The sequence below is a fragment of the Paracoccus sp. (in: a-proteobacteria) genome (assembly GCF_030538695.1).
In the GTDB taxonomy this organism is placed as follows: domain Bacteria; phylum Pseudomonadota; class Alphaproteobacteria; order Rhodobacterales; family Rhodobacteraceae; genus Paracoccus.
The window spans coordinates 1-56,597 of the sequence record NZ_JAUNTN010000005.1; the positions used below are offsets into that span (position 1 = coordinate 1).

Annotated in this window: 49 protein-coding genes and 3 tRNA genes (1 of these 52 running past the window's edge); 33 read left to right on the plus strand and 19 right to left on the minus strand. The window is 62.3% G+C overall.

Going from position 1 to position 56,597, the window contains the following annotated elements; all coding sequences use genetic code 11:
- Positions 1-283 precede the first annotated feature (283 nt).
- Positions 284-1,033 carry a hypothetical protein gene (locus Q4G24_RS03505; protein ID WP_303365122.1) on the plus strand — a complete coding sequence of 250 codons (750 nt, stop codon included), beginning with the start codon at positions 284-286 and terminating at the stop codon, positions 1,031-1,033.
- Between the two features lie 293 nt (positions 1,034-1,326).
- Positions 1,327-2,349: a site-specific integrase gene (locus Q4G24_RS03510; protein ID WP_303365123.1), complete on the plus strand. Its 1,023-nt coding sequence runs from the start codon at positions 1,327-1,329 to the stop codon at positions 2,347-2,349.
- A 22-nt stretch (positions 2,350-2,371) separates the two neighbouring features.
- Here Q4G24_RS03510 and Q4G24_RS03515 read toward each other — a convergent pair.
- A tRNA-Arg gene (locus tag Q4G24_RS03515) sits at positions 2,372-2,448 on the minus strand.
- A gap of 207 nt (positions 2,449-2,655) precedes the next feature.
- On the opposite strand from Q4G24_RS03515, the gene Q4G24_RS03520 reads away from it, so the two are divergent.
- The 11 genes from Q4G24_RS03520 to rpoC all read left to right on the plus strand — a co-directional run bounded on the left by Q4G24_RS03520 (position 2,656) and on the right by rpoC (position 17,731).
- A complete protein-coding gene (locus tag Q4G24_RS03520; RefSeq protein WP_303365124.1) occupies positions 2,656-4,041 on the plus strand; it encodes a bifunctional enoyl-CoA hydratase/phosphate acetyltransferase in 1,386 nt (461 codons plus the stop codon).
- The gene (locus Q4G24_RS03525; protein ID WP_303365125.1) at positions 4,038-5,216 is read left to right on the plus strand and encodes an acetate/propionate family kinase; all 1,179 of its coding nucleotides are present in this window, start codon (positions 4,038-4,040) and stop codon (positions 5,214-5,216) included. The genes Q4G24_RS03520 and Q4G24_RS03525 overlap by 4 nt, the downstream gene beginning before the upstream one ends.
- A gap of 172 nt (positions 5,217-5,388) precedes the next feature.
- Positions 5,389-5,464: transfer RNA gene (locus Q4G24_RS03530), tRNA-Trp, on the plus strand.
- 111 nt (positions 5,465-5,575) lie between these two features.
- Positions 5,576-5,767: a preprotein translocase subunit SecE gene (secE, locus tag Q4G24_RS03535; RefSeq protein ID WP_303365126.1), complete on the plus strand. Its 192-nt coding sequence runs from the start codon at positions 5,576-5,578 to the stop codon at positions 5,765-5,767.
- A 150-nt stretch (positions 5,768-5,917) separates the two neighbouring features.
- Positions 5,918-6,454, plus strand: coding sequence for a transcription termination/antitermination protein NusG (gene nusG / locus Q4G24_RS03540; RefSeq protein ID WP_303365127.1), 537 nt, complete (start codon positions 5,918-5,920; stop codon positions 6,452-6,454).
- A 75-nt stretch (positions 6,455-6,529) separates the two neighbouring features.
- Complete coding sequence (rplK, locus tag Q4G24_RS03545) at positions 6,530-6,982, plus strand: 50S ribosomal protein L11 (RefSeq protein ID WP_303365128.1); 453 nt, start codon at positions 6,530-6,532, stop codon at positions 6,980-6,982.
- 3 nt (positions 6,983-6,985) lie between these two features.
- Positions 6,986-7,681, plus strand: coding sequence for a 50S ribosomal protein L1 (gene rplA, locus Q4G24_RS03550; RefSeq protein ID WP_303365129.1), 696 nt, complete (start codon positions 6,986-6,988; stop codon positions 7,679-7,681).
- Positions 7,682-8,143: 462 nt separating this feature from the next.
- Positions 8,144-8,659 (plus strand): 50S ribosomal protein L10, encoded by a 516-nt coding sequence (rplJ, locus tag Q4G24_RS03555; protein ID WP_303365130.1) that lies wholly within the window; start codon positions 8,144-8,146, stop codon positions 8,657-8,659.
- A 66-nt stretch (positions 8,660-8,725) separates the two neighbouring features.
- Positions 8,726-9,100, plus strand: coding sequence for a 50S ribosomal protein L7/L12 (rplL, locus tag Q4G24_RS03560; RefSeq protein ID WP_303365131.1), 375 nt, complete (start codon positions 8,726-8,728; stop codon positions 9,098-9,100).
- 240 nt (positions 9,101-9,340) lie between these two features.
- Positions 9,341-13,477 (plus strand): DNA-directed RNA polymerase subunit beta, encoded by a 4,137-nt coding sequence (gene rpoB, locus Q4G24_RS03565; protein ID WP_303365132.1) that lies wholly within the window; start codon positions 9,341-9,343, stop codon positions 13,475-13,477.
- Between the two features lie 51 nt (positions 13,478-13,528).
- A complete protein-coding gene (gene rpoC / locus Q4G24_RS03570) occupies positions 13,529-17,731 on the plus strand; it encodes a DNA-directed RNA polymerase subunit beta' (RefSeq protein ID WP_303365133.1) in 4,203 nt (1,400 codons plus the stop codon).
- Positions 17,732-18,138: 407 nt separating this feature from the next.
- Here rpoC and Q4G24_RS03575 read toward each other — a convergent pair whose 3' ends face one another.
- Together Q4G24_RS03575 and Q4G24_RS03580 are read right to left on the minus strand one after the other, a co-directional pair.
- Positions 18,139-20,031, minus strand: a complete 1,893-nt coding sequence (locus Q4G24_RS03575; protein ID WP_303365134.1) for a propionyl-CoA synthetase — start codon at positions 20,029-20,031, stop codon at positions 18,139-18,141.
- A gap of 145 nt (positions 20,032-20,176) precedes the next feature.
- A complete protein-coding gene (locus tag Q4G24_RS03580) occupies positions 20,177-22,456 on the minus strand; it encodes an NADP-dependent malic enzyme (protein ID WP_303365135.1) in 2,280 nt (759 codons plus the stop codon).
- Between the two features lie 121 nt (positions 22,457-22,577).
- On the opposite strand from Q4G24_RS03580, the gene Q4G24_RS03585 reads away from it, so the two are divergent.
- From Q4G24_RS03585 to Q4G24_RS03610, 6 genes are all read left to right on the plus strand, one after another.
- Positions 22,578-22,985, plus strand: coding sequence for a cytidine deaminase (locus Q4G24_RS03585; RefSeq protein WP_303365136.1), 408 nt, complete (start codon positions 22,578-22,580; stop codon positions 22,983-22,985).
- Positions 22,982-24,319 carry a thymidine phosphorylase gene (locus Q4G24_RS03590; protein WP_303365137.1) on the plus strand — a complete coding sequence of 446 codons (1,338 nt, stop codon included), beginning with the start codon at positions 22,982-22,984 and terminating at the stop codon, positions 24,317-24,319. Before Q4G24_RS03585 ends, Q4G24_RS03590 begins: the two co-directional genes overlap by 4 nt.
- A gap of 36 nt (positions 24,320-24,355) precedes the next feature.
- Positions 24,356-25,534: a phosphopentomutase gene (locus Q4G24_RS03595; protein WP_303365138.1), complete on the plus strand. Its 1,179-nt coding sequence runs from the start codon at positions 24,356-24,358 to the stop codon at positions 25,532-25,534.
- Between the two features lie 33 nt (positions 25,535-25,567).
- Positions 25,568-26,554 (plus strand): adenosine deaminase, encoded by a 987-nt coding sequence (locus Q4G24_RS03600; protein WP_303365139.1) that lies wholly within the window; start codon positions 25,568-25,570, stop codon positions 26,552-26,554.
- 28 nt (positions 26,555-26,582) lie between these two features.
- Entirely contained in the window at positions 26,583-27,215 is a 633-nt protein-coding gene (upp, locus tag Q4G24_RS03605; RefSeq protein WP_303365140.1) for a uracil phosphoribosyltransferase, read from the plus strand.
- A 69-nt stretch (positions 27,216-27,284) separates the two neighbouring features.
- A complete protein-coding gene (locus tag Q4G24_RS03610) occupies positions 27,285-28,259 on the plus strand; it encodes an SPOR domain-containing protein (protein WP_303365141.1) in 975 nt (324 codons plus the stop codon).
- A gap of 7 nt (positions 28,260-28,266) precedes the next feature.
- Here the strand turns inward: Q4G24_RS03610 and Q4G24_RS03615 are convergent, their stop codons facing one another.
- From Q4G24_RS03615 to Q4G24_RS03625, 3 genes are all read right to left on the minus strand, one after another.
- Positions 28,267-29,289 carry a hypothetical protein gene (locus Q4G24_RS03615; protein WP_303365142.1) on the minus strand — a complete coding sequence of 341 codons (1,023 nt, stop codon included), beginning with the start codon at positions 29,287-29,289 and terminating at the stop codon, positions 28,267-28,269.
- A gap of 656 nt (positions 29,290-29,945) precedes the next feature.
- A complete protein-coding gene (gene rpoH, locus Q4G24_RS03620) occupies positions 29,946-30,851 on the minus strand; it encodes an RNA polymerase sigma factor RpoH (protein WP_303365143.1) in 906 nt (301 codons plus the stop codon).
- 42 nt (positions 30,852-30,893) lie between these two features.
- Complete coding sequence (locus tag Q4G24_RS03625) at positions 30,894-31,916, minus strand: RluA family pseudouridine synthase (RefSeq protein ID WP_303365144.1); 1,023 nt, start codon at positions 31,914-31,916, stop codon at positions 30,894-30,896.
- On the opposite strand from Q4G24_RS03625, the gene Q4G24_RS03630 reads away from it, so the two are divergent.
- On the plus strand, positions 31,900-32,244 hold the full coding sequence (locus tag Q4G24_RS03630) for a DUF6476 family protein (RefSeq protein ID WP_303365145.1): 345 nt from the start codon (positions 31,900-31,902) through the stop codon (positions 32,242-32,244). The two genes, Q4G24_RS03625 and Q4G24_RS03630, sit on opposite strands and share 17 nt — an antisense overlap.
- Here Q4G24_RS03630 and Q4G24_RS03635 read toward each other — a convergent pair.
- A complete protein-coding gene (locus Q4G24_RS03635) occupies positions 32,241-32,483 on the minus strand; it encodes an accessory factor UbiK family protein (protein ID WP_303365146.1) in 243 nt (80 codons plus the stop codon). The two genes, Q4G24_RS03630 and Q4G24_RS03635, sit on opposite strands and share 4 nt — an antisense overlap.
- Before the next feature lie 119 nt (positions 32,484-32,602).
- On the opposite strand from Q4G24_RS03635, the gene lgt reads away from it, so the two are divergent.
- The 3 genes from lgt to pgeF are packed head-to-tail and all read left to right on the plus strand — an operon-like array spanning position 32,603 to position 35,279.
- The gene (lgt, locus tag Q4G24_RS03640; RefSeq protein WP_303365147.1) at positions 32,603-33,466 is read left to right on the plus strand and encodes a prolipoprotein diacylglyceryl transferase; all 864 of its coding nucleotides are present in this window, start codon (positions 32,603-32,605) and stop codon (positions 33,464-33,466) included.
- Positions 33,463-34,512 carry a class I SAM-dependent methyltransferase gene (locus tag Q4G24_RS03645; RefSeq protein ID WP_303365148.1) on the plus strand — a complete coding sequence of 350 codons (1,050 nt, stop codon included), beginning with the start codon at positions 33,463-33,465 and terminating at the stop codon, positions 34,510-34,512. Before lgt ends, Q4G24_RS03645 begins: the two co-directional genes overlap by 4 nt.
- Positions 34,512-35,279: a peptidoglycan editing factor PgeF gene (gene pgeF, locus Q4G24_RS03650; RefSeq protein WP_303365149.1), complete on the plus strand. Its 768-nt coding sequence runs from the start codon at positions 34,512-34,514 to the stop codon at positions 35,277-35,279. Before Q4G24_RS03645 ends, pgeF begins: the two co-directional genes overlap by 1 nt.
- 28 nt (positions 35,280-35,307) lie before the next feature.
- On the opposite strand, the gene Q4G24_RS03655 is transcribed toward pgeF, so the two are convergent.
- From Q4G24_RS03655 to Q4G24_RS03675, 5 genes are all read right to left on the minus strand, one after another.
- Positions 35,308-36,117: an energy transducer TonB gene (locus tag Q4G24_RS03655; RefSeq protein ID WP_303365150.1), complete on the minus strand. Its 810-nt coding sequence runs from the start codon at positions 36,115-36,117 to the stop codon at positions 35,308-35,310.
- The gene (exbD, locus tag Q4G24_RS03660) at positions 36,114-36,566 is read right to left on the minus strand and encodes a TonB system transport protein ExbD (protein ID WP_303365151.1); all 453 of its coding nucleotides are present in this window, start codon (positions 36,564-36,566) and stop codon (positions 36,114-36,116) included. Before exbD ends, Q4G24_RS03655 begins: the two co-directional genes overlap by 4 nt.
- A gap of 3 nt (positions 36,567-36,569) precedes the next feature.
- Positions 36,570-37,352, minus strand: a complete 783-nt coding sequence (gene exbB, locus Q4G24_RS03665) for a tonB-system energizer ExbB (protein WP_303365152.1) — start codon at positions 37,350-37,352, stop codon at positions 36,570-36,572.
- A gap of 121 nt (positions 37,353-37,473) precedes the next feature.
- On the minus strand, positions 37,474-39,723 hold the full coding sequence (gene ptsP / locus Q4G24_RS03670; protein ID WP_303365259.1) for a phosphoenolpyruvate--protein phosphotransferase: 2,250 nt from the start codon (positions 39,721-39,723) through the stop codon (positions 37,474-37,476).
- Positions 39,724-39,766: 43 nt separating this feature from the next.
- Entirely contained in the window at positions 39,767-41,023 is a 1,257-nt protein-coding gene (locus tag Q4G24_RS03675) for an aspartate kinase (protein ID WP_303365153.1), read from the minus strand.
- Positions 41,024-41,178: 155 nt separating this feature from the next.
- On the opposite strand from Q4G24_RS03675, the gene Q4G24_RS03680 reads away from it, so the two are divergent.
- Positions 41,179-41,460, plus strand: a complete 282-nt coding sequence (locus Q4G24_RS03680; RefSeq protein WP_303365154.1) for a hypothetical protein — start codon at positions 41,179-41,181, stop codon at positions 41,458-41,460.
- Between the two features lie 92 nt (positions 41,461-41,552).
- Here the strand turns inward: Q4G24_RS03680 and Q4G24_RS03685 are convergent, their stop codons facing one another.
- From Q4G24_RS03685 to Q4G24_RS03695, 3 genes are all read right to left on the minus strand, one after another.
- Entirely contained in the window at positions 41,553-41,942 is a 390-nt protein-coding gene (locus Q4G24_RS03685) for a DUF1178 family protein (protein ID WP_303365155.1), read from the minus strand.
- Positions 41,943-41,979: 37 nt separating this feature from the next.
- The gene (locus tag Q4G24_RS03690; RefSeq protein WP_303365156.1) at positions 41,980-43,218 is read right to left on the minus strand and encodes a 3-deoxy-D-manno-octulosonic acid transferase; all 1,239 of its coding nucleotides are present in this window, start codon (positions 43,216-43,218) and stop codon (positions 41,980-41,982) included.
- Between the two features lie 30 nt (positions 43,219-43,248).
- Positions 43,249-43,322, minus strand: a tRNA-Cys gene (locus Q4G24_RS03695).
- A 154-nt stretch (positions 43,323-43,476) separates the two neighbouring features.
- Here Q4G24_RS03695 and Q4G24_RS03700 point away from each other — a divergent pair.
- The 3 genes from Q4G24_RS03700 to Q4G24_RS03710 are packed head-to-tail and all read left to right on the plus strand — an operon-like array spanning position 43,477 to position 46,349.
- A complete protein-coding gene (locus Q4G24_RS03700) occupies positions 43,477-44,130 on the plus strand; it encodes a protein-L-isoaspartate O-methyltransferase (protein WP_303365157.1) in 654 nt (217 codons plus the stop codon).
- Positions 44,131-44,148: 18 nt separating this feature from the next.
- On the plus strand, positions 44,149-45,555 hold the full coding sequence (locus Q4G24_RS03705; RefSeq protein ID WP_303365158.1) for a TolC family outer membrane protein: 1,407 nt from the start codon (positions 44,149-44,151) through the stop codon (positions 45,553-45,555).
- A gap of 23 nt (positions 45,556-45,578) precedes the next feature.
- Positions 45,579-46,349: a hypothetical protein gene (locus tag Q4G24_RS03710; RefSeq protein WP_303365159.1), complete on the plus strand. Its 771-nt coding sequence runs from the start codon at positions 45,579-45,581 to the stop codon at positions 46,347-46,349.
- A 60-nt stretch (positions 46,350-46,409) separates the two neighbouring features.
- On the opposite strand, the gene Q4G24_RS03715 is transcribed toward Q4G24_RS03710, so the two are convergent.
- From Q4G24_RS03715 to surE, 3 genes are all read right to left on the minus strand, one after another.
- Positions 46,410-47,288, minus strand: a complete 879-nt coding sequence (locus Q4G24_RS03715) for a M23 family metallopeptidase (protein WP_303365160.1) — start codon at positions 47,286-47,288, stop codon at positions 46,410-46,412.
- Between the two features lie 66 nt (positions 47,289-47,354).
- On the minus strand, positions 47,355-47,993 hold the full coding sequence (locus tag Q4G24_RS03720) for a protein-L-isoaspartate(D-aspartate) O-methyltransferase (RefSeq protein WP_303365161.1): 639 nt from the start codon (positions 47,991-47,993) through the stop codon (positions 47,355-47,357).
- Complete coding sequence (gene surE, locus Q4G24_RS03725; RefSeq protein ID WP_303365162.1) at positions 47,994-48,785, minus strand: 5'/3'-nucleotidase SurE; 792 nt, start codon at positions 48,783-48,785, stop codon at positions 47,994-47,996.
- A gap of 141 nt (positions 48,786-48,926) precedes the next feature.
- On the opposite strand from surE, the gene Q4G24_RS03730 reads away from it, so the two are divergent.
- Positions 48,927-49,841 (plus strand): sulfite exporter TauE/SafE family protein, encoded by a 915-nt coding sequence (locus tag Q4G24_RS03730; RefSeq protein WP_303365163.1) that lies wholly within the window; start codon positions 48,927-48,929, stop codon positions 49,839-49,841.
- Positions 49,841-50,662 (plus strand): TIGR02186 family protein, encoded by an 822-nt coding sequence (locus Q4G24_RS03735; RefSeq protein ID WP_303365164.1) that lies wholly within the window; start codon positions 49,841-49,843, stop codon positions 50,660-50,662. Before Q4G24_RS03730 ends, Q4G24_RS03735 begins: the two co-directional genes overlap by 1 nt.
- A gap of 2 nt (positions 50,663-50,664) precedes the next feature.
- On the opposite strand, the gene Q4G24_RS03740 is transcribed toward Q4G24_RS03735, so the two are convergent.
- Positions 50,665-51,831, minus strand: a complete 1,167-nt coding sequence (locus Q4G24_RS03740; RefSeq protein ID WP_303365165.1) for an alanine--glyoxylate aminotransferase family protein — start codon at positions 51,829-51,831, stop codon at positions 50,665-50,667.
- A 123-nt stretch (positions 51,832-51,954) separates the two neighbouring features.
- Between Q4G24_RS03740 and Q4G24_RS03745 the strand changes: the two genes are divergently transcribed.
- The 4 genes from Q4G24_RS03745 to Q4G24_RS03760 all read left to right on the plus strand — a co-directional run.
- On the plus strand, positions 51,955-53,694 hold the full coding sequence (locus Q4G24_RS03745; RefSeq protein ID WP_303365166.1) for an ABC transporter ATP-binding protein: 1,740 nt from the start codon (positions 51,955-51,957) through the stop codon (positions 53,692-53,694).
- On the plus strand, positions 53,691-54,434 hold the full coding sequence (locus Q4G24_RS03750) for a folate-binding protein YgfZ (RefSeq protein ID WP_303365167.1): 744 nt from the start codon (positions 53,691-53,693) through the stop codon (positions 54,432-54,434). The genes Q4G24_RS03745 and Q4G24_RS03750 overlap by 4 nt, the downstream gene beginning before the upstream one ends.
- Positions 54,435-54,442: 8 nt before the next feature.
- Positions 54,443-55,522, plus strand: coding sequence for a DNA polymerase IV (dinB, locus tag Q4G24_RS03755; protein ID WP_303365168.1), 1,080 nt, complete (start codon positions 54,443-54,445; stop codon positions 55,520-55,522).
- A 156-nt stretch (positions 55,523-55,678) separates the two neighbouring features.
- Positions 55,679-56,597, plus strand: the 5' portion of a protein-coding gene (locus Q4G24_RS03760) for a patatin-like phospholipase family protein (RefSeq protein WP_303365260.1). The gene runs 131 nt beyond the window's last position; 919 of the gene's 1,050 nt are visible here — the first part of the coding sequence; its start codon is at positions 55,679-55,681; its stop codon lies off the right edge, out of view.

A 56,597-nucleotide genomic window follows, 5' to 3' on the forward strand; every position in this document is an offset into this window, starting at 1 on the left:
AATAAAACCCGCAGACTCTCGTTATAAACGAGGGAACAAAGGGGGGCAGGTCAATCCTGCTACCACTTACCCGAACGGTCTACCGTTGGATATTCCTACTGCTCTTGATGGTGAGGATTATATCAGGTTTGCTGATGTTGTATGAGTATAACTTCAATATCAAGGCCCCTCATCTATTGTATTGACGGGTTTGACAACGCTTTTAAGATTAGTGATCTTAACAATTTGAACTAAAAAGGCCCCGCCTGTAGCGGGGCCTTTATTTTAATCAAGGCTTTTTCAGATGTCTTTTTATTTACTGACCGAGGTTTCTCGGAATCAGAAGCTCGGACCTATGCCTGTGGTCACGGTCTCTGCCAAGACTTGCCCATCTTCCTGTCCGTTTGCAAATGGCGGTGGGTGTTATGCTGAGTATGGACCCCTGAACCTCCTTTGGACGAAGGTCACGAATCAGGTCCAAGGAGTTGATTTCCAAAATCTTGTGGCCAAGGTACGTCGTCTCCCCAAGATGATGTGGCGTTATGGACAGGCGGGAGACTTACCCGGAGATGGGGACACCATTGACGGCAACCAGTTGATCGAGCTTGCAAAAGCAAACGCATCGCGACCCGTTCTCTGCTATACCCACAAACCTGTCTCGACACATGAACAAAACGCGAACTATATCCGTAAGGCCGAGGAGCTTGGCTTCCACATCAACATTTCAACTGAGTCCCTTGTGGACTGCGACGACATTGTTTCGGCAGGGTTTTCTGCCGTGACTGTAATCCCCGCCTCCTATCAGCGGGGCAAGAACGAGTCCCTGACGGATTTCAAGGCTCGCGTTGGCGAGTTGCGGACTCCAAAAGGCACCAAAGTGGCAATCTGCCCCGCAACCTATACAGACACGAACTGTCTGAAATGTGGGGCATGTTCTAAGCGTCGAGCAGGAAACACCGTGATCGCCTTTCCGGCACACGGGACCAAGAAGCGTGTTGTAGATGAAAGGATAACCAATGCTTCTGCTAAACCTGCTCGAACGAGTCCTGATTGAACTTTCTGTGGAGTTAGACCTGCATTATGACGACGATGATGGCCCTACAATTAACGGAACGATTGCTTTGCTTTGGCTCAGCGCGGTTGTCCTATACCATCACGGGCGACCGATCCCCTTTGTTGTGATACATACCATCACTCGGTTTACATAATGCAGCCTAAATACGTCAGCCTTACCCAACTTGGTCAAACTCTCCAGATGTCCCCACGAACACTGGCCTATATGGCCCAACAGGGACGGCTTCCGGGAGCAATCAAGATTGGCCGTAGCTGGCGCGTGGAGATTTCAACATGGCAACAATCTATCAACGAACCCCCGGTGGGCCTTTCTGGGGGGATTGCACGGTCAACGGTAAGCGACACCGTTTCAGCACGGGGTCACGAAATCGACGAATTGCACAAGCTGAGGCAGATCGTCGTGAAAAGGAACTCACGGAGGGGGATGAAGGCGTCACCCTCTTGACTGCCGCAGCACGGTTTATGGTCCAGAAGGCCCATCTTAAACCTCGAACGTTGGAAAACTACCGAATGGCTACCATTCGGCTGGCAGAAACCTTCGGGGATGTCTCCCTTAATTTGATAAACCCCAGGGGTTTGTCAGAGTTTGTGCTGTCTCGAACCAATGAAGGTGCTAGGATTGCTGTGAAGCGCGACCTGGCGTTCCTATCTTCACTCTTTAGTTTGGCTAAAGTTTGGCCAGATGGACCAAAGAAAAACCCTTTTGATGACTTCGACATGAAGCAATTACCCAACGCGGAGGAACGTACAGTGTGGCTCAATGATCAGGAAATCAAGCGGTTAATTGCTGCTTGTCGGACTGACCGTCAGCGTCTGTTTGTTATCCTGTCCGTCGATACCGGGATGCGGAAGATGGAGACCTTGGGGTTACGTTGGACCGAAGTGGACATGGACCAGCGGCTCATCACGTTGGGCAACATCGACCGCCTGCGGACAAAGGCTGGACGGGGCAGGGTGATCTCCATGACCGAACGCGTCTATGACACACTCTCTGTCACACCACGAACCTCGCGTTGGGTGTTCCCCGGCGAGACTGCTGACCAGCACCAGACCACGGTCAAGACCTTCTGGAAACGGCTCACACGCGATGCTGGACTAGAGGGGGTGCGAGTGCATGACCTGCGTCATACCTTTGGAACCCGAGCGATTTTTGCCGGAATGGACCCCTATGCTCTTATGAAGATCATGGGCCATGCCGATATTCGTTCGACCCAACGATACATTCACCCGTCAACGGAGGCGATCAAAAATGCGATGAAGAAACTCGACCAACCTTGTCACACTCACGGCACATGAGGTTGAAGATTCCGACTGTAAATGGCGGACCCGGAGCGATTCGAACGCCCGACCCCCAGATTCGTAGTCTGGTGCTCTATCCAGCTGAGCTACGGGTCCACTGTGAGGGGGGTGTTTAGTGGTGTCGCGCGGGGGACGCAAGAGAGAAATTGCAGCTTGGGCAAAAAAATCTCTGGGTCGGTGTGGGGCGGGATATGACACGACGTTTCGGCAGGGTTGCAGCGGAACAGGGTCGCAGTCTTGTCGTGAAGCTGTTACAGCAGCCGCGCATGAACGATACCGGGCAGATCCCGGCACGAGGCAGCTATGATTCTGGAAAACCGCATATTTGACGAAATCAGCATCGGGGACGAAGCGTCGCTGACGCGGGTTCTGACGCAGGACGATATGTTCGCCTTTGTGGCGGCGTCGGGCAATCACAACCCGATGCACCTGCCGGGGCTTGATGCAAATGGGGACGGGCAGATTGACGGCTTTGTGCCGGGACTGCTGATCGGCTCGCTGATTTCGGCGGTGCTTGGCACGCGCCTGCCGGGGCCGGGGACGATGTATATTGGTCAGACGCTGGAATGGAGCAGCCGGGCGCGGGCGGGCGATGAGATGACCGCCCATGTCCGCGTGACGGAAAAGCATGATGATGGCACGCTGACGCTTGACACTTGGGTGATGCGCAGCCGTGACGACCGGCTGGTGGTCAGCGGTCAGGCGCGGGTGATTGCTCCGCAGCGCAAGATCACGGCGGATGACGCGATGTTCCCCGGCCTGATCGTAGACAGTCACCGCCATTTCGAGGCTCTGCTGGAACGCGCCCGCCCGCTGCCGGCGCTGCGCACGGCGGTTGTTTGCCCGGATGAGGCGAACTCGCTGTCGGGCGCGGTTCAGGCGGCGGTGGAAAGCATCATTGACCCGATCCTGATTGGTAATGCGGCCAAGATTCGGGCAGCCGCCGAAGCGGGCGGCATGGATATTTCCGGCTATGAGCTGATCGACGAAGCCGATGACCGCAAGGCCGCAACCCTTGCCGTTGCCTTGGCGCGTGAGGGCAAGGCCGATGCGGTGATGAAGGGCCATCTGCATACCGATGATCTGCTGCGCCCGATGATTGACAAGGAAAAGGGTCTGCGCATCGGTCGCCGCTTCACCCATGTTTTCGTGCTGGATATTCCGGGCCTGTCGCATTTGCTGACGATCACGGACGCGGCCATCAATATTGCGCCGGACCTGAAAACCAAAGTCGATATTGTTCAGAACGCCATTGATCTGGTAAAATCGCTGGGCATCGAAACCCCGCGCGTGGGCGTGCTGTCGGCTGTGGAAACCGTGAACCCGGAAATCCAAAGCTCGCTGGATGCGGCATTGTTGTCCAAAATGGCGGATCGCGGCCAGATTCGGGGCGGGCTGGTCGATGGGCCGCTGGCGATGGATAATGCCGTTGATCTGGCTGCCGCGCGGACCAAGGGCATCAAGTCCGAAGTCGCGGGGCGCGCCGATATTCTGGTGGTGCCAAATCTGGACGCCGGGAACATGCTGGCCAAGCAACTGACCTATATCAGCCGGGCCGAGGCCGCCGGGCTGGTGCTTGGCGCACGGGTGCCGGTGATCCTGAACTCGCGTTCGGACGGGCGGATGTCGCGGCTGGCGTCCTGTGCCGTGGCGGCACTGCATCATTTCAACGGAAAGGGCGCTGCATGAGCGGGGGCGCAATCCTGACCCTGAACGCGGGGTCGTCCTCTCTGAAACTGGGCCTGTATCCGCAGGCGGGTGATGGCGTGCTGGCCACCGGGCTGGTCGAGAAGATCGGACAGGATGGCCGGATGCGGCTGAAGGATGGCGACGGCCACCCGATCCATGCCGCCGAGACCGGGCCGGCGGATTTTGCCGATCACAAGGCCGCCTTACGCACGGCGATTGCGGCGATCGAGACGGCTTTCCCCGAACGCCGCATCGTTGCGGTCGGGCATCGGGTTGTGCATGGCGGCGCCAATTTCAGCGGCCCGGTGGTGGTCGATCCCACCCATCTGGCCGCGATCACCCGGCTTGTGCCGCTGGCCCCGTTGCACCAGCCGCATAACCTCGAAGGTATCCACGCCGCCATGGCCGAATTTCCCGATGCGCCGCAGGTGGCTTGCTTTGACACGGCCTTTCACCGCGGCCAGCCTTGGGTGAACGAAGCCTTTGCCCTGCCGCGTGAGATGTTCGATCAGGGCATTCGCCGCTATGGGTTCCACGGTCTCAGCTATGACTACATCTCGCATGAGCTGACCCGGCGTGACCCGGAACTGGCCAGGGGCCGGGTGGCGGTGGCGCATTTGGGCAATGGTGCTTCCGTCTGCGCGATGCGAGACGGGCGGTCGGTTGCCTCCAGCATGGGGTTCTCGACGCTGGACGGACTGGCAATGGGGACACGCTGCGGCCAGATCGACCCCGGCGTGCTGCTCTATCTGATGGAAGCCAAGGGCATGGATGCCGCCGAAATCGGCAAGCTGCTTTACCACCGCTCGGGCCTTCTGGGCCTGTCGGGTCTGTCCAACGATATGCGCGAACTTGAAGCCGCGAACACGCCCGAGGCCGAACAGGCCATCGGCTATTTCACCCATGCCTTGCGCCGCCAGATCGCCAATATGGCGGCCTGCCTGGATGGGCTGGACGGGCTGGTGTTCAGCGGCGGCATTGGTGAGAACAGCCCGCTGATTCGCGCCCGAACCTGTCAGGGTATGGGCTGGATGGGCGTCGCGTTGGATGAGGCTGCCAATGCGGCGAACCGGTCGGTTATCAGCGCCGCTGGCAGCAGGGTCAAGGTCATGGTGATCCGCACCGACGAAGAATCGGTGATCGCAGAATCCGTTCGCAAACTGACGCAAAACTGATCCGGCCCAAAAGCAGGGGGCAGAGGGTGCGCCTGCGCATCTTTTGTCCCCAAATATCCCCGCCGGAGGCATCCGTCGGTTCAGCCAGTCTGCCGCCGGGGTGTTCTTTCCGTTGCCCGCGCTTTTCTGCTTGAACCCGCCCGGCGCTTGCCCTAATCAGCGCCTCGGACCTAGGGGTATAGCTCAGTTGGTAGAGCATCGGTCTCCAAAACCGAGGGTCGGGGGTTCGAGTCCCTCTGCCCCTGCCAGTCCTTCCGAACATCGTTTTCCTGACAAATCGTCGCTCGGATGGGCTTGAAATAACGGTCCCGCGCCGGTATGTCCGGCAGGCCGCGCCGTTGCGGCAAGAAGGAAGTAGCATGGCCAACCCCGTCAAGTTCATTCAGCAGGTCCGCACCGAGGCAGGCAAGATCACCTGGCCGAACCGGCGCGAGGTGACGACGACCACGATCATGGTTTTCATCATGGCGACGCTGGCTGCGATCTTCTTTTTCCTGGTGGATCTGGTGATCCGCTATGGCCTGACCTTCCTGCTGGGTGTGGTTGGCTAACGGGGTTGTCTTTCGCGGGGCATAAGGATATGTCCCTGCGAACGTCTGCTGACGGCGCGCATCGATTCGGTTGCGCGTCGATTTTATTTCAGCCGGGCCGCCCCGCGGGGGCATTACAGAAACACGGACGAAACGAAGGGTCGCACGGGAATGGCAAAGCGTTGGTATTCGGTCAGCGTGCTCTCGAACTTCGAGAAAAAGGTCGCTGAGGCGATTCGTCAGGCCGTGGCCGAAAAAGGTCTTGAGGAACAGATCGAGGAAGTTCTGGTCCCCACCGAGGAGGTGATCGAGATCCGCCGCGGCAAGAAAGTCACCAGCGAACGGCGCTTCATGCCGGGCTATGTGCTGGTGCGTATGGATATGAATGACCGGACCTTCCATCTGGTCAATTCGATCAACCGGGTGACAGGGTTCCTTGGCGCGCAGGGCAAGCCGATGCCGATGCGCGACGCCGAGGTGAATGCGATCCTGAACCGTCAGGGCGATGGCGAGGAGGCGCAGCCGCGCAATCTCATCCGCTTTGACGTGGGGGAAAAGGTCAATGTGACCGACGGCCCGTTCGAGGGGTTCTCGGGCATGGTCGAGGAGGTGGACGAAATCTCGAACCGCCTCAAGGTCACGGTGTCGATTTTTGGTCGCCCCACGCCGGTCGAACTGGAGTTTACTCAGGTGACCAAAACCGCCTGAGTTTTCGTGCGGGAGGCGTTTGCCGAACCGCTAAGTCTGCCCCATTCCGGGGCGTGATGATAAGGAGAGGGCCACATGGCCAAGAAAGTTGTCGGGCAGCTCAAGCTGCAAATCAAGGCGGGTGAAGCAAACCCGTCGCCCCCCGTTGGTCCTGCTCTGGGTCAGCGCGGCATCAACATCATGGAGTTCTGCAAGGCGTTCAACGCCAAGACGCAGGAAATGGAAAAAGGCGCGCCGGTTCCGGTCGTCATTACCTATTACGCGGATAAATCGTTCACTTTTGAAACGAAAACCCCGCCCGCGTCCTTCCTGCTGAAAAAAGCCGCTGGCCTGAAGCCGGTCGGTAAGCGGAACCGCCCGAAAGGTTCGGAAAAGCCGGGTCGTGCGCCCGCTGGCACCGTGACCGTCAAACAGGTCCGCGAAATCGCAGAGGCCAAGATGAAAGATCTGTCCGCGAATGACGTGGATCAGGCGATGAAGATCATTCTGGGTTCCGCCCGGTCGATCGGCATTGAAGTGAAGGGGTAAGTCATGGCGAAACTGGGTAAACGCACCAAGGTCGCCCGCGAAGCCTTCGCTGGCAAGGACAATCTGGCTGTCGCGGATGCGATCAAGCTGGTGAAAGACAACGCCAAGGCCAAGTTCGACGAAACCGTTGAAATCGCGCTGAACCTCGGCGTCGATCCGCGTCACGCCGACCAGATGGTTCGTGGTGTGGTCGCGCTGCCGAACGGCACCGGCAAGGACGTTCGCGTGGCGGTTTTCGCCCGTGGTCCGAAAGCTGACGAAGCCAAGGCCGCTGGTGCCGAGGTTGTCGGCGCCGAAGATCTGCTGGAATCGATTCAGGGCGGCAATCTGGACTTTGACCGTGTGATCGCAACCCCGGACATGATGCCGCTGGTCGGCCGTCTGGGTAAGATCCTCGGTCCGCGCAACCTGATGCCGAACCCCAAGGTCGGCACCGTGACCATGGACGTGAAAGCTGCTGTCGAAGCCGCCAAAGGCGGTGAAGTGCAGTTCAAGGCCGAAAAGGCCGGTGTCGTCCACGGCATGATCGGCAAGGCGTCGTTCAGCGACGACAAGCTGGTGGAAAACCTGCGCGCCTTTGTCGAGGCAGTGAACCGCGCGAAGCCCTCGGGCGCGAAAGGGACCTACATGAAAAAGGTCTCGATCAGCTCGACCATGGGGCCGGGCGTGTCCATCGACATCGCCGACGCGACCGCCTGAGGTCTGAATCAGAATTGAAAAGGCCCCGCGATCTGCGGGGCCTTTTTCGTTGGGGCAGCGAGAAGCCCTGTCTGCCGTCAGATCACGGCTAGGGTAGGGGGGCTTTTCGGTGTGCCGCGCCTGCTGATTTTCGGTTTCGGTCAGAGGCAGCAGTGCGCAGGTCGGCAAGATCGTCGTAATGTTGGATTAAGGCGGGCGGGCACGGGAATGGCCCTTGCACCATCCCTGCGTCTCGCCTATAGGAAGCACTTGCATCCGGCGGGCGATTCGCCCGTCTGTTGCTTTCGTCCGAGACGGAGGGTGGGCTGCGGTCCTTAATGTCCTTCCCGAGATGGAAGCCGAGGTCAGTTTTCCGGCAGGGTTCACCCTGACGTAAGGCTCTCGGGTCCATCAAGCGGACCCGACCCCGCCGCAAGGTGGGAAAAGTGAGCCGGGGGGAAACCCCCAAATTTGGAGTGAACCGTGGATAGAGCACAGAAAGAACAGGTGGTCGAAGATCTCGGCCGCGTCTTCGAAAGCTCTGGCGTCGTGGTGGTTGCCCGCTACGAAGGAATGACGGTTGCCGAGATGCAGGACCTGCGCGCGCAGATGCGCGAAGCTGGCGGGTTCGTTCGTGTCGCTAAAAACAGGCTCGCCAAGATCGCCCTTGATGGGAAGCCCTGCGCAAGCATCGCTGACTATCTGTCGGGCATGACCGTTCTGGCCTATTCCGAAGACCCGACCGCTGCGGCGCGGGTTGCGGATAAGTTCGCTAAGGGTAACGAAAAATTCGTGATCCTGGGCGGTGCGATGGGCGAGACGGCTCTGGACGCTGCCGGTGTGAAAGCCGTCGCCTCGATGCCCTCGCGCGAAGAGCTTATTGCTTCGATCGTGTCTTGCATCGGCGCGCCTGCCAGCAACATCGCCGGTGCCATTGGCGCCCCTGCTTCGAATATCGCGGGTATCCTCTCGACTCTGGAAGAGCGCGAGGCCGCGTAAGGCAATCCCTATTCCCTCGGGGCTTGAAATCCCGACGTTGGAACACAATCTTAGGAAACTGGAAAAATGGCTGATCTGAAAAAACTCGCCGAAGAAATCGTGGGCCTGACCCTGCTGGAAGCCCAGGAACTGAAAACCATCCTGAAGGATGAGTATGGCATCGAGCCGGCTGCCGGCGGTGCTGTCATGGTTGCTGGCCCGGCTGCTGCCGGTGGCGAAGCTGCCGAAGAAAAAACCGAATTCGACGTCGTTCTGGTCGATGCCGGTGCCAACAAGATCAACGTCATCAAAGAAGTGCGTGGCGTGACCGGTCTGGGCCTGAAAGAAGCCAAGGATCTGGTGGAAGCTGGCGGCAAAGTCAAAGAAGGCGCGTCCAAGGACGAAGCCGAAGAAATCAAGAAAAAGCTGGAAGCTGCGGGCGCGAAAGTCGAGCTCAAGTAATTCGGCTTCCGGCTGCACTGGCCGGGAACGAAATATCATGGCAGGGTCCGGATTTCCCGGTCCCTGCCAAGCGCGTCTCGGAAGGGGGTCCGTTCAGGTGCCTCTTCCAAGGTGAGCTTCAGGTTCGGGATCGTGCCGGTGGGACGGCGCGGAGGAATGGAACCTGATTCCCTGTTTCGGCAAGCCGCCCGGTCCGGGCCCCGACGGACCCGTGCGCGAAGACGAAAGGTCAGACCACCCATGGCAACGAATTACGTCGGCCAAAAGCGCATCCGTCGCTATTATGGCAATATCCGCGAAGTGCTGGAAATGCCGAACCTGATCGAGGTTCAGAAATCCAGCTATGATCTGTTCCTGCGTTCGGGCGAAACTGCCGCGCATGAGGATGGCGAGGGTATTCAGGGCGTTTTCCAGTCGGTTTTCCCGATCAAGGATTTCAACGAAACCGCCGTTCTGGAGTTCGTGAAATACGAGCTTGAGAAACCGAAATACGACGTGGACGAGTGCCAGCAGCGTGACATGACCTATGCCGCGCCGCTGAAGGTGACTCTGCGTCTGATCGTGTTTGATGTTGACGAATTGACCGGGGCGAAATCCGTCAAGGACATCAAGGAACAAGACGTTTACATGGGCGATATGCCCCTGATGACGCAGAACGGCACCTTCATCGTGAACGGGACCGAACGGGTGGTCGTGTCCCAGATGCACCGTTCGCCGGGCGTGTTCTTTGACCATGATCGCGGCAAGACCCATTCCTCGGGCAAGCTGCTGTTCGCCTGCCGCATCATTCCCTATCGCGGCTCGTGGCTGGACTTTGAATTTGACGCCAAGGATCTGGTCTTTGCGCGCATCGACCGTCGCCGGAAACTGCCGGTAACGACTCTGCTCTATGCGCTGGGCATGGATCAGGAAGGCATCATGGATGCTTTCTATGAAACCGTCGATTTCCGTCTGGAAAAGAACAAGGGTTGGGTCACGCGCTTTTTCCCGGAGCGTGTGCGCGGCACCCGTCCAACCTATGATCTGGTGAATGCGGAAACCGGCGAAGTCATTACCCCCGCGGGCGAGAAAGTGACCCCGCGTCTGGTGAAAAAGCTGCTGGATTCGGGCGAGCAGGTGAACCTGCTGGTGCCGTTCGACAATATCATTGGCCGTTTCGTGGCCAAGGATATTATCAACGAAACCACCGGCCTGATCTATGCCGAGGCCGGGGATGAGATCACCGCCGAATATGACAAGGACGGCGAGCTGTCGGGCGGTCTGCTGAAAGTCCTGCTGGACAATGGCGTGACCGACATCCCGGTGCTGGACATCGACAATGTGAACGTCGGCGCCTATATCCGCAACACCATGGCCGCGGATAAGAACATGAACCGCGAAGGCGCCTTGATGGACATTTATCGCGTCATGCGTCCGGGTGAGCCGCCCACGGTCGAGGCCGCCAGCGCCCTGTTCGACAGCCTGTTCTTCGATGCCGAGCGTTATGACCTGTCCGCCGTGGGCCGGGTCAAGATGAACATGCGCCTTGATCTGGATGCGCCGGATACGCAGCGCACCCTGCGTCCCGAGGACATCCGCGCCTGCGTCAAGGCGCTGGTGGAACTGCGCGACGGCAAGGGCGAGATCGACGACATCGACCACCTCGGCAACCGCCGCGTGCGTTCGGTCGGTGAGCTGATGGAAAACCAGTATCGCATCGGCCTGCTGCGCATGGAGCGCGCGATCCGTGAGCGCATGTCCGGCGTCGAGATCGACACCGTGATGCCGCAGGATCTGATCAACGCCAAACCGGCGGCGGCTGCGGTGCGCGAGTTCTTTGGTTCGTCGCAGTTGTCGCAGTTCATGGACCAGACCAACCCGCTGTCCGAGGTGACGCACAAGCGCCGCCTGTCGGCGCTTGGGCCGGGCGGTCTGACCCGCGAACGCGCAGGCTTTGAGGTGCGCGACGTTCACCCGACCCATTACGGCCGGATGTGCCCGATTGAAACGCCCGAAGGCCAGAACATCGGTCTTATCAACTCGCTGGCGACCTTTGCCCGCGTGAACAAATACGGCTTCATCGAAACGCCTTACCGTAAGGTCATTGACGGCAAGGTGACGGATGATGTGGTTTACATGTCCGCGACCGAGGAAATGCGCCACACCGTCGCACAGGCCAACGCTGCGCTAGACGACGAGGGCCGCTTTACCGATGAGCTGATCTCGACCCGTCAGGCGGGTGACTTTACGCTGAACCCGGTGGATGCGATCGACCTGATCGACGTGTCGCCCAAGCAGTTGGTTTCGGTCGCTGCGGCGCTGATCCCGTTCCTTGAAAACGACGACGCCAACCGCGCCCTGATGGGGGCGAACATGCAGCGTCAGGCGGTTCCGCTGCTGCGGGCCGAGGCGCCCTATGTCGGCACCGGGATGGAGGCCATCGTGGCCCGTGATTCCGGCGCGGCGATCATGGCGCGTCGTGGCGGCATCATCGACCAGGTGGATGCGCAGCGTATCGTTGTGCGCGCGACCGAAGACCTTGGCGCGGGCGATGCGGGCGTGGATATTTACCGTCTGCGCAAGTTCAAGCGGTCCAACCAGTCCTCGACCATCAACCAGAAGCCTCTGGTGAAGGTGGGTGAAAAGGTCGCCAAAGGTCAGGTGATTGCGGACGGTCCTTCGACCGACCGCGGCGAACTGGCCATTGGTAAGAACGTGGTCGTGGCCTTTATGCCGTGGAATGGCTACAACTATGAAGACTCGATCCTGATTTCGGAACGCATCCACCGCGACGACGTGTTCACCTCGATTCATATCGACGAATACGAGGTTGCGGCCCGTGATACGAAACTGGGGCCGGAAGAGATCACCCGCGACATCCCGAATGTGGGCGAAGAAGCCCTGCGCAATCTGGATGAGGCCGGGATCGTCTATATCGGTGCCGAGGTCGGGCCGGGCGACATTCTGGTGGGTAAAATCACGCCGAAGGGCGAAAGCCCGATGACGCCGGAAGAAAAGCTGCTGCGCGCCATCTTTGGTGAAAAGGCCAGTGACGTGCGCGACACCTCGCTGCGTCTGCCGCCGGGGGCTTACGGCACCATCGTCGAGGTCCGGGTGTTCAACCGCCACGGCGTCGATAAGGACGAACGCGCCCTGCAAATCGAGCGCGAGGAGGTCGAGCGCCTTGCCCGCGACCGTGACGACGAACAGGCGATCATGGACCGCAACTTCTATGCGCGTCTGAAATCGCTGATCCTTGGCAAAACTGCCGTGAAGGGGCCGAAAGGCGTCAAGGCCGGGTCTGAGATCACCGAAGACCTGCTCGGCACCCTGTCGCGCGGCCTGTGGTGGCAGCTTGCCGTCGAGGACGAGGACACCGCCAAAGAGGTCGAGGCACTGAACGATCAGTATAACGTCCAGAAAAAGGCGCTTGAAAACCGCTTTGAGGATAAAGTCGAAAAGGTCCGTCAGGGCGACGATCTGCCGCCGGGCGTGATGAAAATGGTCAAGGTGTTCGTGGCTGTGAAGCGTAAGCTGCAAGCCGGGGACAAAATGGCCGGTCGTCACGGCAACAAGGGCGTCGTGTCCAAGGTCGTCCCGATGGAGGATATGCCCTTCCTCGCGGATGGGACGCCGGTTGACCTTGTGCTGAACCCGCTGGGTGTGCCGTCGCGTATGAACGTGGGGCAGATTCTGGAATCGCATATGGGCTGGGCCGCCCGTGGTCTTGGCATCAAGATTGACGAGGCGCTTCAGGATTACCGCCGCAATGGTGATATGACCCCTGTGCGCGACGCCATGAAGATCGGCTATGGTGATGAACTTTATGCCGAAACCTTCGCGGATATGGACGACGATCTGCTGGTCGAACATGCCGAAACCGTGCGTGGCGGCGTACCGATTGCGACCCCGGTTTTCGACGGCGCGAAAGAGGCCGACATCAACGATGCGCTGACCCGCGCGGGGTTTGATACCTCGGGCCAGTCCATCGTGTTCGATGGCCGCACCGGCGAACAATTCGCCCGTCCGGTGACGGTTGGCTTCAAATACGTTCTGAAGCTGCACCACCTTGTCGATGACAAGATGCACGCGCGTTCGACCGGGCCTTACAGCCTTGTCACGCAGCAGCCCTTGGGCGGTAAGGCGCAGTTCGGTGGTCAGCGTCTGGGTGAGATGGAGGTCTGGGCGCTGGAAGCCTATGGCGCCGCCTATACCCTGCAAGAGATGCTGACGGTCAAATCCGATGACGTGGCTGGCCGGACCAAGGTCTATGAAAGCATCGTCAAGGGCGAGGACAACTTCGAAGCCGGTGTGCCGGAATCGTTTAACGTGCTGGTCAAAGAGGTCCGGGGTCTGGGCCTCAATATGGAACTCCTGGATTCGGAGGATGAAGAATGAGGGCGCATCAGCGCCCCACCTTCCCCTTCGGCCTGAATTAAGGATTTTGGAATGAACCAGGAACTTGCCACCAATCCCCTGAACCCGCTGGCTCCGGTCAAGCAGTTCGACGAAATCAAGATCTCGCTGGCATCACCCGAGGAAATCCTCGCGTGGTCCTATGGCGAGGTGAAAAAACCCGAAACCATCAACTACCGCACGTTCAAACCGGAACGTGACGGGCTGTTCTGTGCGCGTATCTTTGGCCCGATCAAGGATTACGAATGCCTGTGCGGCAAATATAAGCGCATGAAATATCGCGGCCTTGTCTGCGAGAAATGCGGCGTCGAGGTGACGCTGCAAAAGGTCCGGCGCGAGCGGATGGGCCATATCGAGCTGGCCGCGCCGGTTGCGCATATCTGGTTCCTGAAATCGCTGCCGTCCCGCATCGGCCTGATGCTGGATATGACGCTGCGCGATCTGGAGCGGGTGCTGTATTTCGAAAACTACGTCGTCATTGAACCGGGTCTGACCGACCTGACCTATGGTCAGCTTCTGTCGGAAGAAGAGTTCATGGACGCACAGGACCAATACGGTGCCGACGCCTTTACCGCCGACATCGGCGCCGAGGCGATCCGCGCCATGCTGGCCAATATCGACCTTGCGGCGACTGCTGAGCAACTGCGCGAGGAGCTGAAAGAAGCCACGGGCGAGCTGAAGCCGAAAAAGATCATCAAGCGGCTGAAAATCGTTGAATCCTTCCTCGAATCCGGCAACCGCCCGGAATGGATGGTGCTGACGGTGATCCCGGTCATTCCGCCGGAACTGCGGCCGCTGGTGCCGCTGGACGGGGGCCGCTTTGCGACCTCTGACCTGAACGACCTGTACCGCCGGGTCATCAACCGGAACAACCGTCTGAAGCGGCTGATCGAGCTGCGTGCGCCCGACATCATCGTGCGCAACGAAAAGCGGATGTTGCAGGAATCGGTCGATGCGCTGTTCGACAACGGCCGCCGCGGCCGCGTCATCACGGGCAACAACCGTCGCCCGCTGAAATCGCTGTCGGACATGCTGAAAGGCAAACAGGGCCGCTTCCGTCAGAACCTTCTGGGTAAGCGCGTGGACTTTTCGGGCCGCTCGGTCATCGTGACCGGGCCGGAACTGAAACTGCATCAGTGCGGCCTGCCGAAAAAGATGGCGTTGGAACTGTTCAAGCCGTTCATCTATTCGCGGCTGGAGGCCAAGGGCTATTCGTCCACCGTCAAGCAGGCGAAGAAGCTGGTCGAGAAAGAGCGTCCCGAGGTCTGGGATATTCTGGACGAGGTGATCCGCGAACACCCGGTTCTGCTGAACCGCGCGCCGACGCTGCACCGTCTGGGGATTCAGGCGTTCGAACCGATCCTGATTGAAGGCAAGGCGATCCAGCTTCACCCGCTGGTCTGCTCGGCCTTTAACGCCGACTTTGACGGCGACCAGATGGCTGTTCACGTCCCGCTGTCGCTGGAAGCGCAGCTTGAAGCCCGCGTCCTGATGATGTCCACGAACAACGTGCTGTCGCCCGCCAACGGTGCGCCGATCATCGTGCCGTCGCAGGATATGGTGCTGGGTCTGTATTACACGACCATGCAGCGCGACGGGATGAAGGGCGAAGGCATGATGTTCGCCAATGTCGATGAGGTCGAACACGCCCTTGCCGCTGGCGAGGTGCATCTGCACGCCAAAATCACCGCCCGGATCAAGCAGATCGACGAGGATGGCAACGAGGTGATGCAGCGGTTCGAAACCACGCCGGGCCGGTTGCGGCTGGGCGCGCTGCTGCCGCTGAATGCGAAGGCTCCGTTCGAACTGGTCAACCGCCTGCTGCGGAAAAAGGACGTCCAGAACGTCATCGACACCGTGTATCGTTACTGCGGCCAGAAAGAGGCGGTGATCTTCTCGGACAAGATCATGGGCCTTGGCTTCCGCGAAGCGTTCCGGGCCGGGATTTCTTTCGGCAAGAACGACATGGTTGTTCCCGACACCAAATGGTCCATCGTGGGCGAGGTGCAGGAACAGGTCAAAGAGTTCGAGCAGCAGTATCTCGACGGTCTGATTACTCAGGGCGAGAAATACAACAAGGTCGTCGATGCCTGGTCGAAATGTAACGACCGCGTGACCGACGCCATGATGTCCACCATCGCCGCCACCCGCAAAGACGAGAACGGCGCTGAAATGGAACCGAACTCGGTCTATATGATGGCCCACTCGGGTGCGCGGGGTTCAACCAACCAGATGAAGCAGCTTGGCGGGATGCGCGGGCTGATGGCCAAGCCGAACGGCGAGATCATCGAAACGCCGATCATCTCGAACTTCAAGGAAGGTCTGACCGTTCTTGAATACTTCAACTCGACCCACGGCGCGCGGAAAGGTCTGTCGGATACGGCGCTGAAAACCGCGAACTCGGGTTATCTGACGCGGCGTCTGGTGGACGTGGCGCAGGACTGCATCATCCGCGAACATGATTGCGGCACCGACCGGGCGATCACCGCGCAGGCGGCGGTCAACGACGGCGAGGTGATCTCGCCGTTGTCCGAACGGGTGCTGGGTCGTGTCGCCGCCGAGGACGTGCTTGTTCCCGGCACCGACGAGGTGATCGTGCGCCAGAACGACCTGATCGACGAACGCAAGGCGGACGAGATCGAAAACTCGGGCGTGCAGTCGCTTCGCATTCGTTCGGCGTTGACCTGTGAATCCGAAGATGGCGTCTGTGCGCTGTGCTATGGCCGCGATCTGGCCCGTGGCACGCTGGTCAACATCGGCGAGGCTGTCGGCATCATCGCCGCGCAGTCCATCGGCGAACCCGGCACACAGCTGACGATGCGGACTTTCCACATCGGCGGCATCGCGCAGGGTGGTCAGCAGTCGTTCCAGTCGGCCAGCCAGGATGGCACGATCGAGTTCCGTAATGCCAACATCCTGACCAACGCCAATGGCGAAATGGTCGTGATGGGCCGCAACATGCAGGTTCTGGTCATGGACGATCAGGGTCAGGAACGCGCCAGCTACAAGCTGTTCTATGGTTCCAAGCTGTTCGTGAAAGAAGGTGAAAAGATCACGCGCGGTGCCAAGCTGTTCGAATGGGATCCCTACACTCTGCCGATTTTGGCCGAAAAGGGCGGCGTGGCGCGCTTTGTCGATCTGATTACCGGCATTTCGGTGCGGGACGAAACCGACGAAGCCACCGGCATGACGCAGAAGATCGTGACCGACTGGCGTTCCGCGCCCAAGGGCAACGATCTCAAGCCCGAAGTCATCATCATGGATGAGAACGGCGAGCCGGTTCGGAACGACGCGGGCAACCCCGTCAGCTATCCGATGTCGGTCGATGCCATTCTGTCGATCGAGGATGGTCAGGAGGTTCGCCCCGGCGACGTTGTGGCCCGTATCCCGCGCGAAGGCGCCCGGACCAAGGACATCACCGGGGGTCTGCCCCGCGTGGCCGAATTGTTCGAGGCGCGCCGCCCGAAAGATCACGCGATCATCGCGGAAATCGACGGCTATGTGCGGTTCGGCAAGGACTACAAGAACAAGCGCCGCATCAGCATCGAACCCAGCACCGAAGGTCTGGAGCCGGTCGAATACATGGTGCCGAAAGGCAAGCACATCCCGGTGCAGGAAGGCGACTTCGTGCAGAAGGGTGACTATATCATGGACGGCAACCCGGCCCCGCATGACATCCTGCGGATCATGGGGATCGAGGCGCTGGCCGACTATCTGATCGACGAGGTGCAGGACGTTTACCGGCTGCAAGGCGTGAAGATCAACGACAAGCACATCGAGGTGATTGTGCGGCAGATGCTGCAAAAAATCGAAATCCTCGACAGCGGTGAAACCACGCTGCTGAAAGGTGAGCATGTCGAGCGTGACGAGTTCGAGGCCGAAAATGCCAAGGTTATCGCCAAGGGCGGCAAGCCCGCTGTGGGCGAGCCGGTCCTGCTGGGCATCACCAAGGCGTCGCTGCAAACCCGCAGCTTCATCAGCGCCGCGTCGTTCCAGGAAACGACCCGCGTGCTGACCGAAGCCGCCGTTCAGGGCAAGCGCGACAAGCTGGTCGGGCTGAAAGAAAACGTCATCGTTGGCCGGCTGATCCCGGCAGGCACCGGCGGTGCCACGACCCGCGTGCGCAAAATCGCGGCGGACCGCGACGCCGAGGTGATCGAAATGCGCCGCGCCGAGGCCGAAGCTGCCGCCGCGCTGATCGCTCCCGAGGCCGAGATCATCAGCGACGCGGAATAAGGTGTTCTAAAAATCAAAAGGCCCGGCAGAAATGCCGGGCCTTTCTTGTGTTTGAATTGCGACTTTTCCCTGATGAAATGGCGGTGCAATTACGAGAAGCTCCGATTGGGTTTTCTTGGACGGTTCAGTTTTTGGTTTGGATTAGCTTTTGGCCACGCTTATGTTCGTGCTTTAGCTTGCGACCTCTGGCATTTCAACTTTCATGTCAATTTACAGTAAAATGTATCTGAAACGACTTTGAGCAAAGACTATCGCGTGACAACTTGAACTGATTGAGAAATGCCTTGGTTTTATCCCGCCCAAAGCGGTATAATCATAAACCCGGCATCTCTGCCGGGTTTTAAGATCTTATGACCGCCCGCGCGGGTTCTTCTTCACTTAAATATCCCCGCCGGAGGCATCTGCGCTTACCGCTTGGTGTAACCTGCGGCTTTCAGGGCTTCGGTTATTTCATCCAGAATCGCCGGATCGTCGATGGTTGCGGGGGTTTTGTATTCCTCGCCATCGGCAATCTTGACCATGGTTGCCCGCAGGATCTTGCCCGAACGGGTTTTCGGCAGGCGATCCACCACCAGCGCCTCTTTGAAGGCGGCGACCGGGCCAATTTCCTTGCGCACCATGCGGACCACATCCTTCACAACCTGATCGTGAGGCGTGATGGTGCCGTTTTTCAGGCACAGGAAACCCAGCGGCATTTGTCCTTTCAGCGCATCAGCCACCCCGATCACCGCACATTCCGCGACATCGGGATGATGCGACAGGACTTCTTCCATCGCGCCGGTGGACAGGCGGTGGCCCGCGACGTTAATCACGTCATCGGTGCGTGACATGATGTAAAGATAACCGTCCTCATCTTTATACCCTGCATCGCCGGTCTCATAATAGCCGGGGAAATGCGACAGGTAGGATTTGCGATAGCGATCCTCGGCATTCCACAACGTCGCCAGCGTTCCGGGGGGCAGGGGCAGTTTAATGGCAATGGCGCCAAGCGTGCCTGCCTCGACCGGGTGGCCGCCTTCATCCAGAACCTGCACGTCATAGCCCGGCATACAGACCGAAGGGCTGCCCAATTTTACCGGCAGTTCCTCGATCCCCAGCGGGTTTGCGGCAATGGGCCAGCCGGTTTCGGTCTGCCACCAATGGTCGATGACCGGCACTTTCAGATGCTCTTGCGCCCATTGGATCGTGTCCGGGTCGGCGCGTTCGCCGGCAAGGAAAACCGCCTCAAGATCATGCAGCTTATAGCGGCGGATATAATCGCCATTGGGGTCTTCTCGCCGGATCGCGCGCAGCGCGGTGGGGGCGGTGAAAAAGGTCTTGATCCGGTTGTTCTGGATCGTGCGCCAGAACACGCCTGCGTGCGGGGTGCCGACCGGTTTACCCTCGAAAATCACTGACTGCGCCCCGGAAATCAGCGGGCCATAGCAGATATAACTGTGACCGACGACCCAGCCCACATCCGAGGCCGCCCAAAACCGATCACCGATGCCGATTTTATAGATATTCTTCATCGACCAGGCCAGTGCGACCAGATGCCCGGCGGTTGGGCGCACCACGCCTTTGGGCGCTCCGGTGGTGCCTGAGGTGTAAAGGATATAGGCGGGGTGGTTGCCCTCGACCGGGACGCAGGCCACAGGCTTCACGCCATATTGGAACCCGTGCCAGCTGAAATCGCGGCCTTCGACCAGATGGGCGACCTCTTCTTCGCGCTGATAGATCACGCAGAAATCGGGCTTGTGGTTGGCAATCTGGATCGCCTCATCCAGCAGCGGTTTGTAATGCACGACGCGCCCCGGTTCGAGACCGGCGGAAGCGGCAATGATCGCCACCGGCTTGGCGTCGTCGATCCGCACCGCCAGTTCGTTCGCAGCAAAACCGCCAAAGACAACCGAATGGACCGCGCCAAGTCGGGCGCAGGCCAGCATCGCCTCGATCGCCTGCGGGATCATCGGCATGTAAATGATCACCCGGTCGCCCTTTTCGACGCCACGCGCCCGCAGCGCCCCGGCAAAGGTCGCCACGCGGGTCTGAAGCTGGGCATAGGTGATGCCCTTGGTCGCATTGGTGATCGGGCTGTCGTGATACAGAGCGATCTGATCGCCGCGCCCGGCCTCGACATGGCGATCAACGGCATTCCAGCAGGCATTCACCAGCCCGTCCGAAAACCATTCATAGATCGGTGCATTCTCATCGAACAGCGCCTTGGACGGCGGGCGCACCCAGTCGATCAGCTTGGCGGCCTCCATCCAGAAGGCTTCCGGATCTGCTTGCCAGCTTTCGTAGATTTCCTTGTATGCCATAATATCCCCCCTTTGTTGTCCTTTTGTTACGCCCCGGTTGTGGCGGGTGCAATAATCTGTCGGGGATGGTAGCGTTAAACCTGAACTGATTGCGCAAAAATACGCCCGGTCGCGGGGACCGGGCGCCGTATCGGGGGCCTTTGGATCAGCTGTAGTGGCTGACCGGTGTGCCTGCCAGAACCGCCATATTCAGCAGCCCGCGGGTGGTGATCGAGGGGGTGACGATATGGGCGCGGTTTCCCATGCCCATCAGGATCGGTCCGACCTCTAGCCCATTTGCTTTCATTTTCAGGGCGTTGCGCACCCCGGATGCAGCATCGGTTCCGGCAAAGACCAGCACATTTGCGCTGCCTTCCAGGCGCGAGCCGGGGAAGCTGCGCTCACGCACCTCGGGGTCCAGCGCGGCATCGACATGCATTTCGCCATCATAGATGAAGTCAGCCTCGCGGGCGTCCAGAATCTGCAATGCTTCGCGCATCTTGCGGCCGGATTCGGTGTCGAGGTTGCCGAATTGCGAATGGCTGCACAGTGCGATCTTTGGCGTCAGACCAAATCGGCGCACATGGCGGGCGGCCCCCATGACCGTATCCGCGACCTCTTGCGGTGTGGGGTCGTGATGCACCTGCGTATCGGTCACAAACAGCGGGCCGTCCTGCATAATCATCATCGACAATGCGCCTTGCGGCGACAGTCCGCCCCGCGCCAGAATCTCGCGCACATATTTCAGGTGCCAGGAATATTGTCCAAAACAGCCGCAGATCATACTGTCGGCCTCGCCCCGGTGAACCATGATGCCACCAATCGCGGTGGTGTTGGTGCGCATGATGGCGCGGGCGATGTCCGGCGTGACACCGCGCCGAGCCATAAGGCCGTGATAGGTTTCCCAATAATCCCGGTAACGCGGGTCGTTTTCGGGGTTTACGATCTCGAAATCCTTTTCCGGGCGGATCGGCAGACCGGCGCGTTCGGCGCGATCGGCAATGACCTGCGGACGGCCAATCAGGATCGGAACATCGGTGGTTTCCTCGATCATCGCATTGGCGGCGCGCAGCACGCGCTCGTCCTCGCCCTCGGCAAAGACGATGCGGCGGCTGGCGGTTGCGGCGGCCTCGAACACTGGGCGCATAATCATCGCCGAGCGGAAAACCGAGCCGTCCAGCTTGCGCTTATAGGCGTTGATGTCACCCAGAGGTCGCGTCGCCACGCCCGATTCCATCGCCGCGCGAGCCACGGCGGTTGAAACGACGCCGATCAGACGGGGGTCGAAGGGTTTCGGGATCAGGTATTCCGGGCCGAATGTCAGTTTTTCGCCACGATAGGCGGCGGCTGCCTCGGCGGCGGTGGTGGCGCGGGCCAGCGCGGCGATACCTTCGACGCAGGCAATCTGCATGGCATCGTTGATCTCGGTTGCGCCCACATCCAGCGCCCCCCGGAAGATGAAGGGGAAGCACAGCACGTTATTGACCTGATTGGGAAAATCGCTGCGCCCTGTGGCAATGATTGCGTCAGGGGCGACGCTGCGCACTTCGTCGGGCAGGATCTCGGGCGTGGGGTTGGCCAGCGCGAAGACAATCGGCTGCGCGGTCATTTTCGCCACATGCTCAGGCTTTAGAACGCCGGGGCCGGACAGGCCCAAAAACATATCCGCGCCCTCAATCACCTGATCCAGTGTCCGCAGATCGGTCGGCTGCGCGAACAGAGCCTTTTGCGGGTTCATATCGACCTCGCGCCCCTCATAGACCAGCCCGTGAATGTCGCAAAGCCAGACGTTTTCGCGTTTCACGCCCAGTTTCAGCAGCATGTTCAGACAGGCAATCCCCGCTGCGCCGCCGCCGGTCGACACGATCTTGATATTCTCGAACTGCTTGCCCGCCACCCGCAGCGCATTGGTTGCCGCCGCGCCAACCACGATCGCGGTGCCGTGCTGGTCGTCGTGGAAAACCGGAATGTTCATCCGCTCACGGCAGAGTTTTTCAACGATAAAACAATCGGGTGCCTTGATGTCTTCCAGGTTGATCGCGCCGAAAGTCGGTTCCAGCGCGCAAATCAGGTCGGCCAGTTTTTCAGGGTCGGGCTGGTCCACCTCCAGGTCGAAACAGTCGATATCAGCGAATTTCTTGAACAGAACGGCCTTGCCTTCCATCACCGGCTTGGCGGCCAGAGGGCCGATATTGCCAAGCCCCAGCACCGCCGTGCCGTTCGAGACCACCGCGACCAGATTGCCGCGCGTGGTATATTCGGCTGCGGTGGCCGGGTCGGCCTTGATCTCAAGGCAGGCTTCGGCCACGCCGGGGGAATAGGCGCGGGACAGGTCGCGCCCGTTTGCCAGCGGTTTGGTTGCCCGCACCTCCAGCTTTCCGGGCCGTGGGTGGCGGTGGTATTCCAGCGCCGATTGCCGAAGCGTTTCCTGCCGCCGTTCTTCCATTTGATTCCCTCCTGCGCGATGGTTCAGCGTTAAACTAAATTGCGCGAAAAGGCCAAGGGGCGGACCTTGCATTGCGCAAAGGGCGGGCGCAAACTGCGTGAAAATCCAGCGGAGGTTTGCCATGTCGCTTCTTGATGCCGCGCGCGAGGTGCGTGAGGCCGCCTATGCCCCTTATTCCAACTTCAAGGTCGGGGCCGCCGTGCGCGGTGCTTCGGGCCGGATCTACCGGGGGTGCAACGTCGAAAATGTCGCCTATCCCGAAGGCACCTGCGCCGAGGCGGGGGCCATCGCGGCCATGGTTGCGGCGGGTGAAACCGAGCTGGTTGAGGTTGCGGTGATCGCTGACAGCCCCAACCCGGTGCCCCCTTGCGGCGGCTGCCGGCAAAAGCTGGCCGAGTTTGGGCGCGGTGATACCCCGGTGCTGTTGGCGACGGTGGCGGGGGCGACCCTGCCGACCACCATTGCCACGCTGCTGCCGGGCCGTTTCGAGGCCGCGCATATGTCCGGGCTGGAGCCGGTCCGCGCATGAGCAATGCCCGCCGCATCATTGCCCGCCTGCGTGATGGGCAAGGGCTGACGGTGCAGGATGCGCAATGGTTTGCGCGCGGCCTTGCCACGGGCGAGGTCGGCGATGCGCAGGCCGGGGCCTTTGCAATGGCGGTTTATCTGCGCGGGCTGGATGGCGCAGGGCGGGCCGCGCTGACCCACGCCATGCGCGATTCGGGCGAGGTGCTGCGCTGGGATCTGCCGGGGCCGGTGGTGGATAAACATTCGACCGGCGGCGTGGGGGATAGTGTGTCGCTGATTCTTGCCCCTGCGCTTGCGGCCTGTGGTTGCTATGTGCCGATGATCTCGGGGCGCGGGCTTGGCCATACGGGCGGCACGCTGGACAAGCTGGAAGCCATCCCCGGTTATCGCACGCAGGTGGACCGGGCGACGCTGAACCGCGTGCTTGACCGGGCCGGTTGCGCGATTGTCGGTGCCAGTGATGATCTTGCCCCCGCCGACCGCCGCCTTTACGCCATCCGCGACATTTCCGGGACGGTGGAAAGTCTGGATTTGATCGTGTCTTCGATCCTGTCGAAAAAACTGGCAGCAGGTTCGGATGCGCTGGTTCTGGATGTGAAATGCGGCAACGGGGCCTTCATGCGCGATCTGGACAGCGCCCGTGCCTTGGCCCACGCTTTGGTCGAAACGGCGAATGATGCGGGCTGTCAGAGCGTGGCGCTGATTACCGATATGAACAGCCCGTTGGCAGGCAGCGTCGGAAATGCCGTCGAAGTGGCCGATGCGATCGAGGCGCTGACCCGCCCACTTGTGCCGGGATACCGAGGCCCCCGCGATCTGGCGATTATTCTTGGTGGAGAGCTGCTGGCGTTGACCGGCCTTGCGCCTGACCCGCAAGCCGGGGCGGAGAGGGTGCGGGCGGTCATCAAGTCCGGCCATGCGGCGGAACGCTTTGCAAAGATGGTTGCCGAACTGGGCGGCCCAACGGATCTGATTGAGCGCCCGCGCGAATATTTGCCAAAGGACGGTAGGTCTTTCTGGGATGAATCCGACTGGCGTAGTGGCGATCATTATGTCCAATCCATTGATACGCGTGCCATTGGTGAACTGATCTTGCGGCTTGGCGGCGGTCGCGTGCGGCCGGGGGATCCGATCCACCACGGCGTCGGTATTTACCACATTGCCCAAATCGGAGAGAGCGTGACCGATCACGGCGAATCCGTCGGCCATATCCATGCGCGGACGTCGGAGGAGGCCGAGGCTGCCTATCCCGAACTTCAGGCGGCCTTTACCCTTGGCCCTGATCCGATGGTCAAGCCGCCGCCGCTGATCCTTGACCGGATCACCGCGGAATGATTTCCTTTTGTCAAAATACCCATGGATAACAGCCAGATGAACCGCGCTTTCCTGATCGTTATGGACTCTGTGGGCATTGGCGGGGCTTCCGATGCCGAATGTTTCTTCAACGATGGCCGCCCCGATACCGGCGCCAATACGCTGGCGCATATCGCGGCGGATGCGCCGCTGTTTATGCCCAATCTCGACCGCCTTGGCCTTGGTGCGGCGCTGCATCTGGCCAGCGATGCAACTGCGCCGGGGCTTGGCGCGATGCCGAAGGGGCTTTGGGGGGCCGCGTCCGAGGTCTCAAACGGCAAAGACACACCCTCGGGCCATTGGGAAATTGCGGGCGTGCCGGTGCCATGGAACTGGACGACCTTTCCGAACCAGATTCCGGCCTTTCCGCCCGAATTGACTGCGCGGGTCTGCGAACTGGCCGGGACCGATGGCATCCTTGGCAACTGCCACTCATCCGGCACGGTGATCCTTGACCAGTTGGGGGCCGAACATCTGCGCAGCGGCTGGCCGATCTGCTATACATCGGCCGACAGCGTGTTCCAGATCGCTGCGCATGAGGAAACCTTCGGTCTGGACCGTTTGCTGACGCTTTGCGAGGCGCTGGCCCCGATGCTGCACGCCATACGCGTGGGCCGGGTGATCGCGCGGCCCTTTACCGGCCAGCCCGGTGCGTTCCGGCGCACCCCGAACCGGCGTGATTATGCCATCCCTGCACCCGCCGACACCATTCTGGACATTGCCCATGCCGCCGGGCGCGTGACCCATGCCGTTGGCAAGATTGGCGATATATTCAGCCATCGCGGTATCTCTCGCCTGCATAAAGGCAAGTCTGACGCCGATCTGGCCGAGGCCCTTGTCTCGCTGCTGGACGTTGCGGAACCGGGCAGCCTGACCTTCGCCAATTTTGTCGAATTCGACAGCCTTTATGGCCACCGCCGCGATATTGCGGGCTATCGCGGCCATCTGGAATGGTTCGATACCGTTGCCGGTCGCGTCATCGCCGGTCTGCGTCCCGGCGATCTGGCGATTTTTACCGCCGATCACGGCAATGACCCAAGCTGGACCGGCACCGATCACACGCGCGAGCGCGTTCCCGTCCTTGGCGCAGGGTTGGGGCTGCGCCCGGTCGGGCTGGTCGGATTTTCGGATGTCGGGGCCTCGGTTCTGGCGCATCTTGGCCTGCGGGGGCCGGCTCATGGGCAAAGTTTTATCTGACCTCCTGTCATTGATTCGCAAGGTCATCCTGGCATGAAAAACTTAAAAAAGATTGAACTGCATCTGCATTTGGAAGGCGCGGCCCCGCCGGGCTTTATCCGTGCCTTGGCTGCCCGTAAGACCCGCGATCCGGGGAGGATTTTTGATGCTGATGGCCATTACGCCTATAGGGATTTCAATGACTTCCTGAAGGTTTACGAGGCCGCAACGGCACTGATTGAAACCCCTCGGGATTATGCCGATTTACTGCGGGTGGTGCTGGAAAATGCGGCTGAAGAAGGGGCGGTCTATGCCGAGCTGTTTGTCTCGCCCGAGTTTTGCGGCGGCGGTGATCTGGTGGCGTGGCGTGACTATCTGGCCGCCATGACGGAAACCGCACAGGCGATGCGTGGGCAGGGGATCGACAGCCGCGCCATTGTGACGCCCATCCGCCACCTTGGCCCGGATCAGGCCCGAAAATCAGCCGTTTGTGCCGCGGAGACAGGCTCAGGGGACCGCAGCGGTTGGGTGGCCGGTTTTGGCCTTGCCGGGGCTGAAGACGTTGGGCTCGCAACCGATTTTCGGTGGAGTTTCGACTGCGCCCGCGAAGCCGGGCTTGGCCTGACCTGCCATGCGGGGGAATGGGGCGGTCCCGATTCGATCCGGCAGGCGCTGGCGCTTGGGGTCAGCCGTATTGGTCACGGTGTCCGTGCGATTGAGGATGCCGTATTGGTTAACGAACTGGCGCAGCGGGGGATCGTTCTTGAGGTCTGCCCTGGATCAAATATCGCCTTGGGCATTTACCCTGATTGGTCCGCCCATCCCATTGCACGGCTGGCTGACGCAGGGGTGGCGGTGACGGTTTCAACCGATGATCCGCCGTTCTTTCACACCAGCCTGACGCATGAATATCAACGCCTTGCCGATGCTTTTGGCTGGTCAGAGCCAGAGTTTGCTGAGATGAACCGCAACGCTGCCGGTGCCGCATTTTGTGATGAGACCACCCGTGCGACCTTGCTTTCGGTGCTGGATCAGGCATGACAGCATGAACCCAAAAAGGAGCCAGCCGATGACCGCGCATCTGACCGTCGTTAACCATCCTCTTGTGCAGCATAAGCTGACTTTGATGCGCGATAAGTCAGCCTCGACCGCAGAGTTCCGCCAGCTTTTGCGCGAAATCAGCCTGCTTTTGGCCTATGAGGTCACGCGTGAGCTGGAACTGACCACGACTGAAGTCGAAACCCCGGTCTGCAAGATGCAGGCTCCTGTTCTGGCTGGGAAAAAATTGTCCCTGATCTCGATTTTGCGGGCTGGGAATGGGCTTCTGGACGGGATTCTGGAGCTGATTCCCTCGGCGCGTGTCGGCTTTGTCGGGCTCTATCGTGACCCCGAAACTTTGCAGCCGGTGCAATATTATGCGAAGGTTCCGGCTGATCTGGATTCGCGCATGGTCATTGTTGTTGATCCAATGCTGGCGACGGGGAACAGTTCGGTCGCGGCGATTGATCTGTTGAAAGAAAAGGGCGCGAAAAACCTGCGTTTTCTGTGCCTTCTGGCCGCGCCCGAAGGGGTTGAGCGGATGCGTCAGGCGCATCCTGATGTGCCGATTATCACGGCGGCGGTGGATGAAAAGCTGAACGACCATGGCTATATCGTGCCGGGGCTTGGTGATGCTGGCGACCGGATGTTTGGCACAAAATAAGCCGCTTTAACGAGATATTAGGGGTTTATGCGCTATCCCGATTCCCGAAAGCCGGGAATCGGGGGAAAGATGCTGCATTTTATCGTGGTTTTTGCGGTGCTGATGGCGGGAATGGCGCGTGCGGATGAGGTGCAGCGCCACCCGGCTGAACTGCCGCCGCCGCAATTTGATGGTGCGCAATATATCGACAGTGGCGGCTGTGTATTCATGCGTGCCGAGGGTGGCTGGCTGCCCCGCCTTGACGGGCAGGGGCGGGCGGTTTGCGGCTATCCACCGACCATGGCGGCGATGGATGCACCGGGCTTTTTTATGGCGACGTCTGCCGCGCCTGCAGTCGGGGCTGGAGAGTCGCTGGAACAGCGGGTTGTGCGGGCGCTTGCTCCGGGGCTGCAATCGGTGGGCCTGACGGGCGATACCCTGTCACCCGCGCGGCTGCCATCTGCGCCTGTGTCGCATGATATTGGTACAGTGCTGGCTGGGGCGGTGCGGATGGTTCCGGTCAGTGAGGCGGCGCGTTCAGGGGGGCGGGGGCCGAACGAACGGCTGTGCAATTTGCTGGGCTATGCGCCTGCGGGCGATGGGGCGCGGGCCAATGCGGCAGCGGGGCATTGCTCTGCTGAGGGTGGGGCTGCGCAGGTGCAGGAAGGGCGTCAGGCGGATTCTGCCTCTGTGGATCGGCCAAAGCCCGAAGCTGCAAAGCCCAAGGTCACGTCTTCTGCACAAAGGGCGGTCATGCGCCGGGAAGAGCGCCCGGTGATCAGGGCGGCAAGCGCGCCTTCGGCACCGGCAGAGCGCCCGGCCGTTGTTCCGCATATTCCGGCCGGGGCGCGTTATGTGCAAATCGGTGTCTATCGCAACGAGGATGACGTGCAGCGGGCCGTGCAGCGGTTGGTCACGCTGGGCTATCCGGTTGTGCGGGCAACGGATCGTGGGGATGCGGCGCTGGCGGTCGTCATGGCAGGTCCGTTTGAGACGCGCGAGCGGATTGTTTCGGCGCTGAATCACCTGCGCAGCCAAGGCTACCCTAATGCGGTGCCGCGTTAAGGTGGTTTTAGTTGTTGCAAATCCGGCTGATGCTGCGCCACGCTGCCGGATCAACTGCGGGCGAGGGCGGTTTGCCGCGCATCGGATCGGCCTCGATCAGTGCCAGAACCGTTTCACCGCTGGGGTCCAGCGACCGGGCATAAGGCTGGCTGGAGGTGTTCAGCGCCTCGAACCGTGCCAGCAGGGCGTCCTCATCCGGTGCGGGTGGCGGGCTTTGCAGCAGCGCCTCGCCATAGCCGTCAAAAAGCTGTGGGCGCAACTCGCCCGAGGTCAGAACGTCCAGCGAGCCGCGCAGCCCGGCGTAATCCAGGGCGGTCGCCGTCGGGTCGTGTTGCGTGGTATTTTGGGCAGCGGCGATCAACTGGCCAATCAGCACACCGGCCCCATCGGGGCGCTGCGTAACATCACGCCCGATCACCACCTGCCCCCCCGGCACCACCAGCGCATGATCCAGTGCAACCGGCAGAACGGTGACGGTTACGGGCATCCCGAACACCCGTGTCGCCAGCGCGTTCAGCGCGCCATTGGCGGATGGTCGTGTGCAGGCTGGCCCGGTTGAGCGTTGCAGATCGGTCAGAATCGCCTGTCCCATTTCCGCGCGGGTGGCAGCAGGTGCAATGCGGCTGGCATAGCCAATCAGCGCCGCAGGCAACCAGAACAGTCCCGCGACCATCAGCACCAGCGTGGCCACCGCCAGAATCCGCCGTAACCGGCCGGGATGCGGGCGGCGGGCGTCAATGGCGCGATGCACGCGGGTGATGGCTTCGATCATCAGCGGGTCGTCGATTTCCAGCGTCTCGGCCTCGCTGGCGGCATCATGGCCCGGCACATAAATGGCGGGGGTCTCATGCGGGTTCAGGCGGCGCACGGCAGGCAGGGACCAGTGACTCAGCGGCACTTCGGACCGGGGGTCGCGCAAGATAAGGGTTGCATTACCAAAGGAAACAATAACTTCACGCAGTTGCGCGACAGGCGTTTCGCGCCATAGGCCCGAGGCTTCCAGCCGGGTATATTGTTCCAGCGCCGTCATGCCTGCCCCTGTCCTTTGTTTCAGAATAACGTGGCTTCTGCGCGGGTCAACGGGGGCTGAAAGCGGGATATGATCTGTTCCGCAAAGGCCACGCAACGGCGATGCTCCTGAGGGGCTTTTGCAAACTGACGTCGTTTTGCAGGACATGCGGGTGATAGTCTCTACCAAGCGGGGCTTTGATGTCCAGCCGTCTCGGCTGCGTGCAAATAAAAGGCGGCGGTCTCATGCGGGTTCAGGCGGCGCACGGCAGGCAGGGACCAGTGGCTCAGCGGCACTTTGGACCGGGGGCGCGTAGGATCTGGGTTACAGTGCCAAAGGAAACAAGACCCTCACGCAGTAGTAGCGACGGCGCGGTGATCTCATTCTGCGACAGCGAAAGGTTCAAATACCGTCTTTTGTTCAGCTTGGTTGTGGGGCGCAACGATCTGTTGCCCCACCTGTGTTGCCCTTGCCCCCTTGCGGGCCGCGAGGAAGCTGCCAAGGCGCTTCTGTCATGGCGTTGTGGCGCGGAAAACGTGGTTAGGGTGTCTGCTTACGCCCTGAAAACGAGTGCCTGTGTGGAAGCGGGCGATGATCTTTGCGTTACGATGATTGCGCAGATCGCGGATTATGGCACCCGCGATGCCCCATTTCAGAGAACATATCCCGTGCGGTCCCTATCCTGCATCGCCAATCTCCATGCCGCGATCCTGCGCCATGTTGCGCATCCGGGCTTGCAGCTTGTCGAAGGCGCGAACCTCGATCTGGCGGATACGCTCGCGCGAGACGCCATAGCGGGTGGAAAGATCCTCCAGCGTCATGGGATCGTCGCGCAGGCGGCGTTCCATCAGGATGTCCTTTTCGCGGTCGTTGAGCACATCCATCGCCGCGGTCAGCATCTCGCGCCGGGCGGTCAGCTCGTCACGCTCGGCCAGATCGTCGGCCTGATTGGCGGATTCGTCTTCCAGCCAGTCTTGCCATTGCGCGGTGCTGTCGCCATCGGCGGCCCCCACCTGCGCGTTCAGCGAGGCGTCGCCCCCCGACAGGCGGCGGTTCATGTCGATGACCTCTTGTTCGGTCACGTTCAGGTCATGGGCAATCTGGGCGACGTTTTCGGGGCGCAGATCGCCCTCTTCCAAGGCGCCGATGCGGTTCTTGGCCTTGCGCAGGTTGAAGAATAGCTTTTTCTGGCCCGAGGTCGTGCCCATCTTCACCAAAGACCACGACCGCAGGATATATTCCTGAATCGAGGCGCGGATCCACCACATCGCATAGGTCGCAAGCCGGAAGCCCTTTTCGGGGTCGAACCGCTTGACCGCCTGCATCAGCCCGACATTGGCCTCGGAAATCACCTCAGCCTGCGGCAAGCCGTAGCCGCGATAGCCCATTGCGATTTTCGCCGCCAGCCGCAGGTGGCTGGTAACAAGCTCATGCGCGGCCTCGCTGTCCTGATGGTCGGCCCAGCGTTTGGCCAGCATATATTCCTGTTCCGGCTCCAAGAGCGGGAACTTGCGGATTTCCTGAAGATAGCGGTTCAGGCCCTGTTCGGGGCTGGGGGCGGGAAGTGAGGTGTAATTGGCCATATCGTGTTTCTTTCGCGCTGGTTTGTGAAACGCGGCCCGGCCCTAGCCGGTTCCACGCAAAGCGGTCAGCAGGCTGGCCATGTCGGCGGGCAGGGGGCTTTCAAAATCCATATCTTCGCCGGTCAGCGGATGGGCGAAACCCAGCCGTGTGGCGTGCAGGGCCTGACGCGGAAAGGCTTGTGCGGCCTCTGCCGCCGGCCCAAGCGCACGGGCCGAGGCTTTGCGGGCCCCACCATAGACCGGATCACCGATCAGCGACAGTCCGGCATGAGCCATATGCACACGGATTTGATGCGTGCGGCCGGTTTCCAGCCGACATTCGACCAGCATCGCGGCGGGCGGCTGGCCAAAACTTTCCAGCATCCGGGCGCGGGTGACGGCATGGCGACCGCGATCGAACCAGACCGCCTGTTTCTGCCGGTCGCTGGGGTGACGGCCAAGCCCCGAGGTGATTTTCAGCACATTGCCAGTTTCAAAGCTGATCCCCGGCGTGCCGCGCAGCCGTGCATCAGCGGCGTCGATCACGCCGTAAGCCAGTGCCAGATAGGTGCGGCGGCTGGTGTGGGCCTCGAATTGTGCGGCAAGCCCCTGATGCGCAAGGTCGGATTTCGCCACCACCAGCAGGCCCGAGGTGTCCTTGTCGATGCGATGCACGATGCCCGGGCGCTTTTCGCCACCAATCCCCGACAGCGAATCGCCGCAATGATGCAGCAGCGCATTGACCAGCGTTCCCGAGGGCGCACCGGGGGCCGGGTGAACGACCATACCCGCAGGCTTATCGACGACGATCAGGGCGTCATCTTCGTAAATGATATGCAGGGGGATATTCTCGGGCAGCGCCTCGACCGGCTCGGGCGGGGGCAGGGCAATGTGGTAAACCTCGCCTGCGATGGCGCGGGCCTTGCCGTCGCGCGTGATACCTGCCGGGCCGCTGACCGCACCTTGCTCCAGCAGCCGGGCAAGGCGCGACCGAGACAGGGCCGAACCGTCTGGCGCAGCGGCGACCAGCGCCTTATCAAGCCGGGCAGGCGGGTTTTCGGGAATGGTGATGGTAAGGCTGGACATGCAGGACAATATATCAGGGAAAGGCGAACAGGGCAGCCCTGTTCCCGAGGGGCTGGCGGCGGATGCGCGTTATCTGCGGCGATTGGTGACAGGGCTGGCGCTGGTCATGGGCTTTGGCGTGCTGGCCATCGTGGCGTTGATTTGGGCGCGGATGCCGCAAATGACCCGCGCCGGAGATATTCCGCCGCCGCCCGCGCCGATTACCTTGCCCGAAGGCGAGACCGCCGCCGCCGTCACCTATGCCCAAGGTCGGGTCATTGTGGTGACACAGGCGGGGGCGGTGCTGTTTTACGCCCCCGACGGCAGTTTGCAGCGCCGGGTGGATTAGCCTTTGGCTTCCAGCGCCTCGATCCGGGCGCGCAGCTCGGCGTTTTCGGTGCGGGCCTTGACGGCCATTTCGCGGACGGCCTCGAACTCCTCGCGGGTCACAAAGTCGCGATCAGCAAGAAAGCGGTCGACCCAGGCGTTCATGGCGTTCCCGGCCTCATCCTTGGCCCCCTGCGCCACGCCCATGGCGTTGGTCATCAGCTTGGACATATCGTCGAAAAAGCGGTTCTGGCCGGTCATATCGCTGCCTTTCACAAAAACGGTTGCCGTCTATATGGGCGCAGCCGCCGTCCGGTGCAACGGTTGACAGCACGGGCGGGGCGGCTAAGCCTGCGGCAAACCTGCACAGAGGCCGCCGCATGATCCCCTTTCCCAATATCTCGCCCGAGATCGTCTCGATTCCCATTGGTGGCGTGACCTTTTCGCTGCGCTGGTATGCGATGGCCTATCTGGTCGGGCTGCTGGTCGGCTGGTGGATCGTGGCGCGGCTGATGCGGCGCGACCGCCTGTGGGGTGACGCCGCGCCGATGTCCGCCGCAAGGGTCGAAGATCTGCTGGTCTGGGTCGTCTTTGGCGTGGTGCTTGGTGGGCGGCTGGGGTTCGTGCTGTTTTATGAGCCTGCCTATTACCTCGCCAATCCGGGCCAGATTTTGCAAGTCTGGGAAGGCGGGATGAGCTTTCATGGCGGCTTCATCGGCGTGATCGTTGCTGTAGCGATCTTCTGCTGGCTGAACCGGGTGCCGCCCTTGCGGCTGGCCGATGCGCTGGCTGTGGCGACGCCTATCGGGCTGGGGCTGGGGCGGCTGGCCAATTTCATCAATGCCGAGCTGTGGGGCCGTCCGACCGACCTGCCTTGGGGCGTGGTCTTTCCGGGGGCTGCGGCGCAGGATTGCCCCGGCGTCGTAGGGGCCTGCGCCCGCCACCCCAGCCAGCTTTATGAGGCGGGGCTGGAAGGCATCCTGCTGGCGCTGATCCTGTTTGCCTTGGTCCGCATGGGGGGCTTGCGCCGCCCCGGTCTGGCCTTTGGCGTATTTCTTGCCGGTTATGGCGCGGCGCGGATGTTTGTCGAGCTGTTCAGGCAGGCCGATGCCCAGTTCATCACCCCTGATAATCCGCTGGGCCATGTGGTTGCGGGCCTGTCGATGGGGCAGCTTTTGTCGCTGCCTATGGTGTTGATCGGGCTTGGCTTTATCGGCTTTGCCCTGCTGCGGCCCGCGCGATGACGCCGCTGGGCCGGATCATTGCTGACCGTATCCGCGCCTTTGGGCCGATGAGTCTGCATGACTATATGCAGACCTGCCTGCTGCACCCTGACCATGGCTATTACGCGACCCGCGATCCATTCGGCCGGGCAGGGGATTTTATCACCGCCCCGGAAATCAACCAGATTTTTGGCGAAGTGATCGGGCTGGCGCTGGCGCAGGCATGGCTGGATCAGGGGTCGCCCGCGCCCTTTACGCTGGCCGAGCCGGGGCCGGGGCGCGGCACGCTGATGGCGGATATGCGTCGGGTCATGGCGCGGGTGCCGGGGATGCTGGAGGCCGCCGATACGGTGCTGATCGAAGCCTCGCCGCATCTGCGTCAGGTGCAGGCGGGGGCGGTGCCACAGGCGCGGCATCTGGACAGTCTGAGCGATCTGCCGCAGGCACCGCTGTTTCTGGTGGCGAATGAGTTTCTGGACGCGTTGCCGATCCGCCAATATCAGCGGGTCGAGGGCGGCTGGTCGGAACGGATGGTGACGCTGGATGATAATGGTTTGACGCTGGCGCTGGCCGCGCCGCTGCCTTTGCCGCGTCGGGGGCAGGTCGGAGATATCTTCGAGGATCGCCCGGCAACCACAGCCATTGTCACGGAAATTGCCAGCCGCATTGCCGCGCATGGCGGGGCGGCGATCCTGATTGATTACGGTAATTGGGATGGGCAGGGCGACAGTTTTCAGGCGTTGCGCGACCACCGTCCGGAAGACCCGCTGGCCTATCCCGGTCAGGCTGATCTGACCAGCCATGTGGATTTCGCCCCCATTGCCGCAGCCGCGCGGGCAGCAGGGGCCGAGGTCTCGGCCATGGTCACGCAGGGCGATCTGCTGCTGGCGCTGGGTGCGGCGGAGCGCGCCGGGGCGCTGGTCCGCGCGGGCGATCCGGGGGCAGCAGAGGCGTTGACTCGGCTGGTCGCCCCGGATCAAATGGGGCAGCTTTTCAAGGCGTTGGCAATCTGGCCGCGCGGGGCCGCGCCGGTTGCGGGTTTCGTGCCACCTGGGGGCAATGAGTGATGCAAGTGATGCTGGAAATCCTGACTTCGCCGCTGCTGGAGGGTGTCCGGCACGGGTTCTTTACGCGCAAGGGCGGGGTGTCCTCGGGCCTTTATGCCGGGCTGAACTGCGGGCGCGGCTCACGCGATCAGGCGGATGCGGTGGCGACCAATCGCGCCCGTGTGGCGCAGGCGATGGGCGTTGCTGCGGATCGGCTGGCGGGGGTGCATCAGGTTCATTCCGCCGAAGTGGCGGTGATCCGCGACCCGTCGGAAATCGAAGCTGCCCGCAGTCTTCACGCCGATGCGCTGGTGACGGATCAGCCCGGCATTGCCCTGTCGGTGCTGACGGCCGATTGCCAGCCGGTGCTGCTGGCCGACTCTGCGGCCGGGGTGATCGGCGCGGCCCATGCGGGCTGGCGCGGTGCGGCGGATGGCGTGTTGGAGGCCACCATCAAGACGATGCAGGCGCTTGGGGCGCGGGATATTCGCGCGGTGATCGGTCCCTGCATCAGCCAGCCCGCCTATGAGGTCGGCTGGGATTTCATGGACAGGTTCACCGATGACGACCCGGATGCGGCGCGGTTTTTCTCGGGCGGTGACAAGCCGCATTTTGACCTTCCGGGCTTTGGTTTGTCGCGGTTGCGCGCAGCGGGGGTGGAGGCTGAATGGACGCGACATTGCACCTATGCCGACCCCGCTCGATTTTTCAGCTTTCGCCGCACCACGCATGAGGGCGCACCGGATTATGGCCGACTGATCGCGGCGATTGTGCTGGATCAGGCATGAAAAAGCCCGGCAATGGCCGGGCCTTTTGTCAGCGAATCTGGATCGTGACCGGCTGGGTAAAGCTGCCGCCGGTGCCATTTGGCGGCGCGGGCATCCGGGGCATCCGCGCTGCCTGACGCGACAGGGCGGCATCATGTGCCGGGTTTCCGGTCGAGCTGGCCAGCCGGGCCGAGGCGGTGCCATTTGCGCTAATGGAGACGCTCACATTGACTGTGACCGAGCCACGGCCGCCTTGAATCCGGGTGCGCGACATATGGCGGCTGATCCGACTGCCGACCTGTTGTTGCCAACTGGCTTGCGCACGGGGATTGCCGCCACCTTGCGGGCCGTCACCGCCACGCGGGCGGGCCTCACGCCGCTGGCCCTGCGTGGTGGCATCGCTGCGGCGGTTCTGGCGGCGCTCGGTCCGGGGTTCCTCGCGGCGCGGACGTTCGCGGGCTTCGCGGCGCTCCTCGCGCGGGCGTTCGATCCGGCGCGGGCGCTCGGGGCGGATCACCGGTCGGTCCGAGGTTTCCAGCGCCAGTTCCGAATCCTCGACCACATCTTCTTCGGGTTCCGGCTCAGGCTCCGGTTCATGTTCCGGCTCCGGTTCAGGTTCAACCTCGGGTTCCTGTTCCTCGACCGGCTCGGGCGAGGCATCCTCGGGTTCCGGGGTCACGTCAGGTTCAGGCACCGGCGCTTCGGCAAGGTCGATAAACACCGGCGCGGGCGGGGCCATGGTCGCGGCCCCCGCTGCCCGTTCGCTAAGCCAGAAAACCGCGCCGATATGGGCTGTCGCCACCACGAAAGCAGCAGCAGAACAACAGATCGTGCGGGTCAGGGGGCTAAGGTCGATCATGGCGCAGCCCCGGTTCCGGCGCTGGTGCCGCCGCTGCTTGCTGCATCCAGCCCGACCAGCGCAACCTTGGTCCAGCCCGCGCTCCGCAGGCTGTTCAGAACCTCCATCATCTCGCCATAAGGCACCATCCGGTCGGCGCGCAGGAAAATACGGGCCTCACGGTCGCCTTTGGTCAGCGTCTCCAGCGCAGGCACCAGCCCGTCACGGCTGACCGCTTCATCGCCAAGATGCAGCGCCAGATCGGGGCTGATGCTCAGCCAGACCGGCTGATCGGGGCGCTGGCTGGCCACCCCACGCGCGGCGGGCAGGTCGATATTTACATCCACCGTCGCCAGCGGCGCGGCCACCATAAAGATAATCAGCAGCACCAGCATCACGTCGATGAAAGGCGTGACGTTGATCTCATGCGATTCGGTCAGGTCGTCGCCGTCGTCCAGTCCTGCGGCCATGGTTCAGACCCCCTTGCCTTGCAGGTCCAGATCACGGCTGACCAGCCGTTCGATGGCGGCGGCATTATCGGCCAGCCGCTGACGATAGCCCGCGATGGACCGTGCAAAGCCGTTATAGATCACCACCGCCGGGATGGCGGCAACAAGGCCGATAGCGGTGGCCAGCAGCGCCTCGGCGATGCCCGGCGCAACCACGGCAAGGTTGGTCGTCTGCGCCTGCGAAATGCCGATAAAGCTGTTCATAATGCCCCAGACGGTGCCGAACAGCCCGACGAAGGGCGAGATCGACCCGACCGTTGCCAGCACTCCGGTGCCGATGGCAGCCTGACGTCCGGCCCGCGCCACCACGCCCGCCAGATGCGAACTGACGCGGCTTTGCGTGCCTTCGCTGCCACGCGACAGCGCCGGGGCCGAACGGCGCAGCTCATATTGGGCCAGCCGCAGCATATGGCTGGACGGATCGCGGCGCTTGGCGGCGGTCGCAACAGCCGCATCCAGACTGGCCGCGTTGCGGATCGTTTGGGCACCGCGCCGGGCGTTGGCCTTGGCCACCGCCATTTCCACCAGCTTCACGATCAGGATGGTCCAGGTCACGACCGAAGCCGCCGCCAGAGCCAGCATCACGCCTTTCACCACGATATCCGCCGCCATGAACATACCCATGGGGGACAGGTCATGCGGCAGCGCCGCTGGCGGAATGCCTTGCGCCAGCACAGGGGCGGCCAAAAGAATCAGCGGAGCGGCAAAGGCCAGCGATGAAAGGCGGGGCAGGGTCTTGTTCAGCATAGATATTCCATTTCTCACGGCACAGCCGAGACCGGCCATACCGGCGACAATTGTTGAGTGGAATAGTCTGAAAGCCTTGGCGCTGCAAGTCCGACAGAATCACATGGGAATAAGGCGTGGTTCAGCCGACAGATTCGACGAATGGCGCGATCACCGGGCGCAGGTTGCAGACGCCCTCGGCCCGCGCTTTGGCGATGGCTTCGCGCAGGGCGCAAAGATCGGTCTGGCGCAGCAGATGCTTGACCGGCCCGATCGAGGCCGGGCGCATCGACAGGCGCTGGAACCCGATGGCGGCAAAGGCCAGCGCCTCGACCGGGCGGCCCGCATCCTCGCCGCAGAAAGACAGCGGCACATTAGCCATCTTGCACCGCTGCACGATCATTTCCAGCAGGCTGAGGAAGGACTGGTCCAGCGTGTCATAGCGGCGGCGGACGCGCTCATTCTCGCGGTCGGCGGCAAAGAAGAACTGCTTCAGATCATTGCCGCCCACGGATACGAAATCGCACATTTCAAAGAACCGCTGCGGGGCAAAGGCCATCGAGGGCGTCTCGATCATTGCGCCCACGCGGATGTCATGCGGGATCGGGCGACCAAGGCGCTGCTCGCGGGCCAGCTCCTCCATCAGCATCCGGTGGCTGGATTCATATTCCGACATTTCCGCGATAAAGGGGAACATGACGTGCAAAGGTCGCCCCGCCGCCGCGCGGATCAGCGCCTGAAGCTGCACCCGCAGCACCCCGCGCTTGTCCAGCCCCACGCGGATCGCGCGCCAGCCCATCGCCGGGTTCGGCTCGTCCTGCGGTTTCATATAGGGCAGCACCTTGTCGCTGCCGATGTCCAGCGTACGGAACACCACCGGCTTGCCCTGCGCATTGTCCATGACGCGGGCGTAAAGTGCCGCCAGTTCCGCCCGGCGCGGCACTTTCGACCGCACGAGGAACTGCAACTCGGTGCGGAACAGACCGACGCCTTCGGCCCCTGATCCGGTCAGGCTGGGCAGGTCCGCCAGCAGCCCGGCGTTCATGTAAAGCTGAATCCGGTGGCCGCATGTCGTCACCGCCGGCAGGTCGCGCAGCCCGGCATAGCGGCTTTGCGCCTGTTCCTGCATGGCGATTTTGTCGCGGAACGCTTTGGTGACGGTTTCTTCGGGGCGCAGATGCACCACGCCCACATCGCCATCAACAAGGATATGGTCGCCGTTCAGCGCGTCCGAGGTGATGCGGGCGGCGTGGATCACCAGCGGAATCGCCAGCGCCCGTGCCACGATGGCCGCGTGGCTGCCGACCGAGCCTTCCTCCAGCACCACGCCGCGCAGCTTGCGGCCATAGTCCAGCAATTCGGCCGGGCCGATGTTGCGGGCAATCAGGATCGGGTTTTCCGGCATGGTCGCACCGGTGTCGCCGCCTTGCCCGGTCAGGATGCGCAGAAGCCGGTTGGACAGGTCGTCCAGATCATGCAGCCGGTCGCGCAGGTAAGGGTCGGCAGCCTGTTCCAGCCGCGCCCGTGCCATGGACTGTTCCTTTTCCACGGCGGCTTCGGCGGACAGGCCAAGGTCGATGTCCTCCTCCATCCGGCGCAGCCAGGACCGGGAATGTGCGAACATCCGGTAAGCCTCCAATACGGCGGTATGTTCGCCATCCGCGCCGGTATCGGCATCGGCCAGCAGCGAATCGACGGTCTTGCGCAGGGCCTCGACCCCTGCGTGCAGCCGCGCCTTTTCGCGCAAGGGGTCGTCGCCCACCGGGTTCGTGACCACCACGCGCGGATCATGCAGCCAGACATGACCTTCGGCGGCCCCCTCCTGACCCGTCGCGCCGCGGATCATCTGCGGAAAACGGTGCTGTAAGGGCATCCGGTCGTCCTGAGAGCCAAGGAATGCGCCAAGCTCGGCCATTTCCGCCAGCACCATGGCGACGACCTCAAGACCGTAAACCTCGTCTTCGGAAAACTGCCGGGCCATGCGGGACTGCACCACCAGCACGCCAAGTTTCTCACCCACGCGCTGAATCGGCACGCCAAGGAAACTGGGGAATACTTCCTCGCCAGTTTCAGGCATATAGCGGAAACCGGGTTCCGAGGGGGCGTCGGCAGTGTTCACATAGCGCCCGGTGCGGGCGACGCGCCCGACCAGACCTTCGCCAAGGCGCAGCCGGGTCTTGTGAACGGATTCGCGGCGCAGACCTTCGGTGGCGCAAAGCTCAAGCGTGTTGGGGTCGCGGAACAGATAGATGGAACAAACCTGTGTTCCCATCGAATCCGCGATGTGATGGGTGATCTGATCCAGCCGGTCCTGACCACCGCCGGGGGCCGCAAGCGTGTCGCGCAGCCGCCCCAGCAGCTTGCGCGATTCGCTGTCGCTTCGTTCCGGCATCATTACCCTCGGCCTTTAGGGCCGTCCCGCCTTGGTGCCGGGGTCAGGCCTGATCCAGTTCAAACGCATCATGCAGCGCCTGCACGGCAAGTTCCATATACTTGCGGTCGATCAGCACCGAAATCTTGATCTCACTGGTGGAAATCACCTTGATGTTGATGTTTTCAGCAGCCAGCGCCTTGAACATCCGCGCCGCGACCCCGGCGTGAGAGCGCATTCCGATGCCGACGACCGAAACCTTGGCCACCTCGGTGTCCACCACCAGATCATCATAGGCGATGCTGCCGGATTTGCGCGCATCTTCCATCGCCTTTTTGGCGCGTTCCACCTGATTGATCGGGCACGAAAAGGTCATGTCCGTAACGGCGCCGGGGTGATCGTCGTAATCGCGCTCGGAAATATTCTGGACAATCATGTCCACATTGACACCCGCCGCCGCCAGCGGGTCAAAGATCGCCGCAGAAATGCCGGGGCGGTCCTCGACCGTCACCAGCGTGATCTTGGCTTCGTCCCGCGAATAGGCGACGCCCGAAACAACCTTGGATTCCATGATCTCATCCTCATCGCAGACCAGAGTGCCGCTGGTTTCATCGGTATCCTCGAAAGAGGACAGCACCCGCAGCTTGACATTATACCGCATCGCCAGCTCGACCGAGCGGGTTTGCAGAACCTTTGCCCCAAGCGAGGCGAGTTCCAGCATTTCCTCAAACGCGATCTTGTCCAGCTTGCGGGCGCGGGACGAGATGCGCGGGTCGGTGGTGTAAACACCGTCCACATCCGTGTATATATCGCAGCGTTCCGCGCCAAAGGCCGCAGCAAAGGCCACCGCCGTGGTGTCAGACCCCCCACGCCCCAGCGTGGTGATGCGCCCGTCGGGGCCGATCCCCTGAAAGCCCGCGACCACCGCGACCTTGAAGCCTTCGGAGAACTTGCGGTCGATATTGTCGCGCGGGATCGACACAAAACGCGCGGCGGAATGTTGTTCGGTGGTGTTGATCGGCACCTGCCAGCCCTGCCAGGACCGCGCCGGAACTCCCATTTCCTGAAGCGTCAGCGCCATCAGCCCGGCGGTCACGTTTTCGCCCGAAGACACCACCGCATCATATTCCCGCGCATCAAACAGCGGCGAGGTCTTTTCGACCCAGCCCACCAATTCATTGGTCTTGCCGGACATGGCGCTGACAATGACGATCACATCATAGCCGCGTTCAACCTCACGCCGGACCTTTTCGGCGGCGTTGCTGATCCGGTCGAGGTCAGCGACCGAGGTGCCGCCAAACTTCATCACCAACAGGGGCATTCAGACCCTCCTTCGCACGCGCGGAACGCGGGATATAAAAAACGCGCTTCTCTTAGGGGCATGTGCGAGGTTTCGCAAGGGTATCCTGCAAAGGGTTTACTTATCTGATTTAATCAGTCAGGAATTGGCGGACGCTTTGTCAAAGGGAACCTATCATGCCTGTTCTTCGCCTTTCTGCTCTGGTTGCTGCGCTGGTCCTGCCCGTCGCGGCTTTCGCCTATGACTATACCCAGTTCGAGCCATCCGTTACCCACATCGACCTGTCGGAATGTCCTGAAGGCGCCGTCGAAAATACCGATAAAGAGGTGTTTTGCCGCCTGACCATTGGTAACGATGCGCTGCATATCTATGTGTTCGAGCAGGGCGGTGACATGCCGCTGGTCGCGGTTCGCAGCTATGAGGAAGGCCAGTTCACGCTGAGTTTCAACGGTCAGTAAGCGTGGCCGGCCTCTGATGCCTCCGGCGGGGATATTTAGGGACAAAAGATGTCATCTGCTGTCTGAAAATATCCCCGCCGGAGGCAAGAATCTCAATTCTGCTTGGCGCGGGGAATGAAGGGTAGCGGGGCGACGGGGATGCCGTCCTCCAGCATTTGCCGGGCCTCGTCGGGGCGGGCTTCGCCGTGGATGGCGCGCTGTTCGCTGCGGCCTTCATGCATGGCGCGGGCCTCGGCCACGAAGCGGTCGCCCACATAGTCCGAGTTGTTTTCCACATAATCGCGCAGCTTTTCCAGCGGCGGCTTGTCGGTTTGTCGTTTCGTATCGACGCTGGGGGCCATCAGCGCCTTTTCGACCTCTGCGCTGCCGCAGTGTGTGCAATTGATCTGGCCAGCCGCCCGCGCTTGCTCGAACCCTTCGGATGAGCGGAACCAGCCATCGAAATCATGGCCGTTCTGACAGTGCAGGTGATAGCGGATCATCGGCCTTTCCCTTGGTCAAGGGGTGAATATCGGTGGCTTATCGCTGATCTGCAAGGGGCAGATGTGACAGGATCGCGCTGACCAGTGGTGTGGCATGACCTGCCTGTACGTCCAGCGTGGCGCGGGCGGCGGCGCCCATCGCGCGGGCGCGGGCCGGGTCGGCCAGCAGTGCCGCCAGCGCCGGGGCGAGGCTGGAGGCGTCAACCTGCTGCGCGGCCCCTGTGGCGTCCAGTGCGGCATAGCCTTCGGCCGAATTGGCGACATCCGGGCCGTGCAGGATGGCGCAGCCATAGGCGGCGGGTTCCCAAGGCGTATGTCCGCCCCGGTCGGTGAAGGAACCGGCGGCGATGCAGATGCCGGCCGTTTGATACCAGCGGTCCATTTCGCCCAAGGTATCGGCCAGATAGATTTCGGCGCTTTCGCCCGTGTCGCCGCTGGACCTCCGGCGCACCGATAGCCCCCGCGCCGCGATCAGCGCCGCGATGGCGTCGCCACGTTGCGGGTGGCGGGGGGCGAGGATCAGCCGGGCCTGCGGATGTGCCGCCCGCGCGGTCAGGAAAGCGTCGAGGATCAGCGCATCCTCGCCGTCATGGGTCGAGGCGGCCAGAATGGTGCGATCCCGGTCCGGGCCGGGGGCGGGCAGGGTGACAGCAGCCGGAGCCAGCAATTTCATTTGCACACGGGGCAGCAAGGCCGCTGGCGGCAGGCTAAGCGCCAGCAGATGCGATTCGCTGCGGGCATCCTGCGCCGACAGTGCCGCCTGTCGTGCCAGCACCGGGCCGATCAACCCGCGCAGCCGTTGCCAGCGCCGGGCACTGCGGTCAGACATGCGCGCCCCGACGACGATCTGCGGAATGTCTCGGGCGGCCAGCATGGCGCTGCGACGGGGCCAGATCTCGGCTTCGACGCTGATTGCCAGTGCCGGGCGGGTCCGGTCCAGAAATGCTGAGAGCGCGCCGGGCAGATCCAGCGGCGCAAGACTGGTGGTGATATGCCCCTGCGGCCAGCCCGCCGCGATGTCGCGGGCCAGCGCCTGCCCGGTGGTGGAATTGGTCGTCAACAGCATGGGCCGCGCCTCGGCCAGCCGCGCGATCAGCACCCGTGCTGATGCGAGTTCCCCCACCGATGCCGCGTGCAGCCAGATCACCCCCGGCGCGGCTTGCGGCCCGGCACCAAGCCGCTGTGCCATCTCGGGCGGGGTCAGGTGCAGCCGGACCGCCATGCGCAGCGCAGGTTCGGCCAGACGTGTCAGGGCGTTGTAGATGTGCTGGATCACTGGCATCCTGCTGAATTGACGGGCAGGAATTGGAGGTGGGTACCGGAATCGAACCGGTCTTCACGGATTTGCAATCCGGTGCGTAACCTCTCCGCCAACCCACCGCCGAACTTGAGGTGGGGCAGGGATAATGGAAGCCAGCAGCCTGCGCAAGAGGGCCTGCGCATTGATTGCGGCGCGGCTTGGGTCATCAACCGTTGCCCTGACCGGCGAAACGTGCAAAAACCGCCGCAAGACAGCAAGCCGGAGTCTCTGTATATGGCCGATTTTGCCGCCCGTCGCGTTACCATGGTTGATACGCAGGTTCGCCCCAATGATGTGACCTTGCTGCCGATCATTGAATCCATGCTCAGCGTTCCGCGTGAACGCTTCGTGCCAGAGGCCATCGTCGAAGTCGCCTATAGCGGCGAGAATCTGCCGCTGTCGCGTGACCGTGTGGTGCTTGAGGCGCGGACCTTCGCCAAGATGATCGACGCGCTGGACATTCAGCCCGATGAGCTGGTTCTGGATCTGGCTTGTGGACTTGGCTATTCGACGGCGGTCATGGCGCATTTGGCGCAGGCTGTGGTCGGCGTCGAAGATGATGCGGCCATGGTTGCCGAAGCGCAGGCCCGGCTGGCTGAAACCGAGGTTCCTAATGCCGTCGTCGTGCAGGGCGATCTGGCTGCGGGTTGGCCGGGGCAGGCCCCCTACGATGTGATAATGGTGAACGGCGCGATCGAGGCGTTCCCGCAGGCGTTGGCCGATCAGTTGAAAGATGGCGGGCGCGTGGCTGCGATCTTCAAGGAAGGTAATCTGGGGGTGGTCCGCATCGGGCTGCGGGTGGATGGCCGGATCGAATGGCGCTTTGGATTTAACGCTCATGCGCCGTTGCTGCCAGGTTTTTCACATCGCGCTGGCTTCAGCCTGTAAAGATAAAAGGAAGTTCGGATGGCCTTTGGTATGATTGGCAAGCCCCTGAAAACGTTGGCGCTGTCGGCGGTTCTGGCGCTGACGGTTCCGGCTTGGGCGGCGGCGGAATCGCTGGGCGATACTCTGGTGGCAACCTATCGCCATTCCGCTCTGCTGGATCAGAACCGCGCGGTTCTGCGGGCTGCCGATGAGGATGTGGCCAGCGCCATGGCGGCGCTGCGCCCGGTGATTCAATGGGTTGCCTCGCATACCTACACCAACACCGAAGGCTATGAGACGCTTTCGACCTCGTTGCAGTTTCAGGCCAGCGTGACGCTTTATGATTTTGGCCGCAGTCAGATTGCGATTGATGCCGCCAAGGAGACCGTTCTGGCCACGCGTGAGGCGCTGGTTTCGGTTGAGCAAGACATTCTGCTGGCCGGGGTGCAGGCGTTTCTGAACGTACGCAGCGCGGGCGAACAGGTTGAATTGCAGCAGAACTCGCTGAACGTGCTGGCGCGTGAACAACGTGCGGCACAGGATCGGTTCGACGTGGGCGAGATCACCTCGACTGACGTGGCGCAGGCCAATGCGCAGCTTGCCGCGACCCGCGCCACACTGGCTGCCGCGGAAGGCTCGCTGCAAGTGGCCCGCGAATCATATAAGGCCGCGACCGGCAAGATGCCGTCGAACCTGTCGGCTCCGCCGCCATTGCCGAAACTGCCAGCCTCGCTTGGTGCGGCGCAGGCGGTGGCGCAGAAAACCCATCCGGCCATTCGTCAGGCGCAGCGTCAGGTGGCTGCGGCGGAACTGGGCGTTGCAGCAGCACAGGCGCAGCGCAACCCGACCATTACCGGCAGCGCCGGGGTCGGGGCCAGCCGGACGCCGAACAACAGCATCTTCTCGAATGGCGGGCGCACCACGACGGGCAGTGCGCAGGTTGGGATCAGTGCGAATCAGACGCTCTATTCCGGCGGGGCGCTGTCGGCGGCGCTGCGCAAGTCGATGGCGAATCGTGACGCAGGCCGCGCGGCGCTGCTGAATACCGCGCGGCAGGTGGATCAGGCAGTCGCGACCTCCTGGGCCAATATCGACGTGGCGCGGGCGCAAATCGGCGCCATCAATGAGCAGATTTCGGCGGCACAACAGGCTTACGACGGTGTGCGCGAAGAAGCGACGCTGGGGGCGCGGACCACTTTGGACGTGCTGAATGCCGAACAATCGCTGCTTGAGGCGCGGGCCAGCAGAATTTCTGCGGAAGCTGACCTCCAGTTAGCACATTATCAACTTTTGTCCTCTATGGGTTTGCTGACGGTAGAACACCTTAAGCTAGGGATTCCGACATATGACCCATCGGCCTACTACTCTGCGGTGCGTGACGCGCCTTACACAAGCAGGCAAGGCGAAAGCCTTGACCGGGTGCTGCGCGCCATCGGCAAAAACTGAACTGGTGATCGCGGGGGTGCGTCATGGCTGACCCCCGCATCGCAACCGCAAGCGAACTATCTGAAAACATTGGCGATGTTCTGGCGGCGATCCGCCGCCTGATTGCCGAGGATGAGGGGGCGGGTCAGCCGCGCCCGATGGCCGAAACGGTTCCCTTCCCCAAAAGTCCGACGATTCCAATGCCAGCCGCGATGACAGTGGCCCCGGTCTCTGAGGCGATTCGCCCCGAGGCTGAGGCGCGGCCCGCGCTGGCCGCACAACCCCAGGGTGATTCGCCCGCTCATCCGCTTGGCAGCCTGCGCCGGTCGATGGTTCGTGATTTCGTTCCGCAACCCGCAGCGATGCCGGACCCGCTGGTTCTGGATCACACCCACCTGATCGCCCCGCAAGAGGTGGAAACTGTGGTGCCTTCGGCACCGCTGGACCCGCTGTCGGTGCAGGGTGGCACGACCTTTATGACCTCGGCGCTGCGGCGGCCTGTTTCTGCGATGGCGAACCCCTGGGCCGATGTGAAGGCGCCAGAGATTGCCAGCCTGCCCGAGCAGGTTCCTGCACCGGCAGAGGTGGCTGCCGCGCCAGAGGTTGCGGCGGTGATGGATCTGCCGGGCGAGGAAACCGCGACGCTGGCCCCGACCGGCTCGGTTTTGCGCGACCTGATCCGCGAGATCATGCAGGATGAGCTGCGCGGTGATTTGGGCGAGGTCATCGCGCATGAGGTCGAACGCTGCGTCAAGATCCACTTTATGCGGATGCGCCGCCCTGTTCTGGCCTCGGGCCTGCGGCAGACGGCATAAGCAAGCATGACAGGGCCGCGCCGGACAGGCGCGGCCCTGTTGAAATGGATGTTGCGCCGCTCAGTTCAGATAATCTTCAGGGTTCAGGCTTTCAAAACCGTTACGAACCTCGAAATGCACCGATCCGCTGTTGCCTGCCTTGCCAAGCGCCTGCCCGCGCTGGACGGTCGCGCCTTTTTCTACGGCGACATCCCCCATTCCGGCATAGACGGTCATCAGCCCATCCGAATGGCGCACGACTACGATCGGCACCTGATTGACGTCGCGGGTGATGGCGGCAACGGTGCCGGTGGCGGCAGCAGAAACCGGGGTGCCTGCCGGGGCGGAAATGTCGATGCCGTCGTTCCGGCCTTTCTGATAAGGGCGGATGATCGCACCGCTGACCGGCATGGCCAGCCGCCCGCTGCCCGAAGCCGCTGTGCGCGTGGCGCCCAGATTGGGGGCTGCCGAGGGTGGGGCCGGGGTGGTGGTCGGCTGGGTCTTTTCATCCGGCAAGGGCTGCGCGGCAGAGGGCGGCTGCGGGGTCGGGCTGCCCTGACCAGGGGCGGTGATGGCGCTGGCCGTGCGTGCCGCAGCGGCGGGGATCGTCAGAACCTGTCCGGTGCGCAGGCCCATATTCTCGGGCAGGCTGTTGGCTTGTGCCAGTTCCTGAATGGAAATCCCGTATTTGCGCGCCACAGACCAGGCTGTTTCACCCGCCGCGACCTTATGGCTTTGGGCGGCACGGGCGGGGCTGGCCGTGGTGGTGTCAGTGGCGGTTTCGTCGTACGTCTGCGGGGTGTTTTGCGCCTTAGGCACCTCGCGCGGGGTGGCCTGCGCGCCGGCCGTGGTAAAGCCGCCGGGCACGATCCCGCGCAGGTCCATGTCAAAGTTTGGCCCGCAGCCAGCCAGCGCGGTCAGGCCCATCAGTAGGGTGCTTTTGACGATAATCTTGTTCATTGCCCGTTTCCTCATTCTGTGACCTCTCTGCCGGAGGCTTTTGCGCGTGATTTCGTGGCGTTATGCCTACCCGATCCCCTCGACCAGCGGCACAAAGCGGACCTGCCGCAACTCGCTGTAATCAAATCCTGTTTCTGTCCGGGTGACTTTAATCAGCGTTTGCACCGCATCCGACTGGCCAACCGGAACCACCATGATACCGCCGATCTTGAGTTGCGCCAAGAGTGGGCCGGGTGGGTCTTCCGCTGCTGCCGTGACCAGAATCCGGTCGAATGGCGCCTGTTCGGGCAGGCCAAAGCTGCCGTCAGCCACGCGGGCCGTGATATTGGTCAGGCCCAATTCGTCGAAAATCGCCTGCGCGTCGGTGACAAGGCGGCGGTGGCGGTCCACGGTATAGACCCGCCGCGCCAGCCCCGACAGGATCGCGGCCTGATAGCCCGATCCGGTGCCGATCTCCAGCACCGTGTCGCGTGGCCCGACCGCCAGAGCCTGCGTCATCAGCCCCACGATCGAAGGCTGGCTGATCGTCTGACCGCAGGGGATGGGCAGGGGGGTGTCCTCATAGGCACGATCCGCGAAATGGCCGCGGATGAAGGGCGCGCGGTCCACGCGCTCCATCGCTGCCAGCACCCGAGGGTCCGTGACCCCGCGCGACCGCAGGGTAAAGACAAAGCGCATCCGGGTTTCTGCGAGGTCGTCGTTCATTCAGGCCTCGTTCAATGCGGCTTCCAGACGCGACAGCGCGGCGTGGCAGGTCAGATCCGCCCGCATCGGCGTTACCGCAATATGCCCCTGCATCAACAAATCGACATCGCTGCCGGACGTGGCAGGCAAGGTCTGATCCGGCCCGCGCACCCACAGAAACCGGCGCCCCGTGGGCGAGGTGACGGGTTCGACCCCAAAACGTGCGCCGCGCCGCCGCCCTTGAGGGGTGATGCGCAGGCCAAGCGTTTGCGCGGCGGGCAGCGGCGGAAAGTTCACGTTGTAAAACAGCCGGAAATCCGCATCCGAACGCCAGTCGCCCCGGTCCAGCAGCGCTCGCACGATACGGGGACCATGGGTGCGGGCGGATTCAAACATATCGGTCAGCCCCGTGGTTCCGGCCCCAAGATATTGTGACAGGGCAATCGCGGGCAGACCTTGCAGGGCGGCCTCCATCGCGCCGCCGACGGTGCCGGAATACATCACGTTTTCGCCCGCGTTATTGCCGCGATTGACGCCCGAGATCACCAGATCGGGCGCAGCAGGCATCACATCGCCAATCGCCGCCAGCACGCAATCCGCAGGGCTGCCCTCGGCCGCAAAGACGCGCGGGGCCAGTTTGGCGATCATTGTGGGCTGGGTGTAGCTGATGCAATGGCCGACGCCCGATTGCTCGAAGGCGGGGGCCACGGTCCAGACTTCGCCATCTGCTCCGGCGATCTGCGCCGCGATGTCCTGCGCCACGGCAAGGCCGGGCGCGTTGATGCCGTCGTCATTTGTCACCAGAATACGCATTTCGGCCCCGGATTGCTGCTGTTTGTTCCTGCTTACAAAGGAGAAAACGCTGCGGCAAGCCATCGTGGTTTGACCTTGGCATCAAGGCGCGGCACAGTTGACGAAATACCGCGCCAAAATCAGGGAAACAGCAGACCGTCCATGCAGATTTACCTTCCCATTGCCGAAGTCTCGGTCAACGCCTTTACGCTGGTGGGGCTTGGCGGGATTGTCGGCTTGATGAGCGGGCTGTTCGGTGTCGGCGGCGGGTTCCTGATTACGCCGCTGTTGTTCTTCATTGGTATCCCGCCCCCTATTGCCGTGGCGACCGGGGCCAATCAGGTGGTGGCCTCGTCTTTCAGCGGGGTGCTGGCGCATCTGAAGCGCAAGACGGTTGATTTCCGTATGGGCGGCGTGCTGCTGGCGGGGGGGCTGGTCGGGTCTTATCTGGGCGTCTGGGTGTTTGCGGCGCTGCAACGGATGGGGCAGGTCGATCTGGTCGTGCAGCTTTGCTATGTGGTGTTTCTGGGCCTGATCGGCGCGATGATGTTGCAGGAAAGCATCCGTGCGCTGATCCGGTCGCGCGGCCCGGCCAAGCCGCGACGGCGCAATCCGCATAGCTGGGCCGACCGGCTGCCCTTCAAGATGAAGTTTCGCGCCTCGGGCCTGTATATCAGTGCGATTCCGCCCCTGCTGGTGGGGCTGGTCGTCGGGGTTTTGGCCGCAATCATGGGGGTTGGCGGCGGTTTCATCATGGTTCCGGCGATGATCTATCTGCTGCATATGCCGACCAAGGTGGTGATCGGTACTTCGCTGTTTCAGATCATGTTCGTCAGTGCCTTTACCACGTTGATGCACGCGGTCAGCTCGAACACGGTGGACATCATGCTGGCGGTTTTGCTGATCGTCGGCGGGGTGATCGGGGCGCAGATCGGCACGACGCTGGGCGCAAAGCTGCGGGCTGAACAGCTTCGTATCCTGCTGGCGCTGCTGGTGCTGGTGGTTTGTGGCAAGCTGGCCTTTGATCTGGTGGTGACGCCGGACAATCCCTATTCCATCGCGCGGGGGATGGGTTGATGTGGCGTCTGCTGGTCCTGTTTCTGATGGCTGCGCCCGCGCTGGCGCAGGATGGCGTGGGCGACGAACCCGGCCCGCGTCAGGTGGCGATGCCGGTCGATCACAGTGCCGAGGGCGAGCGGATCGTTGCGGGGCTGTCGCATGATTCGGTGGCGATTACCGCCAGTTTCGACGGGTCCGAGATCCTGATCTATGGCGCGATTGGCCGTGATGCGCCCGCACCGGAGGGGCCGCTGGACGTGATTGTGACGGTCGAGGCACCCTCGGATCAGGTCACGATCCGCAAAAAAGAGCGGCGTCTGGGCATTTGGGTGAATACGCAATCGGTCCGGGTCGGGGCTGCGCCCAGTCTTTACACGGTGGCCACCACCCGGCCTTTGCGCCAGATCCTGACGCCTGCGGCGGATACGCGCTGGCGGATTTCGATTCCCTTGGCGCTGCGTGCCTTTGCCGGGCCGCAGGATGTCGAGCGGGTGGCTACCTTTACCGAAGCCATGGTGCAGACCCGCATTGCCGAAGGGCTTTACCGGCTGGACGAAGGCTCGGTGCGGCTGGTCGATGATACGCTGTTCCGGGCTGATGTGCGCCTGCCCGCCAATCTGGTCGAGGGCGAATACAAAACCCGTATTTTCCTGCTGCGTGGGGGCGAGGTCATCGCCAGCCACCGCGCCGCGATTGAGGTGCGCAAGGTCGGGCTGGAACGCTGGCTTTACCGCATGTCGCTGGATCAGCCGCTGCTTTACGGGCTGTTGTCGCTGGCAATTGCGATTGCGGCGGGGTGGGCGGCATCAGCGGCGTTCCGGGTGATCCGCCCGCAATAGGGTCAGCCCGCCAACGCCGCCAGCCGGCTCATGGCGGCATCGACACCGCCCGGCCCATGTGGGATTGCCAGCGCCTTCATGCCGGTTTCCATCACCGCCAGCGTGCCAAGCAGCCCATGCGCTGATAAATGGCCCATATGTCCGATGCGCAACGCGTTTTGCGGATCACGGGTCCCAAGTGCCACGCCAAGCGTGACGCCCGTGTGGGTGCTGGTCCAGTCGCGCAGCCGGCCGGCACCCGGCAGCCGTGCCGCCGTGACCGACCGCGCCCGTGCCGCCGGGGCTGGGACGTTCAGGGTAATATCCGTCCCCTTGCCCCATGCGTCAAAGGCTGCCCAAACGGCTTGGGCAAAGGCGTCATGGCGGGCCAGTCGAGCGGTTTCGCCCTCCTCGGCCATGAGTTTCAGCGCTTCTTCCAGCGCGTAGATCAACTGCACCGGCGGCGTGCCGCCCCATGCCTGCCACAGCGCATCCGGGGCGATGCGGGGTTCCCAATCCCAATAGGGCGTGGCCAGATCGCCGCGTCGCCGCGCCCGGTCGCTGAACCAGACAAAGCCAAGCCCCGGCGGAGTCATCAGCCCCTTTTGGCTGGACGAGACCAGCACATCGACGCCCCATGCGTCCATCTGCATCGCCTCGCAGCCAAGTGCTGCAATGGCGTCCACGGCCAGCAGGGCAGGGTGGTCGCCCATCGCCGCCCGCAGCGCCGGAATATCGTTGCGTACCGAACTGGCGGTATCGACCTGACAGACCAGCACGGCCTTGATTTCGCCTGCTTTATCCATCGCCAACCGTTCGGTCAGCCGGGTCGGATCGGCGGGCTGACCGGGGTTTGATGTGATCTCCTCGACCGTAACACCCAGCTTGCGGGCCATATCGGCCCATGAGGACCCGAACAGCCCGTTGACCAGCACCAGCGCCTTTTCGCCCCGGTTCAGGATATTGGCGGTCGCGGCCTCCCATACCGCATGGCCGTTGCCGATATAGGCGGCGATATTGGCCTGCGTGCCGGCCAGATCCTTCAGCCGGGAAAAGGCGCCCGCGCAGCACTCCATCAGCGCGGGGCCGTAAATATCGGGCGCAGGCCGGGCCATGGCGCGCAGCACGCGCTCGGGGAAGTTCGAGGGGCCGGGGATGGACAGAACGGCGTGGCCTTGGGCAAAGGGCATGGGGAACTCTCCTGACAAGGGTTTCCTGTTGCGCCCGGCCCGTGCGCCCGTCAAGCCCCGTGCGGCTTGTGCCTGCCCGGCTGGGGTCGTATCTGATGACAAAAGCAGCAGGCGAAAGGTGCCATGTCAGAACCCGCGCAATCCCAACGCCTTTTTGCCCGCATGTGGACCGATTACCTGCGCCCGTGGCGGCCGCGCATGGCGGCGGCGTTCTTTTTCATGGTGATCGAAGGCTCGACGCTGGCGATTTTGTCATGGATGCTGAAACCGCTGTTCGATCAGGTTTTCGTGGGCCGCGATTCCAGCGCGATCTGGTGGGTTGGCGGGGTGATTTTTTCGCTGTTCGTGATCCGGGCAGTGACGCTGATTATCAACCGCAGCCTGTTGACCAGTATTTCGCTGGCCGTGTCCACACGGATGCAGGTTGACCTGCTCCGCCACATTCTGACGCTGGATTCCGGTTTTTTCCAGAAAAACCCGCCCGGCGCGATGATCGAGAGGGTGCAGGGCGACACAATCGCCGTTCAGGATGTCTGGTCGGTGTTTATCACCGGTGCCGGGCGGGATGTGATTTCGCTGATCTCGCTGTTCGGGGTGGCGATTGCGATTGATCCCTATTGGACGCTGGCGGCGCTGATCGGGGCGCCAATCCTGATCCTGCCGACGGTGATGGTGCAGCGTTACATCCGGCGCAAGATGCGCCAGACCCGCAACGTCGCCAGCGACCGGGCCACCCGTCTGGATGAGGTGCTGCACGGGATTTCCGCCGTCCGCCTGAACCAGATGGAGGAATACCAGACCAGCCGCTTTGCCCGTATCGTGGATCGTATCCGCGATGCCGAGGTCAAGATGGCCGCCACCCGCGCGGTGATCCCGGCACTGATCGACATTGTGACCGGGCTGGGGTTTGTCGGCGTGCTGGCGCTTGGCGGTGCGCAGGTAATGAACGGCGACCGCACGGTGGGTGATTTCATGGCGTTCTTTTCCGCGCTGGCGCTGGCCTTTCAGCCGATGCGGCGGCTGGGAACGCTGGCCGGGACGTGGCAGGTTGCAGCGGCCAGCCTGGAACGGATTTATGCCGTTCTGGATACCCGCCCGACGGTGTTTTCCGGCCCGCGCCATGATGGCCCGCCCGATACCACCATCCGGCTGGATGACGTATTCCTGTCCTATGGCGATACGCCGGTGCTGCGCGGGCTGAGCCTGACGGCGCAGGCAGGCCAGACCACGGCACTGGTTGGCCCCAGCGGTGCGGGCAAGACCACCGTGTTCAACCTGCTGACCCGGCTTGCGGACCCCGATCAGGGGCAGGTCAGCATTGGCGGCGTGCCGGTGCGCGACTTTGATCTGGCCACGCTGCGGGCGCAATTTTCAACCGTGGCGCAGGAACCTTCGCTGTTCGATGAAACCCTCCGCGACAATATCGCCGCCGGGCATGAGGTCTCGGACGCCGATGTGAACCGCGCCATCACCGCCGCCTATCTGGCCGATTTCATCGCTGGCCTGCCCGATGGTCTGGCGACGCAGGCCGGGCCGCGCGGCTCGGCCCTGTCGGGGGGCCAGCGGCAGCGGGTGGCGATTGCCCGCGCGGTGCTGCGCAAGGCCCCGATCCTGTTGCTGGACGAGGCGACCTCGGCGCTGGACACCGCGTCCGAGCGGATGGTTCAGGCGGCGCTGGATGACCTGTCACGCGACCGCACCACGCTGGTGATCGCGCACCGCCTGTCAACCATCCGCAACGCTGACAAGATCGTGGTGATCGAGGCTGGGCAGGTGGTCGAGGAAGGCACGCATGAGGCGCTTCTTGCCAAGGGCGGTGCCTATGCCCATCTGGTCAGGATGCAATTCGGGGATGAGATATGACCGAGCGTTTTCTGATCCATGTCACCGGCGCGGATGCTGCGGATTTCCTGCAAGGGCTGGTCAGCAATGATATTCGCCGCGCCCCTGTCTGGGCCGCGCTGCTGACGGCGCAGGGCAAGTATCTGGCGGATTTCTTTGTGATTCCGTGGGATGGCGGCTTTCTGCTGGACGCCGACCCGGCGCAGGGACCGGGTTTGTTGCAGCGGTTGAATATGTATCGGCTGCGCTCTGCGGTGACACTGACACCGCTTGACCTGCCGGTGACGCACGGTATCGGGCCTGCCCCCGAAGGCGCGATCCCCGATCCGCGGCATCTGGCGCTTGGCTGGCGCGGCTATGGCGTGGGGGCCGATGACGGCACCGATTGGGACGCGCTGCGGGTCGATCTGGCGGTGCCGCAAGCCGGGGTCGAGCTGACACCCGACAGCTATATCCTTGAAATGGGCTTTGACCGGCTGCATGGCGTCGATTACCGCAAAGGGTGCTATGTCGGGCAGGAAGTCACCGCCCGGATGCATCATAAGACCGAGTTGCGCAAAGGTCTGCGCCGGGTGCTGATTGCGGGCGCGGCCCCGGTCGGCAGCCCGATTCTGACCGAAGACGGGCGCGAGGCCGGAACGGTTTACACGCAATCCGGGGGGCGGGCGCTGGCCTATATCCGCTTTGACAGGCTGGCCGCCGGATTGCGGGCCGGTGATGCGGTGATTGCGCCTGACCCGGATGACCCGGCGGCCCCATGACCGCCCCCATGCCCGACGCAGACCGGCGGATCATCCATGTCGACATGGATGCGTTTTTCGCCAGCGTCGAGCAGCGCGACAACCCCGATCTGCGCGGCAAGCCAGTGGTGGTTGGCCATGACGGCCCGCGCGGGGTAGTCGCGGCGGCCAGTTATGAAGCGCGGGTCTTTGGCGTGCGCTCGGCCATGCCCTCGGTCAAGGCGGCGCGGCTCTGTCCGGGGTTGATTTTTGTGCCGCCGCGCTTTGACCAATATCGCGCCGTCAGTGCCAAAATCCGGGCGATCTTTGCGGATTACACGCCGCTGATCGAACCCTTGTCGCTGGACGAAGCCTATCTGGACCTGACCGGCCGCCTTGCGCCCGGCCAGACCGCGACCCGGCTGGCCCGCGAGATCCGTGACCGTATTCGCGCGGAAACCGGCCTGACCGCCAGCGCCGGGATCAGCTATAACAAGTTTCTGGCCAAGATCGCATCGGATCAGAACAAACCCGACGGGCAATGCGTCATCACCCCCGACCAAGGCCCGGATTTCGTTCTGACCCTGCCGGTGGGCAAGTTTCACGGCATCGGCCCGGCAACGGTGGCGAAAATGGCCGCCATGGGCATTGCGAGCGGCGCAGACCTGCGGGCGCAGAGCCTTGAGACCCTGACCCGCCGTTTTGGCAAGGCCGGGCGGCATTACTGGCATATCTCGCGCGGGATCGACTTGCGCGAGGTCCGCCCCGACCGCATCCGCAAATCCATCGGGGCCGAGCGCACCTATAGCACCGACCTGCACGACCCGGCAGAGATGACCGCTGCGCTGGACTTCCTCGCCGGTAAGGTGTGGGAGGCCGTCATCCGCCACAAGGCGCAGGGGCGCACGGTCACGCTGAAACTGCGCTATGGCGACTTTCGCCAGATCACCCGCGCCCATTCTCTGCACCGTCCGGTCGCGGATCAGGCCGAGATGCTGACCATCGCCAAGGCGCTGCTGTCCCCGCTGATACCCGACCCGCGCGGCGTGCGCCTCTTGGGGATTACCCTTTCGGCGCTGGCGGAATCTGACCCCGACGATCAGCCCGACCTGTTTGCCCGGCCTGTTTGAATGACGGCGGCCTTCTTCTTCACTTAAATATCCCCGCCGGAGGCATCCACGCCCGCAACCGGCACCAGCGCCCGCCACTTGAGGCTTCCCCTATCCTAAGCATAGATTTTCGCCGTGAAATCTGCCTATGCTGCACCTGCACAACAGGGGGCGGTGATGCAGGACAAGCGGATCAATCTGGCTTTGCAGGGCGGTGGGGCGCATGGGGCTTTTGCCTGGGGTGTTCTGGACCGGCTGTTGGATGAAAAATGGCTGCATATCGAAGGGGTCAGCGGCACGTCGGCCGGGGCGCTGAACGCGGCGGCGCTGAAAGCCGGGCTGGCGGTTGGCCGGGGGGCGCGGGGGCGCAAGGCGGCGCGGGAAAACCTCGATGCGGTCTGGTCCGAGGTGGGCCAGTTCAGCGAAAACCGTATGGTGCGCTGGATCGCCAGCCTGTTCCCCATGCCGCACGGCTTTCAGCGCCTGGCCGAGATGTTCTCGCCCGTGGCATGGATGGAAGGCGTGGCGCGGGTCTTTACCCCCTATGACAGCGGGCCGTTTTACACTAACCCTTTGCGGCAGACGATCGCGGCCATGCCGCACCCGGATTTCTGCGCCTCGGGCGGGCCGCAATTGTTCATTTCGGCCACCAATGTGCGCACCGGACGGGTGCGGGTTTTTACCGGCGGGGAGGTCTCGATCAAGGCGGTTCTGGCCTCGGCCTGTCTGCCGACGCTGTTCCGCGCGGTCGAGATCGACGACCCACAGACCGGCCAGCGCGAAGCCTATTGGGACGGCGGTTATTCGTCCAATCCGGCGCTGTTTCCGCTGTTCGATCAGGCGCTGCCGCGTGACATCGTGATCGTGAACATCAACCCATGGCTGCGCGACGAGGTGCCGAAAACCCCCGTCGCCATCCAGAACCGCATCAACGAGATCAGCTTTAACGCCAGCCTTCAGCGGGAATTGCGCGCCATCGCCTTTGTGAAGCGGTTGTTTGACGAGCAACGGCTGGAGGCGGGCAGCATGAAGAACGTGCTGGTCCATATGATCTATGATGACCACTTGATGACCGACCTTTCGGCGCGGACCAAGG

Excerpts from the sequence above, each read along its gene's own strand:
- Q4G24_RS03730 (WP_303365163.1), top strand. The coding sequence starts at position 48,927 with ATGCAGATTTACCTTCCCATTGCCGAAGTCTCGGTCAACGCCTTTACG.
- Q4G24_RS03580 (WP_303365135.1), bottom strand. The coding sequence starts at position 22,456 with ATGGAAGAACGGCGGCAGGAAACGCTTCGGCAATCGGCGCTGGAATAC.
- Q4G24_RS03575 (WP_303365134.1), bottom strand. The coding sequence starts at position 20,031 with ATGGCATACAAGGAAATCTACGAAAGCTGGCAAGCAGATCCGGAAGCC.
- Q4G24_RS03595 (WP_303365138.1), top strand. The coding sequence starts at position 24,356 with ATGAACCGCGCTTTCCTGATCGTTATGGACTCTGTGGGCATTGGCGGG.
- Q4G24_RS03710 (WP_303365159.1), top strand. The coding sequence starts at position 45,579 with ATGGCTGACCCCCGCATCGCAACCGCAAGCGAACTATCTGAAAACATT.
- Q4G24_RS03520 (WP_303365124.1), top strand. The coding sequence starts at position 2,656 with ATGATTCTGGAAAACCGCATATTTGACGAAATCAGCATCGGGGACGAA.
- Q4G24_RS03625 (WP_303365144.1), bottom strand. The coding sequence starts at position 31,916 with ATGTCCAGCCTTACCATCACCATTCCCGAAAACCCGCCTGCCCGGCTT.
- lgt (WP_303365147.1), top strand. The coding sequence starts at position 32,603 with ATGATCCCCTTTCCCAATATCTCGCCCGAGATCGTCTCGATTCCCATT.
- rpoC (WP_303365133.1), top strand. The coding sequence starts at position 13,529 with ATGAACCAGGAACTTGCCACCAATCCCCTGAACCCGCTGGCTCCGGTC.
- rpoB (WP_303365132.1), top strand. The coding sequence starts at position 9,341 with ATGGCAACGAATTACGTCGGCCAAAAGCGCATCCGTCGCTATTATGGC.
- nusG (WP_303365127.1), top strand. The coding sequence starts at position 5,918 with ATGGCAAAGCGTTGGTATTCGGTCAGCGTGCTCTCGAACTTCGAGAAA.
- Q4G24_RS03615 (WP_303365142.1), bottom strand. The coding sequence starts at position 29,289 with ATGACGGCGCTGGAACAATATACCCGGCTGGAAGCCTCGGGCCTATGG.
- Q4G24_RS03735 (WP_303365164.1), top strand. The coding sequence starts at position 49,841 with ATGTGGCGTCTGCTGGTCCTGTTTCTGATGGCTGCGCCCGCGCTGGCG.
- Q4G24_RS03505 (WP_303365122.1), top strand. The coding sequence starts at position 284 with ATGTCTTTTTATTTACTGACCGAGGTTTCTCGGAATCAGAAGCTCGGA.
- rplK (WP_303365128.1), top strand. The coding sequence starts at position 6,530 with ATGGCCAAGAAAGTTGTCGGGCAGCTCAAGCTGCAAATCAAGGCGGGT.
- surE (WP_303365162.1), bottom strand. The coding sequence starts at position 48,785 with ATGCGTATTCTGGTGACAAATGACGACGGCATCAACGCGCCCGGCCTT.
- Q4G24_RS03635 (WP_303365146.1), bottom strand. The coding sequence starts at position 32,483 with ATGACCGGCCAGAACCGCTTTTTCGACGATATGTCCAAGCTGATGACC.
- Q4G24_RS03720 (WP_303365161.1), bottom strand. The coding sequence starts at position 47,993 with ATGAACGACGACCTCGCAGAAACCCGGATGCGCTTTGTCTTTACCCTG.
- Q4G24_RS03740 (WP_303365165.1), bottom strand. The coding sequence starts at position 51,831 with ATGCCCTTTGCCCAAGGCCACGCCGTTCTGTCCATCCCCGGCCCCTCG.
- Q4G24_RS03600 (WP_303365139.1), top strand. The coding sequence starts at position 25,568 with ATGAAAAACTTAAAAAAGATTGAACTGCATCTGCATTTGGAAGGCGCG.
- Q4G24_RS03590 (WP_303365137.1), top strand. The coding sequence starts at position 22,982 with ATGAGCAATGCCCGCCGCATCATTGCCCGCCTGCGTGATGGGCAAGGG.
- ptsP (WP_303365259.1), bottom strand. The coding sequence starts at position 39,723 with ATGCCGGAACGAAGCGACAGCGAATCGCGCAAGCTGCTGGGGCGGCTG.
- Q4G24_RS03750 (WP_303365167.1), top strand. The coding sequence starts at position 53,691 with ATGACCGAGCGTTTTCTGATCCATGTCACCGGCGCGGATGCTGCGGAT.
- Q4G24_RS03700 (WP_303365157.1), top strand. The coding sequence starts at position 43,477 with ATGGCCGATTTTGCCGCCCGTCGCGTTACCATGGTTGATACGCAGGTT.
- Q4G24_RS03745 (WP_303365166.1), top strand. The coding sequence starts at position 51,955 with ATGTCAGAACCCGCGCAATCCCAACGCCTTTTTGCCCGCATGTGGACC.
- secE (WP_303365126.1), top strand. The coding sequence starts at position 5,576 with ATGGCCAACCCCGTCAAGTTCATTCAGCAGGTCCGCACCGAGGCAGGC.
- rpoH (WP_303365143.1), bottom strand. The coding sequence starts at position 30,851 with ATGGCCAATTACACCTCACTTCCCGCCCCCAGCCCCGAACAGGGCCTG.
- Q4G24_RS03585 (WP_303365136.1), top strand. The coding sequence starts at position 22,578 with ATGTCGCTTCTTGATGCCGCGCGCGAGGTGCGTGAGGCCGCCTATGCC.
- Q4G24_RS03630 (WP_303365145.1), top strand. The coding sequence starts at position 31,900 with ATGGTAAGGCTGGACATGCAGGACAATATATCAGGGAAAGGCGAACAG.
- exbB (WP_303365152.1), bottom strand. The coding sequence starts at position 37,352 with ATGCTGAACAAGACCCTGCCCCGCCTTTCATCGCTGGCCTTTGCCGCT.
- upp (WP_303365140.1), top strand. The coding sequence starts at position 26,583 with ATGACCGCGCATCTGACCGTCGTTAACCATCCTCTTGTGCAGCATAAG.
- Q4G24_RS03705 (WP_303365158.1), top strand. The coding sequence starts at position 44,149 with ATGGCCTTTGGTATGATTGGCAAGCCCCTGAAAACGTTGGCGCTGTCG.
- pgeF (WP_303365149.1), top strand. The coding sequence starts at position 34,512 with ATGCAAGTGATGCTGGAAATCCTGACTTCGCCGCTGCTGGAGGGTGTC.
- rplA (WP_303365129.1), top strand. The coding sequence starts at position 6,986 with ATGGCGAAACTGGGTAAACGCACCAAGGTCGCCCGCGAAGCCTTCGCT.
- Q4G24_RS03525 (WP_303365125.1), top strand. The coding sequence starts at position 4,038 with ATGAGCGGGGGCGCAATCCTGACCCTGAACGCGGGGTCGTCCTCTCTG.
- exbD (WP_303365151.1), bottom strand. The coding sequence starts at position 36,566 with ATGGCCGCAGGACTGGACGACGGCGACGACCTGACCGAATCGCATGAG.
- Q4G24_RS03685 (WP_303365155.1), bottom strand. The coding sequence starts at position 41,942 with ATGATCCGCTATCACCTGCACTGTCAGAACGGCCATGATTTCGATGGC.
- dinB (WP_303365168.1), top strand. The coding sequence starts at position 54,443 with ATGCCCGACGCAGACCGGCGGATCATCCATGTCGACATGGATGCGTTT.
- Q4G24_RS03675 (WP_303365153.1), bottom strand. The coding sequence starts at position 41,023 with ATGCCCCTGTTGGTGATGAAGTTTGGCGGCACCTCGGTCGCTGACCTC.
- Q4G24_RS03680 (WP_303365154.1), top strand. The coding sequence starts at position 41,179 with ATGCCTGTTCTTCGCCTTTCTGCTCTGGTTGCTGCGCTGGTCCTGCCC.
- Q4G24_RS03655 (WP_303365150.1), bottom strand. The coding sequence starts at position 36,117 with ATGATCGACCTTAGCCCCCTGACCCGCACGATCTGTTGTTCTGCTGCT.
- Q4G24_RS03510 (WP_303365123.1), top strand. The coding sequence starts at position 1,327 with ATGGCAACAATCTATCAACGAACCCCCGGTGGGCCTTTCTGGGGGGAT.
- Q4G24_RS03645 (WP_303365148.1), top strand. The coding sequence starts at position 33,463 with ATGACGCCGCTGGGCCGGATCATTGCTGACCGTATCCGCGCCTTTGGG.
- Q4G24_RS03610 (WP_303365141.1), top strand. The coding sequence starts at position 27,285 with ATGCTGCATTTTATCGTGGTTTTTGCGGTGCTGATGGCGGGAATGGCG.
- rplL (WP_303365131.1), top strand. The coding sequence starts at position 8,726 with ATGGCTGATCTGAAAAAACTCGCCGAAGAAATCGTGGGCCTGACCCTG.
- Q4G24_RS03715 (WP_303365160.1), bottom strand. The coding sequence starts at position 47,288 with ATGAACAAGATTATCGTCAAAAGCACCCTACTGATGGGCCTGACCGCG.